This is a genomic window from Mycobacterium sp. ML4 (assembly GCF_054515735.1).
Map to the genome: position 1 here is coordinate 1 of NZ_JBTNSY010000023.1, position 57,671 is coordinate 57,671.

51 protein-coding genes, 1 tRNA gene and 3 pseudogenes (1 of these 55 running past the window's edge) are annotated in these 57,671 nt (G+C 66.1%); 16 read left to right on the top strand and 39 right to left on the bottom strand.

All coding sequences use genetic code 11. The features are described from left to right. Positions 1-5: 5 nt before the first annotated feature. Entirely contained in the window at positions 6-194 is a 189-nt protein-coding gene (locus ACX9NE_RS22810; RefSeq protein ID WP_459363595.1) for a hypothetical protein, read from the bottom strand. A gap of 36 nt (positions 195-230) precedes the next feature. On the opposite strand from ACX9NE_RS22810, the pseudogene ACX9NE_RS22815 reads away from it, so the two are divergent. The 3 genes and pseudogenes from ACX9NE_RS22815 (at position 231) to ACX9NE_RS22825 (ending at position 2,838) form a co-directional block, all read left to right on the top strand. Continuing rightward, positions 231-1,387, top strand: a pseudogene (locus ACX9NE_RS22815) (replication initiator). Positions 1,388-1,958: 571 nt separating this feature from the next. Next, positions 1,959-2,336, top strand: coding sequence for a hypothetical protein (locus tag ACX9NE_RS22820; RefSeq protein WP_459370818.1), 378 nt, complete (start codon positions 1,959-1,961; stop codon positions 2,334-2,336). Then, on the top strand, positions 2,311-2,838 hold the full coding sequence (locus ACX9NE_RS22825; RefSeq protein WP_459370817.1) for a tyrosine-type recombinase/integrase: 528 nt from the start codon (positions 2,311-2,313) through the stop codon (positions 2,836-2,838). The genes ACX9NE_RS22820 and ACX9NE_RS22825 overlap by 26 nt, the downstream gene beginning before the upstream one ends. Before the next feature lie 45 nt (positions 2,839-2,883). Here ACX9NE_RS22825 and ACX9NE_RS22830 read toward each other — a convergent pair. The 15 genes from ACX9NE_RS22830 to ACX9NE_RS22900 form a co-directional block, all read right to left on the bottom strand. After that, a tRNA-Pro gene (locus ACX9NE_RS22830) sits at positions 2,884-2,957 on the bottom strand. A gap of 62 nt (positions 2,958-3,019) precedes the next feature. Continuing rightward, on the bottom strand, positions 3,020-3,487 hold the full coding sequence (locus tag ACX9NE_RS22835) for a lipocalin-like domain-containing protein (RefSeq protein WP_459363528.1): 468 nt from the start codon (positions 3,485-3,487) through the stop codon (positions 3,020-3,022). A gap of 9 nt (positions 3,488-3,496) precedes the next feature. Then, positions 3,497-4,270: an IclR family transcriptional regulator gene (locus ACX9NE_RS22840; RefSeq protein ID WP_459363529.1), complete on the bottom strand. Its 774-nt coding sequence runs from the start codon at positions 4,268-4,270 to the stop codon at positions 3,497-3,499. Beyond that, the gene (locus tag ACX9NE_RS22845; protein ID WP_459363530.1) at positions 4,267-5,097 is read right to left on the bottom strand and encodes a beta-keto acid cleavage family enzyme; all 831 of its coding nucleotides are present in this window, start codon (positions 5,095-5,097) and stop codon (positions 4,267-4,269) included. Before ACX9NE_RS22845 ends, ACX9NE_RS22840 begins: the two co-directional genes overlap by 4 nt. Beyond that, complete coding sequence (locus tag ACX9NE_RS22850) at positions 5,094-5,444, bottom strand: beta-D-galactosidase (RefSeq protein ID WP_459363531.1); 351 nt, start codon at positions 5,442-5,444, stop codon at positions 5,094-5,096. Before ACX9NE_RS22850 ends, ACX9NE_RS22845 begins: the two co-directional genes overlap by 4 nt. Before the next feature lie 2 nt (positions 5,445-5,446). Then, positions 5,447-6,277 carry a cyclase family protein gene (locus tag ACX9NE_RS22855; RefSeq protein WP_459363532.1) on the bottom strand — a complete coding sequence of 277 codons (831 nt, stop codon included), beginning with the start codon at positions 6,275-6,277 and terminating at the stop codon, positions 5,447-5,449. A 2-nt stretch (positions 6,278-6,279) separates the two neighbouring features. Continuing rightward, the gene (locus ACX9NE_RS22860) at positions 6,280-7,185 is read right to left on the bottom strand and encodes a 3-hydroxyacyl-CoA dehydrogenase family protein (protein WP_459363533.1); all 906 of its coding nucleotides are present in this window, start codon (positions 7,183-7,185) and stop codon (positions 6,280-6,282) included. Continuing rightward, positions 7,179-7,979, bottom strand: a complete 801-nt coding sequence (locus ACX9NE_RS22865) for an SDR family NAD(P)-dependent oxidoreductase (protein ID WP_459363534.1) — start codon at positions 7,977-7,979, stop codon at positions 7,179-7,181. Before ACX9NE_RS22865 ends, ACX9NE_RS22860 begins: the two co-directional genes overlap by 7 nt. Before the next feature lie 157 nt (positions 7,980-8,136). Continuing rightward, positions 8,137-9,744, bottom strand: a complete 1,608-nt coding sequence (locus ACX9NE_RS22870) for a PE family protein (protein WP_459363586.1) — start codon at positions 9,742-9,744, stop codon at positions 8,137-8,139. Between the two features lie 64 nt (positions 9,745-9,808). After that, the gene (der, locus tag ACX9NE_RS22875) at positions 9,809-11,209 is read right to left on the bottom strand and encodes a ribosome biogenesis GTPase Der (RefSeq protein WP_459363535.1); all 1,401 of its coding nucleotides are present in this window, start codon (positions 11,207-11,209) and stop codon (positions 9,809-9,811) included. After that, complete coding sequence (gene cmk / locus ACX9NE_RS22880) at positions 11,206-11,880, bottom strand: (d)CMP kinase (protein ID WP_459363587.1); 675 nt, start codon at positions 11,878-11,880, stop codon at positions 11,206-11,208. The genes der and cmk overlap by 4 nt, the downstream gene beginning before the upstream one ends. Positions 11,881-12,007: 127 nt before the next feature. Further along, positions 12,008-12,760, bottom strand: a complete 753-nt coding sequence (locus ACX9NE_RS22885; RefSeq protein WP_459363536.1) for a pseudouridine synthase — start codon at positions 12,758-12,760, stop codon at positions 12,008-12,010. Next, on the bottom strand, positions 12,760-13,455 hold the full coding sequence (scpB, locus tag ACX9NE_RS22890; RefSeq protein ID WP_459363537.1) for an SMC-Scp complex subunit ScpB: 696 nt from the start codon (positions 13,453-13,455) through the stop codon (positions 12,760-12,762). The genes ACX9NE_RS22885 and scpB overlap by 1 nt, the downstream gene beginning before the upstream one ends. Beyond that, entirely contained in the window at positions 13,456-14,277 is an 822-nt protein-coding gene (locus ACX9NE_RS22895) for a segregation/condensation protein A (protein ID WP_459363588.1), read from the bottom strand. It abuts the gene before it with no gap. After that, the gene (locus tag ACX9NE_RS22900) at positions 14,265-15,128 is read right to left on the bottom strand and encodes a ParA family protein (protein ID WP_459363538.1); all 864 of its coding nucleotides are present in this window, start codon (positions 15,126-15,128) and stop codon (positions 14,265-14,267) included. Before ACX9NE_RS22900 ends, ACX9NE_RS22895 begins: the two co-directional genes overlap by 13 nt. Before the next feature lie 179 nt (positions 15,129-15,307). Here ACX9NE_RS22900 and ACX9NE_RS22905 point away from each other — a divergent pair, with 179 nt between their 5' ends. Next, positions 15,308-16,840, top strand: a complete 1,533-nt coding sequence (locus tag ACX9NE_RS22905; RefSeq protein ID WP_459363539.1) for a DHA2 family efflux MFS transporter permease subunit — start codon at positions 15,308-15,310, stop codon at positions 16,838-16,840. Here ACX9NE_RS22905 and ACX9NE_RS22910 read toward each other — a convergent pair. Genes ACX9NE_RS22910 through ACX9NE_RS22940 form a run of 7 tightly spaced genes read right to left on the bottom strand, consistent with a single transcriptional unit; the run spans position 16,837 to position 24,913 of the window. Next, on the bottom strand, positions 16,837-18,054 hold the full coding sequence (locus ACX9NE_RS22910) for a cytochrome P450 (protein ID WP_459363540.1): 1,218 nt from the start codon (positions 18,052-18,054) through the stop codon (positions 16,837-16,839). The two genes, ACX9NE_RS22905 and ACX9NE_RS22910, sit on opposite strands and share 4 nt — an antisense overlap. A gap of 5 nt (positions 18,055-18,059) precedes the next feature. Next, positions 18,060-19,445, bottom strand: coding sequence for an alkaline phosphatase family protein (locus ACX9NE_RS22915; RefSeq protein ID WP_459363541.1), 1,386 nt, complete (start codon positions 19,443-19,445; stop codon positions 18,060-18,062). Further along, positions 19,442-20,569 (bottom strand): metabolite traffic protein EboE, encoded by a 1,128-nt coding sequence (gene eboE, locus ACX9NE_RS22920; RefSeq protein ID WP_459363542.1) that lies wholly within the window; start codon positions 20,567-20,569, stop codon positions 19,442-19,444. The genes ACX9NE_RS22915 and eboE overlap by 4 nt, the downstream gene beginning before the upstream one ends. Then, positions 20,566-21,417 (bottom strand): TatD family hydrolase, encoded by an 852-nt coding sequence (locus ACX9NE_RS22925; RefSeq protein ID WP_459363543.1) that lies wholly within the window; start codon positions 21,415-21,417, stop codon positions 20,566-20,568. Before ACX9NE_RS22925 ends, eboE begins: the two co-directional genes overlap by 4 nt. A gap of 3 nt (positions 21,418-21,420) precedes the next feature. Beyond that, positions 21,421-22,836, bottom strand: a complete 1,416-nt coding sequence (locus ACX9NE_RS22930; protein WP_459363544.1) for an EboA domain-containing protein — start codon at positions 22,834-22,836, stop codon at positions 21,421-21,423. Further along, entirely contained in the window at positions 22,836-23,702 is an 867-nt protein-coding gene (locus ACX9NE_RS22935; protein ID WP_459363545.1) for an SCO3242 family prenyltransferase, read from the bottom strand. The genes ACX9NE_RS22930 and ACX9NE_RS22935 overlap by 1 nt, the downstream gene beginning before the upstream one ends. Beyond that, positions 23,699-24,913, bottom strand: a complete 1,215-nt coding sequence (locus tag ACX9NE_RS22940; protein WP_459363546.1) for an inositol-3-phosphate synthase — start codon at positions 24,911-24,913, stop codon at positions 23,699-23,701. Before ACX9NE_RS22940 ends, ACX9NE_RS22935 begins: the two co-directional genes overlap by 4 nt. 667 nt (positions 24,914-25,580) lie before the next feature. Here ACX9NE_RS22940 and ACX9NE_RS22945 point away from each other — a divergent pair. The 4 genes and pseudogenes from ACX9NE_RS22945 to ACX9NE_RS22960 all read left to right on the top strand — a co-directional run bounded on the left by ACX9NE_RS22945 (position 25,581) and on the right by ACX9NE_RS22960 (position 30,389). After that, positions 25,581-26,804, top strand: a complete 1,224-nt coding sequence (locus ACX9NE_RS22945) for a PPE family protein (protein WP_459363547.1) — start codon at positions 25,581-25,583, stop codon at positions 26,802-26,804. A 101-nt stretch (positions 26,805-26,905) separates the two neighbouring features. Further along, positions 26,906-28,072, top strand: coding sequence for a PPE family protein (locus tag ACX9NE_RS22950; RefSeq protein ID WP_459363548.1), 1,167 nt, complete (start codon positions 26,906-26,908; stop codon positions 28,070-28,072). Positions 28,073-28,122: 50 nt separating this feature from the next. Then, a pseudogene (locus ACX9NE_RS22955) lies at positions 28,123-29,731 on the top strand (amino acid permease). Then, a complete protein-coding gene (locus ACX9NE_RS22960; protein WP_459363549.1) occupies positions 29,637-30,389 on the top strand; it encodes an O-methyltransferase in 753 nt (250 codons plus the stop codon). Before ACX9NE_RS22955 ends, ACX9NE_RS22960 begins: the two are co-directional and overlap by 95 nt. Positions 30,390-30,461: 72 nt before the next feature. Here the strand turns inward: ACX9NE_RS22960 and xerD are convergent, their stop codons facing one another. The 11 genes and pseudogenes from xerD to ACX9NE_RS23015 form a co-directional block, all read right to left on the bottom strand. After that, entirely contained in the window at positions 30,462-31,376 is a 915-nt protein-coding gene (gene xerD / locus ACX9NE_RS22965; RefSeq protein WP_459363589.1) for a site-specific tyrosine recombinase XerD, read from the bottom strand. Between the two features lie 26 nt (positions 31,377-31,402). Beyond that, a complete protein-coding gene (locus ACX9NE_RS22970; protein WP_459363550.1) occupies positions 31,403-32,026 on the bottom strand; it encodes an NUDIX domain-containing protein in 624 nt (207 codons plus the stop codon). After that, positions 32,019-33,794 (bottom strand): CTP synthase, encoded by a 1,776-nt coding sequence (locus ACX9NE_RS22975; RefSeq protein WP_459363551.1) that lies wholly within the window; start codon positions 33,792-33,794, stop codon positions 32,019-32,021. Before ACX9NE_RS22975 ends, ACX9NE_RS22970 begins: the two co-directional genes overlap by 8 nt. Positions 33,795-33,911: 117 nt before the next feature. Next, complete coding sequence (locus tag ACX9NE_RS22980) at positions 33,912-34,856, bottom strand: copper transporter (RefSeq protein ID WP_459363552.1); 945 nt, start codon at positions 34,854-34,856, stop codon at positions 33,912-33,914. Positions 34,857-34,867: 11 nt separating this feature from the next. Beyond that, on the bottom strand, positions 34,868-36,049 hold the full coding sequence (steA, locus tag ACX9NE_RS22985) for a putative cytokinetic ring protein SteA (protein ID WP_459363553.1): 1,182 nt from the start codon (positions 36,047-36,049) through the stop codon (positions 34,868-34,870). Between the two features lie 215 nt (positions 36,050-36,264). After that, positions 36,265-38,007 carry a DNA repair protein RecN gene (gene recN, locus ACX9NE_RS22990; protein WP_459363554.1) on the bottom strand — a complete coding sequence of 581 codons (1,743 nt, stop codon included), beginning with the start codon at positions 38,005-38,007 and terminating at the stop codon, positions 36,265-36,267. Between the two features lie 3 nt (positions 38,008-38,010). Beyond that, positions 38,011-38,934, bottom strand: a complete 924-nt coding sequence (locus ACX9NE_RS22995; RefSeq protein WP_459363555.1) for an NAD kinase — start codon at positions 38,932-38,934, stop codon at positions 38,011-38,013. A 254-nt stretch (positions 38,935-39,188) separates the two neighbouring features. Next, positions 39,189-39,992 (bottom strand): annotated as a pseudogene (locus tag ACX9NE_RS23000) (TlyA family RNA methyltransferase); the annotation flags it as partial. Between the two features lie 8 nt (positions 39,993-40,000). Further along, positions 40,001-40,177 (bottom strand): hypothetical protein, encoded by a 177-nt coding sequence (locus ACX9NE_RS23005; RefSeq protein WP_459363556.1) that lies wholly within the window; start codon positions 40,175-40,177, stop codon positions 40,001-40,003. Positions 40,178-40,200: 23 nt separating this feature from the next. Then, complete coding sequence (locus ACX9NE_RS23010) at positions 40,201-41,202, bottom strand: HAD-IIA family hydrolase (RefSeq protein ID WP_459363557.1); 1,002 nt, start codon at positions 41,200-41,202, stop codon at positions 40,201-40,203. A gap of 1 nt (position 41,203) precedes the next feature. Beyond that, positions 41,204-41,986 carry a tetratricopeptide repeat protein gene (locus ACX9NE_RS23015; protein ID WP_459363558.1) on the bottom strand — a complete coding sequence of 261 codons (783 nt, stop codon included), beginning with the start codon at positions 41,984-41,986 and terminating at the stop codon, positions 41,204-41,206. A gap of 149 nt (positions 41,987-42,135) precedes the next feature. On the opposite strand from ACX9NE_RS23015, the gene ACX9NE_RS23020 reads away from it, so the two are divergent. Continuing rightward, on the top strand, positions 42,136-44,352 hold the full coding sequence (locus ACX9NE_RS23020) for a PE family protein (RefSeq protein WP_459363559.1): 2,217 nt from the start codon (positions 42,136-42,138) through the stop codon (positions 44,350-44,352). 174 nt (positions 44,353-44,526) lie between these two features. On the opposite strand, the gene ACX9NE_RS23025 is transcribed toward ACX9NE_RS23020, so the two are convergent. Next, positions 44,527-44,877, bottom strand: coding sequence for a DUF732 domain-containing protein (locus tag ACX9NE_RS23025; RefSeq protein ID WP_459363560.1), 351 nt, complete (start codon positions 44,875-44,877; stop codon positions 44,527-44,529). 416 nt (positions 44,878-45,293) lie between these two features. On the opposite strand from ACX9NE_RS23025, the gene ACX9NE_RS23030 reads away from it, so the two are divergent. The 3 genes from ACX9NE_RS23030 to ACX9NE_RS23040 all read left to right on the top strand — a co-directional run bounded on the left by ACX9NE_RS23030 (position 45,294) and on the right by ACX9NE_RS23040 (position 49,542). Then, positions 45,294-46,541: a YcaO-like family protein gene (locus ACX9NE_RS23030; RefSeq protein WP_459363561.1), complete on the top strand. Its 1,248-nt coding sequence runs from the start codon at positions 45,294-45,296 to the stop codon at positions 46,539-46,541. Then, a complete protein-coding gene (locus ACX9NE_RS23035) occupies positions 46,541-47,983 on the top strand; it encodes a TfuA-like protein (RefSeq protein WP_459363562.1) in 1,443 nt (480 codons plus the stop codon). The genes ACX9NE_RS23030 and ACX9NE_RS23035 overlap by 1 nt, the downstream gene beginning before the upstream one ends. A 242-nt stretch (positions 47,984-48,225) precedes the next feature. Then, positions 48,226-49,542 carry a YcaO-like family protein gene (locus ACX9NE_RS23040; RefSeq protein ID WP_459363590.1) on the top strand — a complete coding sequence of 439 codons (1,317 nt, stop codon included), beginning with the start codon at positions 48,226-48,228 and terminating at the stop codon, positions 49,540-49,542. 2 nt (positions 49,543-49,544) lie between these two features. On the opposite strand, the gene tyrS is transcribed toward ACX9NE_RS23040, so the two are convergent. After that, positions 49,545-50,828 carry a tyrosine--tRNA ligase gene (tyrS, locus tag ACX9NE_RS23045; RefSeq protein WP_459363563.1) on the bottom strand — a complete coding sequence of 428 codons (1,284 nt, stop codon included), beginning with the start codon at positions 50,826-50,828 and terminating at the stop codon, positions 49,545-49,547. Between the two features lie 105 nt (positions 50,829-50,933). Here tyrS and ACX9NE_RS23050 point away from each other — a divergent pair, with 105 nt between their 5' ends. After that, positions 50,934-51,821 carry a bile acid:sodium symporter family protein gene (locus tag ACX9NE_RS23050; RefSeq protein WP_459363564.1) on the top strand — a complete coding sequence of 296 codons (888 nt, stop codon included), beginning with the start codon at positions 50,934-50,936 and terminating at the stop codon, positions 51,819-51,821. Between the two features lie 89 nt (positions 51,822-51,910). Here the strand turns inward: ACX9NE_RS23050 and ACX9NE_RS23055 are convergent, their stop codons facing one another. After that, entirely contained in the window at positions 51,911-52,522 is a 612-nt protein-coding gene (locus tag ACX9NE_RS23055; protein WP_459363565.1) for a DNA-3-methyladenine glycosylase, read from the bottom strand. A 57-nt stretch (positions 52,523-52,579) separates the two neighbouring features. Between ACX9NE_RS23055 and ACX9NE_RS23060 the strand changes: the two genes are divergently transcribed. From ACX9NE_RS23060 to ACX9NE_RS23070, 3 genes are read left to right on the top strand one after another with little or no spacing between them, the layout of a single operon-like run. After that, positions 52,580-53,332 (top strand): ABC transporter ATP-binding protein, encoded by a 753-nt coding sequence (locus tag ACX9NE_RS23060; RefSeq protein WP_459363566.1) that lies wholly within the window; start codon positions 52,580-52,582, stop codon positions 53,330-53,332. A gap of 14 nt (positions 53,333-53,346) precedes the next feature. Beyond that, entirely contained in the window at positions 53,347-54,096 is a 750-nt protein-coding gene (locus ACX9NE_RS23065) for an ABC transporter permease (protein ID WP_459363591.1), read from the top strand. Further along, the gene (locus ACX9NE_RS23070; RefSeq protein WP_459363592.1) at positions 54,065-54,706 is read left to right on the top strand and encodes a TetR/AcrR family transcriptional regulator; all 642 of its coding nucleotides are present in this window, start codon (positions 54,065-54,067) and stop codon (positions 54,704-54,706) included. Before ACX9NE_RS23065 ends, ACX9NE_RS23070 begins: the two co-directional genes overlap by 32 nt. On the opposite strand, the gene ACX9NE_RS23075 is transcribed toward ACX9NE_RS23070, so the two are convergent. Together ACX9NE_RS23075 and ACX9NE_RS23080 are read right to left on the bottom strand one after the other, a co-directional pair. Further along, complete coding sequence (locus ACX9NE_RS23075) at positions 54,672-54,890, bottom strand: Trm112 family protein (protein WP_459363567.1); 219 nt, start codon at positions 54,888-54,890, stop codon at positions 54,672-54,674. The genes ACX9NE_RS23070 and ACX9NE_RS23075 overlap by 35 nt on opposite strands. After that, positions 54,883-57,671, bottom strand: partial view of an acyl-CoA synthetase gene (locus tag ACX9NE_RS23080; RefSeq protein ID WP_459363568.1) — the 3' portion only. The gene runs 211 nt beyond the window's last position; the window shows 2,789 of its 3,000 coding nt (coding positions 212-3,000); the start codon falls outside the window, past its right edge; it ends in the stop codon at positions 54,883-54,885. Before ACX9NE_RS23080 ends, ACX9NE_RS23075 begins: the two co-directional genes overlap by 8 nt.

Here is a 57,671-nt window from a genome sequence, read left to right on the forward strand (position 1 = left end):
CTCTTTCATGGCCACGGACACACGTAGAAATTCAGGCCCTTGAAGTCGACCTTCATTTCTTCGTGGTAGCGGCGGTACGCCTTCGCCGCTGTATCGAGCAGTTGTCTGGACGCGTCCCCGGACTCAGCGGTCAGCTCACCACACGGTTGCGCAGTATCCACTTGATCGGCGGCGACGGACTCGGTCGGGATCATCGGGTACTCACCCGCTGCAACAACCGCCGCGCGATCGTGTGTCCATCATGCTCAGACCTATACGCCCGTGATACTTGGCAACTCATCCACGCCGGCCTTCGCGGCGGACATCACGAAATTCCCACCACCGTTGCCGAGCATCCCCAGGTCTTCGTGACACTGACCGCTCCCAGCTTTGGCGCGGTCCACACGACTCGTACGCCGGGCACTTGCCATCCGTCGCGCGACCAATGGGACCAATGCATGCACGGGAGTCCGCGTCGGTGCGAAGCTGCACACGACACGACGACCCCAGGCTCGGGCAGCCCTTGTGCCGCGACTGCTACAACTACGTCGGCCACGTCCTGTTCTCCTGGCATGCCCCAGAACTGTGGCGGCGCTTTACGATTCAGCTTCGGCGCTTGTTGAGCCGTCAGCTACGAGACCGAGCAGAGAACCCGAGGGGCACCCGCGTGTCCTTTATGAAAGTTGTTGAACTCCAACGGCGCGCGCTCCCCCACTTCCACGCGGTCATACGCTTGGATGCCGCGTCAGAGCTGGGCCAACCACCCACGCCGCCGGATACGAGCATCAGCGCGGGTGACTTCGCTGCACTGGTTCGCCAAGCAGCCGTCGCTATCGAAATGACGGCGAGCGGGGACAAGGTGCTCCGGTTCGGCGATCAGCTCGATATCAAAATCGTTCGATGCGGCGGGACGAGAGAAGGTCAATACGCAGGAATTTCGAGCCGGCAGATCGCGGCATATTTGGCGAAATACGTGACCAAATCGGTCGCAGACTTCGGCGCCCTCGCCCGCCGATTTAGCCCCGCCGCGATAGATCAACTCGACGTAACCGAACATGTCCGCGAAATCATGAGAACAATCGTCGTCCTGGCTGAGCAGGAACCATACGAAGACATGCTGTCCTGGGTGCACACCCTCGGTTATCGAGGCCACGTCATCAGCAAGTCCCGGCAATTCTCGACGACGATGACTGCGCTGCGCGAACGCCGTGCGGCTTGGCGCAAGGACCAAGCCCGGAACGACGCACCGACAGCGATTACGCAAGACGAGCCGAACGCGTCAATGCAGTGGGAATTCGAGCGCTTGGGCCACAGCAGCCTGGGTGACCGTGTCCTCGTCATATCCGGATTCGCCCGCGCTCAAGAACAGCGCTTCGCGGCGCGAGATGCATTGCGAGAGGGGCCGTAACGGAATGAACCCGCCAGATGGATACTGGTACAGTTCGAAGGAACTCGCCGAACTTCTGCACGTCGATGCATCGACCATCCGCCGATGGCGCACACCGAATCCGCCGCAAGGGCCGGCGTTCGTACGAGTATCGAATCGGGTGAAGTGTACAGCTCCAACGACGTCGAGGCCTGGTTGGCCAGTCGTCGCGTGGATCCCGGTGAGGCAGCGTAAATGGCCGACGGACTCGATCTGCCGCTGGGCATTTCACTGTCCGCAGATATCGAGCCGCGAAAAGGCGCCGTCGAAGCTCACCGAGCCAGGGTGCGGTGGTTCGATCCTGTCACCAAGAAGCGGTTTTCGAAGTCCGAAACGTTCGCGACGCACGCTGATGCGGAGGACTGGATAAGGCGGACTCGACAACTGGCAGGTCGCGGCATAGATCCGAACACTGCGACCACAACCTTGTCCGCCTATGGCGAAGCCAACATGAAGTTGGCCCTGCGGGGGTTGGAGGGCAAGACAACCGATCCGTATCTAGCCGGCTGGCGCAAGCGAGTTGGACCGACCCCTCGGGCACCTGCCTATCACGATGATCACCAACGGTGCCGTCGACCGAGCTGTGCACGCCTGGATTTCGGATGGCTGCAGCCGATCAACCGTCAAGAACAGCCTTGCGGTACTTGTCCGCGTGATGGAGCAGGCAGTACGCGACGGGCTGATCGACCGCAACCCCGCACGCATCAGCGGGTGGCAGCGCGAGTACAAGCTCGCCGAAGATGAGCTCGACAACCCGCGGTCGCTCGCACTTCCTAACTGGGCTGCGCTGATGGCTCTCGCAGACGCTCTCGTCGCGGAGTCGGCGGACCGATACCAAGGTTGGGGCGATGCCTGTCATCTTCGAGGCATGTACCGCCGCGCGCATCGGCGAAGTGTCGGGCTGCTTGGTCCGCGACATCAATACCGATGACTGGATATGGACCGTGCGTCGTCAAACAACGCCATCGCCTGGCGAGCTGGAAGAGGGACAAACCACGGCAACTGGCGGCGGCTTGGTGGACAAGAACACCAAGGGACGGCGGGCGCGCCAGGTTCCGTTGATCGACGCCATCCGCGAGTTGGTTCAGCGACGGATCGACCTAGCACGTGGCGACCCGAACGCCCGCCTTTTCACCGGCCCGAGGGGCGGCCGGATCAGCACCGCCACGCTCCGGGATGCAACCTCGTGGGACGAGGTCGTCGCGAAACTCGGCTACGAGCAGCTCAAGCGCCACAGCTTGCGGCATACCGGACTGACGTGGATGGCCGACGCGGGCGTGCCCGTGCATGTTCTCCGCAAGATCGCCGGCCACGCTGATCTGAGCACCACGCAGCGTTACCTACACCCCGATCGCCAGTCGGTTGCGAGTGCCGGTGACCTGCTGTCGAAGCACTTGTGGTCCCAAAATGGTCCCAAGCGACGGGTCGTCTGATCCACCACTCAGGACATCACAGCAGCTCAAAGCCTGCTTCTCTCGTCGGGCTGACAGGATTTGAACCTGCGACCACTTGACCCCCAGTCAAGTGCGCTACCAAACTGCGCCACAGCCCGGTGCTGCCGGTCGGTGAACCAACAGCAGGTCGACAGCCTACCGCAGCCGCCGCGCGACCCCGTCAAGCCACCTGCGCGTCGCCCGCGGCGGCCCGCTCCCACAGCAGCGAGGAATACACCGTCCGCCCGTCGGGCAGGGTCAGCTCCGAAGACAAGGTCAGCCGGTCCCCGTCGAGGTCGCTGTGCCGCAGGTGCAACTGGCCCAGATAGTTCGGCACCAGGGACAGCGTGGCCTGGTGGCGGATATCGCCCGTCTGCTCATCGACGAAGTAGCGCCCGCTGTAGGCCAGATATCCCAGCGCCGCTGCCGCCGCCTGCTCGGTGGTACCTCCGCTGGCCACCGGACGGTCATAGTTCGGGCGGCCCGAGGATTGGATCTGCGCCGACATGTACCCGTCCGGCGTGTATATGATCAACCCCTGGGCATCTTCGCCATGCGGATACCTGGGCGGACCGTCAGGACTATCCCGCTCGACATACGAGACCAACCGCCAGGCCCCAATAAGCTTGGCTTGTAACGATTCTGACATTTGACCTCCTCAATATGCGGTGCGGGAACGGGTGTCGACCTTCGACACCCAGCCGCGCAGCACCTGCGCGAGTTCCGCTTCACGCCCGTAGAACCGCTGCGCGGGAACCGGCACACTGACCGCCACCAGCACGTCGCTCACCCCATGCAGCACCGCCCCCACAGCGCAGATCCCTTCGGTCTGCTCTTCGCGGTCGTAGGCAACGCCTTCCGTCCGGATCCGCTCCAACTGCGCGCGCAGAGCCGCCTGGTCGGTAATGGTGTTCGGGGTCAGCTGCACCAGCCGCTTGGGCATGGCCTGAGCCAGTTGATCGGCGGGCAACGCCGCCAGCAGGGCTTTACCGTTAGCGGTGCAGTACAGCGGGAACGTCTCCCCCACCGCACTCACGGCCTGCAGTCGGTGCGGCGCAACCACCTGATCGATGAAATCCGCGCGATCCCCGTCCAGGATCGACAGATCAACCGTCTCATTGAGGTTGCGGGACAAGTCGGTCAGGAACGGGTGAATGTCGGTGACGACGCCGAGGCGCACGGTGCTGGCCATCCGCGCGATCTCCGGGCCCAGGCGGTATGGGCCCCTGGCCCCGCGCCGCGACGCCACCAACCCCTCGTCCTCCAGCGCGTTCAAAATCCGGCTCACCGTCGAGCGGGCCATCCCCAACTGCGCCCCGATCTCGGCCTGCGTCAGCCCGCCCGGATGGGATTGCAGCGCCCGCAGGATCTCGGCGGCCCGGGCGATCACCTGGATCCCGCCACTGCGGGCCTCGGGGATATCGGCGGTCACCGGCGGACTCCGGTCCTAGCGGGCAGGTGAAGCACGGCCTCGGCTTCTTCGACGGACGCGATCGGCAGATCCATGGCCTGGGCCAGACGCGTGGTCCGAGAGACCAGGGCCAGATTGCTGGGCGCCAGCTCACCTTTGCGCAGATACAGGGTGTCCTCCAGGCCTACCCGCGCGTTACCGCCCAGGGCCAGGCCCATCGCGGTCAGTTCCAGGTTGGCCCGGCCGATCGCGATGACCTGCCAGATCGCCCCCGGGGGCAGCCGGCGCACCATGGTCAGCAGGTTATCGGCGCTCGCGGCCATTCCGCCGCGCACCCCTAGCACGATGCTGAACTGCAGGGGTTCGCTTAGCAATCCCTCTTCAAGTAACCGCAGGCATGCTTCCAGGTGCCCGGTGTCATAGATTTCCAGTTCGGGTTTGACGTGCAGTTCGGCCATTCTCGCGGCCAGCCGCCGCACGGCGTCCGGCGGATTGCGAAACTCCTCGGCGCCGAAGCTCATTGAGCACGGGTTGAGCGTAGCCATCCGCGGCCGCAGCTCAACCAACTTCTCGCGCTCCTCGAACGACACGCTGAGCCCGACCCCGGTCGAGATCTGAATGAGGATCGGGCAGCGCTCGCCGATCAAATCCATCGTGCGTCGCGCGATAGCGAGATCAGCTGTCGGCCTTTCTTTCTCATCGCGCAGATGGATGTGCGCGACCGACGCACCGGCATGGTAGGCCTGCTCGACGGCGGTCGCGATCTCCTCCGGGGTGGTGGGCAGGGCCGGGTTGTCGGCTTTGGTCGCGATGGGGCCGGTCGGTGCGACCGTGACGATGACGCTCATGACTCGCCCTGATCCGGATGTGCAACGGTGACGAGCATCATCGCCTCGTGATCCGACCGGTTCACGATCGAGCGCGTCTCCCCCTTGGCGAGGTGCATGCTGTCCAGCCGGCCCAGCACGGTTTCACCTTCGTCGGTGTGAATCACCAATTTGCCATCGAGTACGACGTACACGGTCTCCTCTGGCACACGGGCCTTTTCGGCCACCCCGCCCGGCCGATAGACCGATACGCCGACCCAAAACCGCTCACTGGGACCCGCTTCCAGACCTTGCAACCGCGCCGTACACACCCGGTGGTGCGCCGGGACCACGTACGGTGGGGCTTCCGACACGCGAGTGACGTTCATTCTCAGGCCGCCTTACCCGTCTCGATACGGTAGCCGCCGGTGGGATCGACGATCGCGACCAGCCGCACGATGCAACCGTCGCCGCCCACCCAGCGCCACGGGAACGCGGCGAAGGTCACCCGTCTGCCCGTGACCTTGTCCAGGTCGCCACCGACGTTCTCGAAGCCGTAAATACCTTTGGACAGGATCGCCCGATGACAAGGCTCCCACTCCGGGAAGTCGTCGAGAACCTTGCGCCCGGTCTCCGCTTCGTATTCCTTTACCGCCCAGGGCAACAGCCCGCCTTGGGCTTCAGCGGGACCGTGTGGGGCGATCGCGGTGGCCAGCGGATGGTCCAGCGCCTGGGTGTCGGTGCCGACGGCCTTGACCCCTTTGGCCGCGAACCATTCACCGGCCTCCTTGTAGAAACCCGGTGAGTAGGCGTAGTACTCGGCGCTGTCGGCGTATTTGTGATGCCACCTGGTGTTGACGATGACGATGTCGCCGGGCCGAATCGCCGGTGTGACGTTCTCCAGGTCCTCGGCGGTCACGACCCCCCACTTGCCCTTGGGAATCGAGACCACGACACCGGTGCCGAAGAAGGCGCTCAGCGGGATCTCCTCGAGGAACGGCGTGCCCTCCACCACATGCGCGGGGGCATCGATGTGGGTGCCGGAATGCATGACGGTGGTGATCTTCTGGGTCAGCACCCGGCTTTTCGCCATCCCGTGCAGCCGTTCGATCTTGACGTCCTCGAAGTACGGCCACGCCGGTACGCCGTGTCCCCACGGATGCGACAGGTCGTAGAACTCCAGCGCTGACTCGGCTTTACCGAGAGGCCAGGTGAAATCCATGGCTATGACTTCCTTTCTGTGTTGAGTTGCCGACTGATGTGCCCGGCCAATCGGGCTGCCGTCTCCTCCCGGGCGCCTTCGGGCCAGTCCAGAAACCCCCGGCCTGTGCGCGCTCCGAGGTGGCCCGCGTCGACGAGTCCGCGAAGCAGTGGACTGGGATGCGGGTCGCTGTTGATGTTCGGGATCACTGCGTCGTGGATGGCCAACGTCAGGTCCAGGCCGATGTAGTCGGCGTTCTCCAGGGGGCCCAGTGCGGCCAGTCGCAGCCCTATCGTGTTGCGTACCACCAGGTCCACGGTTTGGGCGTCGCAAATTTCCTCGGCGACCAGTGCCATCGCCTCGCGCCACAGCGCATGCTGTAAGCGGTTGCCGATGAATCCCGCGACATCGCGGCCGACCCGGACCGGCAGTTTCCCGGCGTCGGTCAGCAGTGCCATCACCCGGTCCACGGTGTCGGCATGCGTCCGCTCGCTGGGTATCACCTCGACCACCGGGATCAGGTCGGGCGGGTTCCAGAAGTGGGTCCCGATGACCCGGCCGCCGTCATCGACTCGCTCGGTGACCGCGCCGATCGGGAGCACGGAGGTGTTGGTGGCCAGGACGGCATTCGGCGCCAGATCGGCCAGGCGCTCGAAAAGCTCCTGTTTGACTGCCAGGTTCTCGATGATGGCCTCGACTACCAGATCGGTATCCCCTACTCCCGCAGCAAGATCTGCGGCCGCCGAGACCGATCCGCGTCCTGCTCCGGCCACCTCGCCGGCCTCTGCGACCGCAGCATCCAGAACCGCGGCGTTCGTGTCGGTGATGACAACGTCGAGACCCGCCGATGCCAGCACGCCCGCAATCCGGCGGCCCATGAGGCCCGCGCCGACCACGGCCGCACGACGGAATCCCGGCGAGGTCAGCATGCGGTGTACCCCCCATCGAGGTACATCACCTGTCCGGTGTAGAAGCTGGATGCGTCACTGAGCAGATAGATCAGAGCGCCGATGAAGTCGTCGGGTTCGGCGAAGCGGCCCAACGGAATTCGGGCGAACATGGCTTCGCGGGTTTTACGGCCGTTCTCGTCGTCGGCGTACATCCACTCGGTCAGCTCCGACCGGAAAACTGTGGGCGCCAGGGCGTTTACCCGGATCTGATTGGCACCCCACTCGGCGGCGAGCGACTTGGCAAGAAGGTCGGTTCCCGCTTTGGAGGGACAGTAGGCACTGTAACCGGCGGCGTGCCCTAGTGCTCCGCGGACCGAGGAGACCAGCACGATGCTGCCGCCCACGCCCTGCTCGAGCATGACTCGTCCGGCCGCCTGACTGACCAGCCACGCTCCGCGCACGTTGGCCGCCATGACCTTGTCGAAGTCCTCGACGGCCATCTCGGTGATGGGCTGGACGTGGTTCATGCCTGAGGCGACCAGAACCCCGTCCAGGCGGCCGTGGCCGGCGATGGCGGCGGCTACCATGTCGTGCGCGTCGGCCGGGGTTTCAGGTCGGAGCGGAACCACAACCACATCCTCGATGCCGGCGCCGTCCACCAGTTCGGCCAGTACGGCCGCATTGCCACCGGCCAGGGTCAACCGTGCACCCGCGTCGGAGAGAGCACCTGCCGCGAAGCGGCCGAGTGACCCCGTGGCACCGGTGATCAGTATCGACTTGTCACGCACGCTGAACCGCGTACGGCTTTTCGTTGGTACCTGCTCCATGGTCATCGGATTTTCCTCACTAATCCCACGATACGGTTCTCGTCTTCCGCACTACAAGAAATATTAGGAACGGCGATCGGCGCATGTCAACGAGGTATTCCTGTGATGTAGCTTTCTTTGACCGCATCGCGGGAATTAACTGCGCCGGTTGCCGGCCGGTGACTCAGAGGCTGTTCAGGTCAGCGATGATCGTCTGCGCCGCGGACAACAGCACCAAGGCTTCGAAGCCGCCGGCGATGGAGAACAAGGCGACGTCGGCAGCGATCGGGTTACCGATGGCGTTGATCAGCCCCACCGGGTCACCCGACAGCGCTTGCATGATTCCGCCGGCGAACAGCTCGAGGTTGTACGCCGGGAGCGAGGAAAGCGCGGCGGTCGCGAAGTCTGCGGTCGGAAGCAGCACCGAGTATCCGGTCGACACGGCACTCGCGATGGTGTTGATTGAGGTGGTGGGATCCGCCACCAGGCGCCCGATCCAGTCCGGTGACGGCAGGGGAACCGACAACGCCGCGTCCACCAGTCCGGACAGCGACGCATCGGAGGCCATGATGGCGATGTCGTTGCCGAAAGCGGTCAGCCCCTGTTGAGTTCCGACGGCCAGGCGGCCGGCCAGGTCGACGGGATCGACCGGCGGCAGCAGCCCGAAAGATGTCGGCACATTGGGCGGTCCGGTCGACCAGCCCTGGTCCGGGCTCCCGTAGCCCAGGTTCACCAGTATCCGCAGATTCGGATCGACCAGGTCCGCCAGCGGCGTGCCGATCAACGGCAGGGCGCGCAGGCCCTGAGTGAGCGGCAGGTTGGGATTCGGAATCATGTAGTAGTTCGTGGTGGTGGGACCGACGGTGTTCGTCAACGGAATGGCCGAATCAATCTGTGCCGGAGTGAGATCCGCATAGGTGCCGTGCACGTAGTAGATGCCGGCCAGGGCATTGAGGTCGGCCAGGATATTGATCGGATACTGGGGGAAGTCGGCGAAGCCGTCGTATTCGATGGTGTAGATGTTCGTCGGGAAGCTGTTGGCCGGCGTTGCCCCATAGAACGTGAAACCTAAGCTGCCCATCACCAGACCGGGGAAGCGTGCGAGCAGGCCCCCGTTGGGATTCATGGGATTTCCCAGCAACGTGAATGTCAGTGGGAGCGCACTCGGGGTGTCACTGGGATTCAGCGCGCGCATCTCCAGCGAGGAGATGATGGAACTCTGAGAGAAGCCCAGAACGGCGACGTTGTTTCCGGCGGCAAGTTGCTGCTTGATTGCCGCATCCAGGATCTGCACCCCTTCGGCCACCGAGACATCTGGGACCAGGTCTTTGATGCCGGTGAGCGGATAGAACGCCTCCGGGGTGAACAGAGCCTGGGCGTTGGCCACCGTGAATCCCGGGAAATTGGGCGTGATGTATTTCGTGACAACGTCATTCACATAGCTCAGCGGCGGTATCGGATTGCCGCTACCGCCCATGACCAGGGTGACGTCGGTTGCCGCCGCGGCGGCATTGCCGACTTCAGCCTGCGTGTATGCGGTTGCCGCCGCATGCATGGCCTGAATGAACTCGCCCTGGAAGGCCGCCACTTGCGTGATGGCCGCCTGACCTTCCTCCGCGAACGCGTTGAACAGCGTCGCGGTCGCCGCAGACACCTCGTCGAGTGCCGCGGCGACTATGCCGTTGGTCCGCCCGGCCGCGGCGACGGCGGCCGCCTGCACTGCTGAGCCGATCCCGGTCAGATCCGCGGCAGCTGCCGCCAGAATCTGCGGTTGAGTGGTCAAGTAGCTGATTGGCCGATCCTCACACACGTCGGTAGTACGCAGCGTAGATCGAACCCGTTAGCCTGTCTGACGTTTAGGGGCGTTTGCCTCCCCGCTTCTCGCGCATCCGCACGTTGATCCGGATCGGGCTACCCTCGAAGCCGAAGGTCTCGCGCAGCCGTCGCTCCAGGAAGCGCCGGTAGCCGGCTTCCAAGAATCCGGTGGTGAACAACACAAACGTGGGCGGCCGTGCGGTGGCCTGAGTCGCGAACAGGATGCGTGGCTGCTTGCCCCCGCGCACCGGCGGCGGCGTGGCGGCCACCACTTCTTTAATCCAGGTATTCAGCGGCCCGGTGGCGATCCTGGTGTCCCACGATGCCAACGCGGTCTCCATCGCGGGCACCAGCTTTTGTACCGCCCGGCCCGTTTTCGCGGAGATGTTCACCCGCTGCGCCCAGCGCACCTGTACCAGCTCACGGTCGATCTCGCGATCCAGCAGTTCGCGCCGGTCCTCGTCGACAAGATCCCATTTGTTGCAGGCCAGCACCAGCGCGCGTCCGGCCTCGATGACCATCGAGAGCACCCGCAGGTCCTGTTCGGTGAGTGGCTGAGAGGCGTCGATCAGCACGATGACTACCTCGGCGGCGTCGATGGCTCCGCGGGTACGCACCGAAGCGTAGAACTCGTGTCCGCTGGCCTGCCCGACCTTGCGGCGCAGTCCGGCGGTATCGACGAACCGCCACACCTTGCCGCCCAGTTCGATCAGCGAGTCGACCGGATCCACCGTCGTTCCCGCGACATCGTGGACCACCGAGCGCTGGTCACCGGCCAGCTTGTTCAGCAGCGAGCTCTTGCCCACGTTGGGCTTTCCGACCAGAGCGACGCGCCGGGGGCCACCACCGTTGGTCGTCACCTCCGAAACCTCGGGCACCGCGGCCAGCACCGCGTCGAGCAGCTCGGCGACACCGCGACCATGCATGGCACTGATCGCAAAGGGCTCTCCGAGGCCCAGCGACCACAGCTCGGCGGCGTCGGATTCGGCTCTCTCACTGTCAACCTTGTTGGCGGCCAGGAAAACCGGTTTGCCGGAGCGCAGCAGGATGCGGGCGGCGGCCTCGTCCGCTGCGGTGGCGCCCACGGTGGCATCGACCACCAGAATCACCGCGTCGGCGGTGCGCATGGCCACCGACGCCTGCTCGGCCACCAGCTGCTGTAATCCTTTGGCGTCGGGTTCCCATCCCCCGGTGTCCTGCACGACGAACCGGCGCCCGGTCCACAGCGCGTCATAGGACACCCGGTCCCGGGTGACGCCCGGGACGTCCTGCACCACGGCCTCGCGCCGGCCGATGATCCGGTTGACCAAGGTCGACTTGCCGACATTGGGCCGGCCCACGATCGCCACCACCGGCGCCGGTCCGGCTTCGGTCAGCTCGTCCAGCTCGGAATCGGCTAGTTCCCAGTCACTTTCGTCGGACCAGATACCGTCTTGTGTCATCGCACCGCTCCACTTCGCTGGGTGACCAGGTGCCGCAGGTGAGCGATGACTTCAGCTTCGCTCATCTCGCTGGTATCCACGACGATGGCATCCGGCGCGGCGCGCAGCGGCGACACCGCGCGGGTGGAATCGAGGTGATCGCGGCGGCGTACATCGGCCAGGACGGCCTCGTAGTTGTCGGCCAGGCCCGCCCGGATGTTCTGCGCGTTGCGGCGCTCGGCGCGTGTTTCCGGTGAGGCGGTGAGAAAGATCTTCACTGGCGCATCGGGGAACACGACCGTGCCGATGTCACGGCCTTCGACGACGATTGTGTCTGGGCCGGAGGCCATTTCGCGCTGAATCTCGACCAGACGGGTACGCACGGAGGGCACGGCCGAAACCGCGGACACCGCCCGGGTGACGTCGTCCCCGCGGATTTCGGCTGAGACATCTTCCCCGTCCAAACAGAAGCTACTCGTGTCCGGGTCGTAAGCGAGCGAAAGCTGCACAGCCGATGCGGTTTCACCGACAGCCCGGGCGTCGGTCGGGTCGACGCCGGCGCGTAGCACCGCCAGCGTCACCATCCGGTACATTGCCCCGGTGTCGAGAAAACGGGCACCCAGCCCACGTGCCAGTCCCCTTGACACCGACGATTTTCCGGTTCCCGCCGGACCGTCGATCGCGACAACCAACCCATTCGGTGCCTGATGGCTCGCTACCGTCCCGTCACCCGCCGACACGGGATGGTTCGTCTCTTCTGCGTCACTCACTGCGTTTGGTCCGTTCACTCGACTCACGGGCTCGCTCCGCTCGCTTCGCTCACAGCCCCACCGCCTTGTACAGTTGCCCGATCTCGTCGTGCCGCAGGGCGCGCACCGACCCCGGGCGTTGCTTTCCCAGTGTCACCGCACCGATATCGGTGCGCACTAGAGCTTCGACCGGAAACCCCACGGCCGCCAGGAGCCGACGCACGATCCGGTTGCGGCCCTCATGCAGGGTCACCCGCACCAGCGACTTACCGGGGATCGAGTCCACCACCGCGAAATCGTCGACTCGCACCGGGCCGTCCTCCAATTCGACGCCGGCCCGGAGTTGCTTTCCCAATCCGCGCGGCACCGTGCCGGTTACCGTCGCAAGATAGGTTTTAGGCACCTCATGGGATGGATGCATCAACCGGTGGGCCAATTCTCCGTCATTGGTCAGCAGGATCAGGCCCTCGGTGTCGGCGTCCAACCGTCCGACATGGAACAAGTTCTTGTTGCCGCGAACTTTTCGCTCAATCAGGTCGCCGATGCACGGGCGGCCGCGGTCGTCGGACATCGTCGAGTGCATGCCGCGCGGCTTGTTCAGCGCCAGGTAGACCAGCGAGTCGTCGAGGACCACCCGCGCTCCGTCGACGCGGATCACCGACGCGTCGGGGTCCACCCGGGTGCCCAGCTCGGTCACCACCTGACCGTCCACCTCGACGCGGCCCTCGATGATCATCCGCTCGGCCGCCCTTCGCGATGCAATTCCCGCCTGTGACAACACTTTCTGCAGGCGGATGCCCCGCTGGTCTTCCGAATCGACCATCAGTCGTGGTCCACATCGAACGTCAGCGGCCGGTCGGAGACCCGGCCACCGTTGAGCTTGATGAAACGCGGCTCGCTGTCCAGGGTTTCGCTGATGTCGTCGATCGTGTCCACGTCGGGCAGAAGCGGCGCGATGTCGGGCAATTCGGACAACGACGTCAGTCCGAGCCGCTCTAGGAATAGCTCGGTGGTGGCGAAAGTCACTGCGCCGCTGTCTTCGTCGTGACCGACCTCGGTGATGAGGCCGCGCGCCAACAGGGTCCGCATGACGGCGTCCACATTGACTCCGCGCACCGCGCTCACCCGCGCGCGGGTGACCGGCTGACGGTAGGCGACCACGGCGAGCGTTTCCAGGGCTGCCCGGGTGAGCTTGGTCCGCGCGCCGTCGAGCAACAGCTTCTCGACGTACGGGGCGAAACGCGCACGGGTGTAGAGCCGCCAGCCCTCGCCGGTGTGCCGCAGGTCGATGCCGCTGTCGCGTTCGGCGAGTTCGTCGGCCATCAATCGCAGTTTGGCGGCGACCCGGTAGACCGGCTGCTCGGTCGCCGCAGCCAGCGCCTCCGCGGTCACCGGGGTGTCGACCACCAGCAGCAGCGATTCGAGCACCCGGCCGAGTTCATCGGGTTCCATCTCGGCGGGTTCAGCGATATCCGGGATGCCGGCATCCAGCTCGCCATCGGGCGGCAGTGGGGTCATCTACTGGTCTCGCACTTCTAGCAACGATTCGCTCGTTGGCCGTTCCCCGGTCCACGAAACCTGGAGCACGCCAAGGGGCTCGGACTGGTCGAATGCTACCGTCCGCGACCGATACAGTTCGAGCAGCGCAAGGAAGCGACCGACGATCTCGACCGGCACCGTGCAGTCGGCGACCAATTCAGAAAACGATGCCCACCGGCCGCTACCCCGGGATTCCAGCATCGCCAGTATTTGCCGAGCCTGCTCGGGAACCGACACCGTTTGCACATGAAGGTGCCCGATGCCCACGACGGGAACCGGGCGCGGAGTGAAGGCGATGGCCGCGATCTCGGCGAACCGCTGAGCGTCGACGCCGATCATCACCTCGGGCAACAGTCCCTCGAAGCGCTCCTCCAACGAAACCGAGCGCGGGTAGCTGCGCAGGGCGGTGGCCTCCAGCTCGGCGAACATCTCGGCGACATGCTTGAACGCGCGGTACTGCAGCAGCCGGGCGAACAGAAGGTCGCGCACTTCCAGCAGAGCCAGGTCTTCCTCGTCGTCGACCTGGCCGGTGGGCAGCAGCCGGGCGGCTTTGAGGTCCAGCAGGGTGGCCGCGACGACCAGGAAAGCTGTCGTCTCCTCCAGGTCCAGCTGTGCGCCGATGGCCTTGGTGTAGGCGATGAAGTCGTCAGTGACCCGATGTAACGCCACCTCCGTGACGTCGACCCGATGCGCGAAGATGAGTTGCAGCAACAGGTCGAACGGCCCCTCGAAGTTGGTCAGCCGAACCTGGAAGCCGTTCTCGGATGCCGCCTGACCCTCAGACCCGCTCACACGCCGAATCGGTCGATGAACTCGCGGGCCAGCGAGCGATAGGCCAGTGCGCCCGCGGACCTGGGCGCCCAGGTAGTGATTGGTTCGCCCGCGACGCTGGTCTCCGGGAAACGGACAGTGCGGGTGATCACGGTATCGAACACTAGGTCACCGAAGCGTTCGACGACACGCGCCATCACCTCACGCGAGTTCACGGTGCGCGGGTCATAGCGGGTGATCAGGATGCCGCTGATGTCCAATTTGGGGTTGAGCCGGTCGCGTACCTTATCGACGGTATCGGTGAGCAGGGCCAGCCCGCGCAGCGAAAAGAACTCGCATTCAGTGGGTATCACGACGCCCTCCGCGCAGGCCAGGCCGTTGACGGTGAGCAGACCCAGCGAGGGCTGGCAGTCGATCAGCACATAGTCGTAGCGGTCCAGCACCGGATAAAGCGCCCGGGCCAGCGTCTGCTCCCGTCCTACCTCATTGACCAGCTGGATCTCCGCCGCCGACAGGTCGATGTTGCTGGGCACCAGGTCGAGGTTCTTGACCCGGGTGTGCAGCAGAACATCGTCGATCGAAACCCGCGATTCCACCAGCACGTTGTGGATCGTCTTTTCCAGCTCGTAGTGCGGGACACCCAGACCGGCGGACAGCGCGCCCTGGGGATCCATATCCACCAGCAGCACCCGCCTGCCGTACTCGGCCAGCGCCGCGCCCAGGTTGATCGTGGATGTTGTTTTGCCGACGCCGCCCTTCTGGTTGCACATCGCGACGACCTTGGCCGGTCCATGCGAAGACAGCGGCTTCGGATCGGGGATTTCCCGCGGCGGCCGGCCGGTCAGGCCGATCTCCGGACCGTTGCCGGGGTGGTCGGTCATGCCCGGTCGCGGTCGGTGGTGACGGGCGTCAGCGTGGACATTGCAGGAAAGTCTAACGGGTAGTCCCGCCTGCGCCGGGAGACCCGCAGGCAACCACGCAAGCTGTGTCAAAGCAGCCGCCGGCGTGCGACCCGTGTGTCAAGCTCTTGGCAGCGATCCGCGTCTGAGGAGCTGAGGGCATGGACGACACCACCGGCCGGGTCGACGCCCGCATCCTCAAAGTCGCCGGCGTGTGCGTCCTGGGTTCGATGATGACCATCGTCGATACGACGGTGGTCACCGTCGCGCAGCGCACTTTCGGTGCCGCGTTCGACACGACCCAGGCAGTGGTGGCGTGGACGATGACGGCCTACACGCTCGCATTGGCCGCGGTGATTCCGTTAGCGGGTTGGGCGGCCGACCGGTTCGGCACCAAACGTCTCTTCATCGGCTCGGTGCTCGCCTTCACGCTGGGCTCGCTGCTGTGCGCGATGGCGCCGAGCATCCACCTGCTCATCACCTTCCGCGTGGTGCAGGGCCTCGGCGGTGGCATGCTGATGCCGTTGGTGCTCACCATCTTGACGCGGGAGGCCGGTCCCCAACGAATGGGGCGGGTGCTGGCGGTAATGGGCATCCCGATGTTGCTCGGCCCGATCTTCGGACCGGTGCTGGGCGGCTGGCTCATCGACAGCTTCAGCTGGCCATGGATCTTCTGGATCAATTTGCCAATCGGGCTGGCCGCGGCTGTCCTTGCCGCCACGATATTCGCGCCGGATCGTCCCGCGGCGTCGGAAACCTTCGACGTCATCGGGATGCTGCTGCTCTCACCCGGTCTGGCGATCTTCTTGTACGCGGTCTCGGGCATCCCCGCCCGCGGCACGGTCTGCGACCGTCACGTGTGGATACCGGCGGCGCTCGGCCTGATCCTCGTCGCCGCCTTCATCTTTCATGCCCTTTACCGCGCGGCTCATCCGCTGATCGATCTGAAACTGTTCACCAACCGCGTTGTCACGCTGGCCAATGTGGCGATGTTCTTTTTCGCCGCTTCGTTCTTCGGCGCCGGACTGCTCTTCCCGAGTTACTTCCAGGAGCTGCTGCACCAGAGGCCCATGGAAGCCGGGCTGAGCATGGTCCCGCGCGGGATCGGTGCGATGGTGACCATGCCGCTCGCCGGTACGCTGATGGACAAACGGGGGCCGGGGCGGATCCTGCTCGTCGGCGCCACGCTGATCGTGGCAGGCATGGGCATCTTCGCCTACGGGGTCGCCATAGGAGCTGCCTACCTGCCGACGCTGGTCACCGGCTTGACGATCATGGGCCTGGGTATGGGCGCCACGATGACGCCCCTCTCAGCGGCGGCGGTGCAGACGCTGGCCCCACAGCAGATCGCCCGAGGCTCAACGCTGATCAGCGTCAATCAGCAAGTTGCCGCCTCGATCGGAACCGCGCTGATGTCGGTGATCCTCACCGACCAGTTCAACCGCAGCGAGACCATCTCCGCCGCGCACAAGATCGCCGCCCTGCAAGCGGAGTCCACTCGACGTGGAACGCCGGTCGACCCGTCGACGCTACCCAGGCAGGCACTCGACCCCGAATTCCCGGGCAACCTGCTGCATGACCTGTCGCACGCCTACAGCGTGGTGTTCGTGGCGGCGGTCGCACTGGTGGCGTTGACTTTCGTCCCGCTGGCCTATCTGCCGAAACGGCCGGTGCGCCGCGTTGCTCCGAATTAGTTTGTCGCCGTGTCGAATTCGATAGGCAGCGAAATCGGCCCGGTCAGCGGAGTGAACGGCTTCCACGGCGCCGGACCGGCGCGGCGCGCGTTGGGCATCCGCTGTGTCATCACCGTCAGCGCCTGAGCCAGCTCGGCCCTGGCCAGATGCGCACCCAGACAGGTGTGCGTGCCGAAGCCGAACGCCAACCTCGCCGCCGGGTCGTCACGGGTGATATCGAGACGCTCCGGATCGTCGTATACGTCACGGTCTCGGTTGGCTGAGGCGATGTTGACCATTATCTGGGTGCCCGCGGGTATGACGACGCCAGCGAGCTCAACGTCCTCAACCGGCTGCCGGATGACGAAGAAGGCCGCCGGGGAGTGCCGCACTATCTCAGCGACCGCGCGGGGCGCCAGCTCCGGATGTTTTGCGAACAACGCCCACTGCTGCGGGTGATCGCACAGGACCTGCACGGCGGCGGCCAGCTGATTGCGGGTGGTGTCGGTGCCGGCCATCAGCATTGCCGACACAAGCTTGCAGAGTTCGTCGCGGGAGAGCCGGTCGCCCTCGTCCTCGGCGCGAAGTAATTCCGAGATCAGGTCGTCGGTGAGGTTCGACCGCCGCTGCGCGACCATCTCGTCGATATAGGCGTCGAGCCCGTCGTACGCCTTCATGATCAGAGCCTCGTTGCCCGCCACCGACCAGCTGAACATCTTGAAGATGTCGTCGGCCCAGGCCGAGAACAGCCGGCTGTCCTCGGCGGGCGCGCCGAGCAGCGCACAGATCACCGGTATGGGATAGGGTCGCGCGATATCGGTGACGACGTCGCAACTGCCCTTCGCCGTCAGCGGGTCCACCAGCGAGTTGATCACGTGGGTGATTGTGGTCTCCAGCCGTTCCGTCGAGCGCGGCGTGAAGGCTTTGGCGACCAACCGGCGCAACCGGTTGTGTTCGGGCCCATCCAAACTCATCAGATTGTCGCGGAATCTCTCCCACAACCGGCCCGAGGTAATCCCCTGCGCGGCAAGAAAGAGACCCTTGGGCACACAGAATCGGTTGTCCAGCAACACCGTGCGCACCAGCTCGTAACTCAGGATTTCCGGACCGAGCAGACCCTTGGCGATCGGGGCCCGCTCGCGGGCCTCCCGGATGAGCCGGTGCGCCTCCTCGGGACCTTGGGCGTCTTTGTAGGACAGCGGGGGCAGGTCGGCTTCGAACACGCTTAACGGCACGGCGCTCACCCTTGTGCGGCGTGGGCGGACAGGACGAGCTCACGGACGGCGGTCACCGGTAGCGGTGGCACAGCATCGGGCAGTAGATCGGGCGATGAGGTGATCACCACCGGGGCGTCTTCGTCGGAGTCCGGCAACCGCCCGTGGGTGCCGCCGATTGACGCACCGTTGAGCGCTATGACATCCATGGTGTAACGCAGACCCAGCGCCTTTTTCGCCAGCGCCGCAGCGGCTTTGGCCTTGACGGTCCGGTCGGCCGGGTTCATCAGCAGTTCGGCGGGGTCGTAGCCCGGCTTGCGGTGGATGTCGACGCACGGCGCGAATTCGGGGGCACGGTCGTCGGTCAGCCAGTAGTAGTAAGTAAACCAGGCACCGGGCTCGGCGACCGCCACCAACTCTCCTGCTCTGGGATGGTCGATGGACAAGCGCTGCTGCTGCGTTCGATCCAGCACCTGATCGACACCGTCCACCGCGGCGATCAGTTGAGTCACCCGGACGATATCCGCTTCGTCGCGCACGTAGACGTGCGCGGCCTGATGGTCCGCAACGGCGAACGCCCGCGAGGTCCACGGGTCCAGATACTCGCGACCCTGCTGGGTGTACACGCGCAAATAGCCTTCACGTCGAAGCACACGGTTGATGTCCACCGGTTTGTCCGCCGGCGCGATCCCGTACTCGGAAACGACGATGACGGTCATGCCGTGCTCAACCGCGTGGCTGAACAACGGCTTCAGCGCGGCGTCGACGTCAGCGGCGGCGCGGATCGCCTGCGGCGAATGTGGTCCGTAGCGCTGAAAGTCGTAGTCCAGGTGCGGGATATAGGCGGTGAGCAACGTGGGCGAATAGCGCTCGGCTATCTCCAACGAGGCGTCCACCAGCCACCGCGATGAGGTGATGTCGGCCGTCGGACCCCAGTACTGGAACAACGGAAACGTACCCAGTTTCTCGGTGAGGATGTCGTGAAGGTCCGGCGGCACGGCGTAGCAGTCCGGCGACTTGCGTCCGTCCTGGTGATAGACCGGGCGCGGAGTGACGATGACGTCGTTGCTGGCGTTCATGGCATACCACCAGCCGACGTTGGCCGAGCTATATCCCCGGTAACGGGCCGCCGCCGTCTCCCACACCTTCTCTCCGAGCACCAGTTTGTTACTCTGCCGCCACAACAACACTTCCCCGAGATCACGGAAATACCATCCGTTACCTACGATTCCGTGCTGACTGGGCAGTAACCCGGTGACCATCGACGACTGCACCGAACAGGTGACCGCGGGGAATACCGGTGCGAGCTGTCGCATCGCACCGCGGGCAGCGAGCGCGGTCAGGTTCGGCATGTGCCGAAGCAGTGGCCGGGTCAGTCCGACGACGTCGACAAGCAGAACTCGCCGCGTCATGCCGGAGCCCGCACGGCCAGTACGTCTGCGAGCCAACGTATCTCGGCCGCCAGATCATCGGCGAGGCAGTCCATCCTCAGAGCGGAAGGCAGGACTTCCCATGTGTAAGTTTCGATTTCGACGTCAACCGGCTGGGCCATCTTCCCATTGCGCAGCATGCTCATCACCTCGGTCAGCACGTGCGAGGTATTACTCAGCGGAGCGGGCGGACTGATGTGCAATGGGACGTGGTAATGCACACGGGCGCTACCGGAATCGGGGGTGGACGGGTCGCCGAAGCGCAGATCCTCCCGGAACCACCGATGTCCGTCGCCGTCAGTACCGTTGACCTGATGCAGATAGGGGGAATTGGCGAATTCGGCGAACACGTCGGCTACCCCCGCGGCGGCCATATCGTGGATCTCAATAGCATTGGAGGCCTGGATCTTCACCACCTCGATGCCGATCGCGGCCAGCCCTTCGACCACCTCGACGGGATTCTCGTGCATCACCGCGAGGTGGCAGGTATCCAGGCACAGCCCGACGTAGCAACGGTCCAGACCGTCGGCCGCCCGGCCGAACCAGCCGATCGCATCAGCACAGGATCCGATGACGCAACCGGGTTCGGGTTCGATGGCCAACCTGATTCGGCGCCCGGTCTGCTCTTCGATACGTCGCAGTTCCCCGGTCATCGCAGCCAGCGTGTGCCTCGCCCGGGCGTCGGCGTCGGCGTCCCAGGGATCGGCCCAGCCCAGCGGCAACGTGGAAATACTTCCGCGGTCGGAATCGACCAGCAATTCACTGAGCACCTCGGCACAGCTGCGGGTGTAGTCCAGCCGCTGCGTTGTGGTCCAATCCGGTTGATAGACAGCATGCTTGATCGAATCGCCGTGAAAATCCCCGTAGGGGAAGGCGTTCATGGTCGTCACACACAACCCGTGGTCAGCCAGGATTGACCTCAGCCGCCGGCGTGCCCGGGGGTCGTCGGACAACCGTGCCATCGTACGGGCGGGTAGCCACAGCCCGACGCCGAGCTGATCGAGACCGGCGCGTTCGCGGGCCGGTGCGAAGACTGACAACAGACGCCGCTCCAGCGACTCCAGACTGTCGGCGGCAACGACGTTGCTGCAGTACGACAACGTCACGGTTTTTCCCCGCGGTTGATGGTGTTGCCCGCGAACACCGGTTCCTGGTCGTCACTGAGCAGACGGAGCTGACCGCTCTGGGCGAAGAACTCGACCGGGTTGCGCCACAACACCCGATCCACGTCGTCGTCGGTGAAACCGGCATCCAGCATTGCCTGCGCCGTTTTGGCCGTCTTGAGCGGGTCCGAACGGCCCCAATCAGCGGCGGAATTGACGATGATGCGTTCCATTCCGAAGCGCTGCATCAACGCGACCATGCGTTGCTCGTCCATTTTGGTATCGGGATAGATCGAGAATCCCATCCAGCAGCCGCTGTCGCGTGCAGGCTCGATGGTGACCTCGTTGAGGTGATCGAGCAACACCATTGCCGGGTCGATCCCGACCCTTCGCACCACCTCGATGCTGGCGAGCGTGCCGCCGAGCTTGTCCCGGTGCGGCGTGTGCACGAGCGCGGGCAGACTGCGCGCGGCGGCCATCTCCAATTGTTTCTCGAACACCGCGGTTTCCTCCGGTGTCATCGAGTCGTACCCGATCTCACCTACGGCAACGACACCGCTCTTGGACAGATAGCGTGGAATCTGCTCGAGCACGCCGCGGCAGCGGTTGTCGTTGGCTTCTTTGGGATTGAGCGCGATTGTGCAGTTGTGGGCGATACCGAACTGCGAAGCACGGTAGCGCTCCCAACCGATGAGGCTGTCGAAATAGTCGATGAAAGAAGCGGCGCTGGTGCGGGGCTGCCCCAGCCAGAAGGCCGGTTCCACGATGGCGCGCACGCCCGACGCATACATCGCCTCGTAGTCGTCGGTGGTCCGCGACGACATGTGTATGTGCGGATCGAAGATCCTCACCCGTCAAACCTCCGTCCTGGTCGCGGCCAGCTGCTGCAGCATCTCGACGTCGGATGACACCGACCGCCCGGCAGCACGCCGCTCGGCAATGTAATCCGTTGCCATTCTTCCCAATTCGGCATCAGTACGGTTCCGCAGGCCATGCGCCTCCCGCAGCGGCACCCCCATGAAGACCAGCTTCATCACGCCGTGACGCCAGGTGTGCTGGTCCAAGAACCGTGCCCCGAACCCGCCGAGAGCCGCACCGACGAGTCGAGGGTCGTTGCACCGCAACGCATCGGCGGCCAGATCGACACCTGCTGCCACCGCGTCAGGCCCCAGCCGGTCATCCAGCGCTGCCGTCGCCAGCCAGCGGAGCACGGCCAGTCGTTCGTCGCTGTCTCCCCAACGGTAGAGCTTGTCGATGAGTGGGGCGGCCGCGGCGTCACCGTTTGCCAGTGGCAACGCATTGAGCAACTGCTCGCGGGCCAGCAGGACCGCCTCGCTGCCGGCGCGTGCGACACCGCGCTCAGCGGCCGGAAAAAGTTCGAGAATTTTGTTCGGGTCGCTTCTGATGTCCGCAGCCGCCGCAGCGATCCACGATCTGGCGGCCGCCGCGAGCCGGGCAGCGTTGATGGCAAACATGCTGCGGCGCATCACGTTCGGTGCGTCGTTGGAGTGCCTCGGCAACTCCACCGATGCCACGCCGCCGAATCCGATGCCGTCCAGGGCGTCCATCACGGCGCCCAGGTCCAGATTTCCGTGCCCGAATTCGAGGTGTTCGTGTTTGAGCGGTGTCATGTCGTCGACGTGAACGTTGACCAGCTTGTCACCCAGCTCGAAGATCGCCGGTCCGGCTCCGTCCGGTTCTGTCATCACGCAGTGGCCGACGTCCACCGTGATCCCGAGTGGCGCAGGATCGCCGAGCGCTCGAGACAATTCGCGTGCCTGCTGCACCGTCTCCACGAACATGCCAGGCTCCGGCTCGAAACCCAACGTGACGCCGTTGCGGTCGGCGTAGTCGACGAGTTGCGCGAGTCGGCCGGTCAGCAGATCGCGAACAGTGTCGGGGTCGGTATGACTGACCGCGTAACCCGACCAGAGCGACACGCAGGTTGCGCCGATATCTGCCGCGATATCGATTGCCCGGCGCATGAATTCCATTCGCGGTTCCGCTGCGAGGTCGACAAGGGACGGCTTGTGCTTGGCGCGTGGATCGAGGAGGTAGCGAGCTCCAGTCTCGACGGCCACGCGCAGCCCGTAGGTGTCCAGCAGCCCACGGATGGCACCGAGTTGGGCACCCAGATCGGAGTCGAACGGCCGGACGTGCGGATACCCGATCGTCAATGCGACCGCCGTGTACCCCTCGTCGGCGATCAACGCGAGCGCGTCGCCGAGAGGGTGGTCAGCCAGGCTGTTCGTGTTGTATCCGACGTGCATCACGTCACCTCGACGGGTCTGGGCGCAGTAACCTTGCGCCGCATGTAAATTGCCAGCCCACAAAGCGCGAGCACCGCACCGGGCCGTGGCGCCCGTGCGGCCAGCATCGCCTGTACCCCGATCATCGCCGCGATACCGCTCCGCACCGCACCCCGGATCACCTCCGCAGCCGGTTGCTGCCACGCCCTCCACAGCCCCGGCCCGAACGACCACGCATACACGGCGACGCCCGGAGCCGCCCAATACCCGCGTGTCGGACCCCTGGTGCTGGTGACTGTTGCAGTGATTGTCACGACGGCTGCCATGCCTGCGACACTTGCCGGCAGGGTGCGATCGGAACCCGAGACTTCACTGCGGGACAGCACCGTGATGGCGGTGGTATGCATCCCCAGCACCGAGGCCGGCAACAGCGCGGCCCGACAGTCCGGTGCGGCGCCGAGCATGACGTCCAGGAACCGGCAGCCCGACATGACCAGCGGCCCAGCGGCAGTGTCCTTGGCGACGAGGTCATAGGCGGCGACACACAACGCGATTCGGCTCGCCGCGGCCAGGCCGTGACGGCCGCCGACGGCGCTGGCGGTGCCGAGACCCGCCCCCACGAGCGCGCCGGCCAGCGACAACGCAACTGCGGGTGCCACCTCGCCGGAAGGGATCGGACGCTCGGGGCGTTCGATCGCGTCGCGCCGGCGGTCAGCCCAGTCATTGAGCACCATGCCGCCCCAATACAGCAGCGCAGACGCCAGCGGCAGCGCCAGACGCCGGCCTTCCAGGGGGCGTCCTGCCCAGATGGCGCCCACCGCGGCATCACCAAGAACCGTGAGCGCAGCGGGCGCCCTCATCAGATCGAGGAACGCCTTTACCGTCACGGGTCGGCCGACAACGACCGGGCCCACTGAATCAGCGAATCGTGTTGCGCTGCCAGTGAATGCGTTGGACAACCCCACGGTTCTTTGAAGAAGAAACCCAATTCTCCGACGACGCCGTGCGCACCGCGCAGCCGTGCCCTCGCCAAAAGCCTTGCGACGTCCAGAACCAACGGCGCGGCCAATGCGGAATCCGGCGCAGACCACGTCGTTTGAAGGGTGATCTGACCGCCGAGGAATCCCGTGGCGTGAATGTGGTCCCAGGCGACCTTGGTTTCTCCCAGGTCCGGAACGAAGTCAATGTGCAGCGGGGCGCTGACCCCGCCACCGAGCAGCTGCTGGATGCCGCGTTGTTTGCTGGCCAGCTTCGATTGTGCCGCAACGGGATCGGCGAGCGTGGCGCCGTCGCCACCACCCAGCAGGTTGGTGCCGGCCCACGAATGGACGGTCAGCGCGCGGCTGGCGAACATCGGCGCCAGCACACTGCGAAGCAACGTCTGACCAGTCTTGGCGTCCTGTCCTGCATAGAGAATGCCGGCTTCATCCGCGAGTCGCCGCAAAGCGGGGATGCCGAGGGTGGGCGACGGGGTGAAGCACGAATAGGCGGCATCGTTGTTGATCGCGGCAAGCGCGGTCAGAGCGCTGGCCGGCAGCACCGTCCGGTGCTTCTCGCCCAATGCGGCAACCAGCAGCTCAGGGTCGTGGTACTCCGGTAGATCCGCGACCGGAGGTTGGGTGGAGGCAACGTCGACGACGACCAGCACGTCGAGGGAATTGCGTGATACGAACGAGGCCATCGCGTCGCTGAGCCGGTCCACCAGCTCGGCCTGGGTGACGGCGCCCGCGGTCGATGGATCCGATGTGGCCATGCAGGAAGGACCCACGATCTCTGCGTCGGTGGCCGCCAGCCGATCGGAGACCGCCTCGACCACCGTCGGCGGCAGGAGTCCCGCCTCCACCAAGGTCTCCGCCCGCTTGGCCAGCGGGGTGGTGGACACGTCGCGGCCCGCCACCACGAAATCGGAATAATCGGGCAGCTTCACGTCGGCGAAACCTGCGGTCGCGGTGACGCAGCCGGTCTCCTTGATGAGACCGGCCGACAACGCATAGAGGCCAACGATCGACGTGGTCGCCACCGAACCGCGGGCTCCGGTGAGCCACAGGCCGCAGCGCGGATTCGCGGCGGAACCTGCGGTGGTGCGGTCGTGCATCATTGCCCCGATTGCAAATGAATGAGTTCGGCGTGTCGCACTTGCTGCTAAGCATCGAATGCTAGCCCCAAGGCGGACTTTGGGTCTAGTGGGAGGTTGCTGTGAGCTAGTGGTGAGCAAGCTTGTCAGCGTCACTCAACCCGTCGTCGTGACGCACCGGCGCACCTCCGTCTTCGTCCGGCGAATTCCGTTGTCGCCCAATGCCCGCTCGGGTGGTACCGCGCACCGGCCGGATACTCGCCGCGGTCCGGGACCCGTAGCCGCGTCAGGGAATTTCTTATTTGCGGAAAATAGAATTCAATTCGGAATCGACGGATATTTCGGCCCTGCCCGTGCTGCGGCTTTCTACCTGCAAAGAATAAATCTACGCATGATTTTTTGTCGTTTCATCCCTTCTAGCTGCTCTTTTCCCGGAAGGGACGGAAGGCCCCAACCGGCGCGCCATCGCGGGTAGAAGAAACTAATGCACCAAGCAACTGTTGCTATTCAAAAGTTTGCACGGCGCGACAAAGCTGTCACGACTCACCAGCCAATCCACGAAGCAGGCGATGTCAATGACATGCTCACTCCCCGTCCACCACGACCATGTCGTTCGCGGCATGATCGTCTTCCGATCGTCCTGTCCTAAGCGCATGCCGGGCGCGGAGATGGGCCGGTAACCATGCCGGGCGTGCGGACTTCGTCTGATTTCCGGAGTGCGCCTGTCACCACCACCGGCAAACTGTGCCCATTGCCGGACTTCGCCGCCTTGCCACCCGAAGTCAATTCGGGGCGCATGTACAGCGGACCCGGATCGATGTCTCTGATGGCCGCCGCGGCGGCCTGGGACCGTCTGGCGGAGGACCTGCAATCGGCGGCGACTGCCATCGGTTCAGCCGTCGCGGACCTGACAGACCTTTGGTGGCGGGGCCCGGCAGCGGATTCCATGGCGGCCTCGGCACGCCCGTACGTCAGCTGGTTGAGTGCGACCGCGACGCTCGCCGAACAGACCGCCATGCAGAGCAGGGCCGTCGCCGAAGCCTATGAATTGGCTTTTGCGTTGACGGTGCCGCCGAGCGTGGTCGCAGCCAACCGGACTCTGTTGATGACGCTCATTGCGACGAACTGGCTCGGGCAGAACACGCCGGCGATCGCCACCGCGGAGTTCGACTACGCCGAAATGTGGCTGCAAGACGCCGTTGCCATGACCGGATACGCCGGTTCCGCGACGGCCGCCTCGACCTTGAAACCCTTCACCTCATCACCGGACACCATCAATTCTCTTGGCCTTGCGGATCAGGCGCTCGCGACAGCCAATGCCACCGCGATCACCGCCGGCAACTCCGCGACAGCCGTCTCCGCGACGGCCGAATACCTGGTCGTTGCCGCCGCGGTGATGTCGCTGCTGCAACGACCGGCCGCTCTCGCGGGATTTCCCTGGAACACCCTTCTGAAGTATTGGACCGCGTTTCTCGACGCCATGGCCACCACCGAAGCGTTCGTCTACGACGCCGGCGGATTCACCCTGATGGACCTGCAGGTATTCGGCATCATGCTGCGGGCCGGCAGCGCGACGTCCGTGGTTGCGGCCGACGATTTAGCCGGTCCGGCCGCTGCCGCCGCGTGGTCGAGCTTGTCGCAGATAGGCGGCGGACCGGCCGCCGCTGCAGTCGGCCTGGCCGACTGGATCGGGCCGTTGTCGGTGCCACCAAGCTGGGCAGCTACCGCGTCACCGGGCGCCCAGACCGGGGGGTTATCGACTCCCGCCGTCCGCACCGCCGCCACCCGAGCAGCTGAGATGTCGGGCGCGCTGCAAGGTCTGTCACCGCGCAGGACGGCAGAGGCCGGCGGCAATTTCGGACGCCGCTACGGCTCGCGAATCCGTGTGGTCTGCCGGCCACTCAGCGGGGGGTAGCGCTGCCCCTCCCACGTCATTGAAAAAGCCGCCTGGTGCCTGCCGAACCGACCCCGCTGGGTGCTCAAGGAGGCGACCACGACGATTAAGGAGCTCTCGCAATGGATTTCGGAGCATTGCCACCGGAGGTCAACTCCGGGCGTTTGTATGCGGGCCCGGGGTCCGCACCAATGATGGCTGCCGCCTCGGCGTGGAGCGCGCTGGCTACCGAGTTGAACCTGGCCGCCGAAGCATACGAGACGGTGATTACGACGCTGCATTCCGAAGCATGGATGGGGCCGGCTTCGACGGCGATGTGCGCGGCCGTCGCACCCTATGTCGCGTGGATGCGAGCTACCGCCGGGCAAGCCGAGCAAGCCGCCGCTCAGGCGCGGGCAGCCGCCGCCGCCTTCGAGACCGCTCTGGCGGGGGTAGTGCCCCCGCCGCTCATCGCGGCTAATCGGGCGGAAATGGCGTCGCTCACTGCCGAGAACGTATACGGGCAATACACTGCGGCAATCGCGATACTTGAAGCTCAGTACGGTGAGATGTGGGCCCGAGATGCTGCAACCATGTACGGCTATGCGGGTTCATCGGCCGGCGCTGCGCGGGTGACCCCCTTCGCCGAGCCACCGCACATCACGTCATCGGCGGCGTCGCAGTTTGGCGCGGTGTCACAGGCCACCGCCACCGCGGCCGGCACGGCGCAGAGCACGCTCGCCGGCGTGCTTTCCCAGCTGCCGAGTTCGCTGATGAGCCTCGCTTTGCCCGCCTCGTCGGCGTTGACGTCGGCCGGGGCATCGTCAATCCCGAGTTGGTTGGACTGGCTGATTCAGTGGTATCTGCCGATCTCACAGCTCTTGTACAACACCACTGGTCTGCCGTATTTCGGCATCGGTATCGGCAACAGCCTGATCACGTCGTTCAGCGCATTGGGATTGGTCGGACAGGCGGCGGCCAAGAGTGCGGCCGGAGCGGCGTCGGCCGCCGCTGCCGTACCGGCCGCGGTCGGCGGCGCTGGACCGATTGCAGCCGGCGTCGGAAATGCGGCCTCCCTCGGCAAGTTATCGGTGCCTCCCAGCTGGGCACCCGAGCCGGGCATCGTCTCGGCCCCCAAATTGAACCCGCTGCCCCTGGCGAGCGACATCGTCAATCCGCCGGAGGTGGGAGCGCCGGGCAATTTGTTGGGAGGCGTTCCGTTGGCCGGCGCCGGCGCTGGCGCGGCGGGCTCAGGCCCCCGGTACGGATTCCGCCTCACCGTGATGGCCCGACCCCCGTTCGCCGGCTGATGCACGACCAGCGTCCCCCGCGACCTCCCACCCGCTGAGGACACACCCATGTGCCGAAGGAAGCCGCTGTTGCCGAACCGCCCGCCGACTCAGTCGCAGCTGCACCGTGGTCTGTCCAGCCGTCATATCCAGTTGATCGCGATCGGGGGCGCTATCGGCACCGGGCTGTTCATGGGCTCGGGCCGCACGATCGCCCTCGCCGGTCCGGCGGTATTGGTGGTGTACGCAATCATCGGGCTCTTCGTCTTTTTCGTGCTCCGCGCGATGGGTGAGTTGCTGTTGTCGAACCTGAACTACAAGTCATTCGTCGACTTCGCGGCCGACCTGTTGGGGCCCGCAGCGGGCTTCTACGTCGGCTGGTCGTATTGGTTCGCGTGGGTGGTCACCGGCATCGCAGACCTCGTCGCGATCACCGGGTACGCCAGGTTCTGGTGGCCCGACTCACCCGTGTGGTTGCCGGCGCTGGTCACCGTCGCCCTGGTGCTCACCGTCAATTTGTTCCACGTCGCCAACTTCGGCGAAATCGAATTCTGGCTCGCCTTGATCAAGGTCATCGCGATACTTGGTCTCATCGCTGCGGGCATCTTCCTGGTGGCGACCGACTTCGTCTCGCCCCTGGGCGACCGGGCGGCGATCGATAACCTCTGGAACGACGGCGGGTTGTTCCCGCAGGGATTCATGGGCGTGGCCAGTGGGTTCCAGATCGCGTTCTTCGCCTACATCGGCGTCGAACTCGTCGGCGCCGCCGCCGCGGAAACGACCGATCCGCGCCGAACCCTTCCCCGCGCGATCAACGCCGTACCGCTGCGCGTCGCGATCTTCTATCTCGGCGCTCTTGCCGCAATCCTCGCGGTGGTGCCGTGGCGGCGCTTTGCCAGCGGCCAGTCCCCGTTTGTGATGATGTTCTCGCTGGCAGGTCTCGCTGCTGCCGCGTCGGTGGTCAACTTCGTGGTGACCACCGCAGCCGCCTCCTCGGCAAACTCCGGCGTGTTCTCCACCGGGCGGATGCTGTTCGGCCTGGCCGACGAAGGCAGCGCCCCCTCGGTCTTCGGCCGGCTGAACCGCGGCGGCGTCCCGGGTTCGGCCATTCTGTTCACCGCACCACTGCTGCTGACGTCCATCCCGCTGCTGTATGCGGGCGGTTCCGTGATAGGCGCGTTCACCCTGATCACCACGGTTGCGTCGCTGCTGTTCATCTTCGTGTGGACCATGATCATCGTCAGCTACCTCGTTTACCGCCGCCGGCATCCGCAACGCCACAGCGACTCCACCTATAAGATGCCCGGCGGCGTGCGGACGTGCTGGGCCGTTCTGGTGTTTTTTGCCTTCCTGATCTGGACACTGACCACAAGAACAGAAACCGCGGTCGCTCTGGGATTGGTCCCGCTATGGTTTGTCGCTCTCGCGGGGGGTTGGTGGCTTGTCCGGCGGCGATCGGCCGCGGCTGGTCCCGAACGGCTCGACGACGTGACACTTCCCCACGGGCCCCGCTGACTCGAACGAGTGCGTCAGCGCGGGGCCTGCGCCATCTACATCCACGAACTCGCTACGTAAGCTGGAAACGATGAATTTCAAAGCACGCTTCGCCCCATTGCGGTGGTCCGTCTGGCGGATGGCGCCGGGCATTATCAATATCACCCGAACCGGTCAGATCGGTGACGGCCGGGAAGCGGCGGCCGTCGACTATGTGCTGAAAAACGCGCGCGCCGGCGATGTCGACGACGTGCTGGCGACCTTCGACAAGTTCGCCTACGAGAAGTCCATGCTGATCAACGTGGGCGACGAGAAGGGCGCCATCCTCGACACCGCGGTGCGCCGCGCCGACCCCGGCGTCGCACTCGAGTTGGGCACCTACTGCGGCTACGGCGCGCTGCGGATCGCGCGTGCTGCTCCCCGCGCCAAGGTCTATTCGGTAGAGCTTGCCGAGGCCAATGCCGTCAACGCGCGCAAGATCTGGGATCACGCCGGAGTCGCCGACCGGGTGACGTGCGTGGTGGGCACCCTCGGCGACGGCGGACGCACCCTGGACGCGCTGCGGAATGAGCATGGCTTTGCCTCCGGCGCAGTGGATTTCGTGTTCATCGATCACGACAAGAAGGCCTATCTGGACGACTTGAAGAGCATCCTGGTACGCGGCTGGCTGCATCCGGGTTCGATCGTAGTGGCCGACAACGTCAGAGTTCCGGGCGCGCCGAAGTACCGGGCGTACATGCGCGAGCAGCAGGACAGGTTGTGGCGAACGGTCGAGCATAAGGCTCACCTGGAATACCAGACGCTGGTTCCCGATCTGGTGCTCGAGTCCGAGTACCTGGGTTGAGGGGCCCCGCGAGCAGGCGCAAAAAGCACCCGTTTTCGTGTCGAAATGTGGTGCTTTTGTGTGCTCGCGGGATTAGGTGGCCCGCGGATGGGCCCCGGCCCACACCTCCCGCAGCGCGTGCACCGTCACCAGCGTGTAGATCTGTGTGGTGGTCACCGAGGCGTGGCCCAGCAACTCCTGCACCACCCGCACATCGGCGCCGCCCTCCAGCAGGTGGGTGGCGAACGAGTGCCGCAGCATGTGCGGTGACACACCGGAAGTGATGCCGGCACGTTCGGCCGCGTCCTGCAGTACCTGCCATGCGCTCTGCCGCGACAACCGGCCGCCACGCGCATTGAGGAAGATGGCCGGCGTGCCGCGTCCCCGTCGGGCCAGATCGGGGCGGCCGCGCACCAGGTATGCATCCAGCGCCTGCACCGCGGGTCGGCCCACGGGCACCAGCCGCTGCTTTCCTCCCTTGCCGCGCAACAACACCGACCGTGCGTGCGTGTCGATATCGTCGACGTCCAGTCCAACGGCTTCGGAGATCCGCGAACCCGTGGAGTACAACAGCTCGAGCAACGCGCGGTTTCGCAAAGTCAACGGCCCGTCGGACGCATCTTCGCCGCCGGCTGCTTCCAGCAGTGACAGCACCTGGTCGACCGTCAGACTTTTCGGCAACCGGCGGCCCGGCGTTGGCGGTCTGACCGCCCGTGCGACATCAAGCTCGGCCAGCCCCTCGGCGGCGGCGAACCGGTGCAGGCCCCGCACCGCGATCAGGGCCCGCGCCGCGGACACCGCGGACAGCGGCACCGCACCGGATTCGGGATCCCCCCGGCGAAGCGCCACCAGAAACTCGCTGACGTCGTCCTCTCCCACCTCGCCCAGATCGTGAATTCCCCGCTCTTCCAGATGCTTCGAGTAACGGCGCAGGTCGCGGCGGTAGGAACTCAGGGTGTTCGCCGCAACACCGCGCTCGATCGTCAGATGGTCGAGGTAGCCCTGCATCTGGGCATCGAGCGTCAGCGCCGTCGTCACGGCGTCGCCTTGCGGCGGGCAAAAGCGCTCGGCTTGTCCACCCACGGACTGTCCACCGCTCGCGGCTCAGCAAGCCCCCTCCTGACCGCATACGCGGCCAGAATCCCCGCTACCGCAATGGAATTGACGAACTCGCCGCTCATCACCCGCTGCACCGCATCGTGCAGGGGATACCAGGCCATCGTCATGTCGGCTTCTTCGTCGTGCGCCTCGGGCCGGCCGATGTCGGTGAGACCGGTCGCAAGGTAGACACGTACCGACTCGTCGCTGTACCCGGGCGCGGTCTGCAGGTCGACCAGCAACCGCCAGATGCTCGCGTGCAGACCGGTCTCCTCCTCGAGTTCCCGCGCGGCGGTCACCTCCGGCGGCTCTCCCGCGGCGTCGAGCAATCCGGCGGGCAACTCCCACAGCCGTCGGCCGGCGGTGTGGCGGTACTGGTAGACCATCGCGATGTTCTCGTCGTCATCCATCGCGACCATCGCGACCGCACCGTAGTGTTCGACGACCTCGCGCCGGGCCAGGTTGCCGCCGGGCATCCGCACCTCATCCCGACGTAAAGCGAAAATGGCTCCCTGGTAGAGGGTTTCCGACGATACCGTCTCGAAATCGTGCTCAGCCACGGGTGGCGGGTTCGGCTAGCGGCTGGCCCACCACCGAACCGGCGTTTTCTCGGGACTCGCTACCGTTGGACGCATGGTGTTCCGGGATTTCGGGGATCTCGACGGGTAGCAGTTCACCCGCCTTGTAGTCGATTGCCGCCTTGACGAACGCCACGAATAAGGGATGCGGGCGAGTCGGCCGGCTCTTGAGTTCTGGGTGGGCCTGCGTGCCGACGATGAACGGGTACTGATCCGGCGGATACTCGACGAACTCCACCAGGTGCCCGTCGGGTGAGGTTCCGCTGAAGCGCAGTCCGCTCGCGGCGATGCGCTCCCGGTAAGCATTGTTCACCTCATAACGGTGGCGATGCCGTTCGGACACGTGGGTAGCCTGATATGCCTGCGCCACAATCGAATCCGGTTCCAGGACAGCAGGGTAGGCGCCCAGGCGCATGGTGCCGCCGAGATCTGCCTCACCGGCGACGGCCTGTTCCTGGTCGGCCATCGTGGAGATCACCGGATCCGGTGTGTCCGGATCGAATTCGGCTGAGTTCGCTTCGGTGAGACCCACCGAGCGGGCGGCCTCGATCACGATGCACTGCAGACCGAGACACAGACCCAGCACCGGCAACCCGCGAGCCCGGGCATACCGGATGGCGCCGATCTTGCCTTCGATGCCGCGGATACCGAACCCGCCGGGGATCAACACCGCATGCACGTCGCCCAGGGTGGCCGCCGCACCACTCGGGGTCTCGCAGTCGTCGGAGGCCACCCAGACGATTTCGACCTTGGCGCGGTGCCTGAAGCCGCCTGCGCGTAACGCCTCGCTGACCGACAGATACGCATCGGAAAGCTCCACATACTTGCCCACCAACGCAATTCGGACGGTTTCGTGCGGTTCGTGCACGCGGCGCAAAAGGTCATCCCATTCGGTCCAGTCGACGTCCCGGAACGGCAGGTTGAGCCGGCGAACCACGAACGCGTCGAGTTCCTCGCGATGCAACACCTTGGGAATGTCGTAGATCGACGGCGCGTCCGGGGTGGAGATGACGCCGTCGATATCGACGTCACACATCAGCGCGATCTTTTTTTTCAGCGCTTCGGGGACCTCACGGTCGCAGCGCAGGATCAGCGCGTCCGGGCTGATACCGATGCTGCGCAGCGCAGCCACCGAGTGCTGGGTGGGCTTGGTCTTGAGCTCGCCGGACGGAGCCAGGTAGGGCACCAGCGACACGTGCAGAAAAAACACGTCCTCGCGCCCCACGTAGTGGCGGACCTGGCGGGCCGCCTCCAGAAAAGGCTGCGATTCGATGTCGCCGACGGTGCCGCCGATCTCGGTGATGACGACGTCGGGCCGGTGGCCGGTGGCGTCCGGTTCGGCCATTGCCAGGATGCGCCGCCTGATCTCGTCGGTGATATGTGGAATCACCTGAACGGTGTCGCCCAGATACTCACCGCGGCGCTCCTTGGCGATCACCGTCGAATACACCTGGCCGGTAGTCACATTCGCCGACCCGGACAGGTCGCGGTCGAGGAAGCGCTCGTAGTGGCCGACGTCGAGGTCCGTTTCGGCGCCGTCCTCGGTGACGAAGACCTCACCGTGCTGGAACGGGTTCATGGTGCCAGGGTCGACATTGAGGTACGGGTCGAGCTTCTGCATCGTGACGTGCAAACCGCGTGCGGTCAGCAATTGACCGAGGCTGCTTGCCGTCAGGCCCTTGCCCAGCGAAGAAGCGACCCCACCGCTGACGAAGAGGTGCTTGGTGGCGATTTGCGAATGCTTACGCAACGGGGCGACCTCCGTGAAGACGGGCAGGGCATGATGCAGAAAAATCAACGAGCTGGGCCTGCCGACCCACGGAAACCCACCCTAACATCCGCGGCGGCGCGCCGCGGCGAACACGCCCTACTGGGGAACGGTGACCGACGTCGCGCCGTGCCCGGTGCCGTAGTGGCCGGCGTGGCCGCCGCCGGCGAGGTCATGCAGGGCCAGGATCGCCGTGATGCGTCCCGGTTCGACGTCGACGTCGTCAACGGTGCTGATGGCGGCGGCCATGCCGGCGTCGGCGCGGGCCACCGCCACCGCGGCGCTACCGCCGGCCGAGCCGTCGCGGCCGGCCAGGACCGTGCCCGAGCCGTGCGGTGCCAGCGCGGCGGCGAATCGCGCCACGGTGACGCCCTGATTGCCGGCTTCGGCGGGCACCGCGCCGCCGGTGACCACAATGGCGGCGTTCGCCGCCGCCATGTGGTTGTTGGGCTGGTAGGTGATGAAGCCCGTCTCGCGCAGTGCGCCGAGCACGGTGTCGCGCGACGTGTCGTCAACGGCGGGCGCCTGGGGATTGGTGTTGACCAGCAGGGCGATGCCGAGCAGGTCACCGGCCTGCGATCCCTGGTCGACCAGCTTGGTGCTCAACTGGGTACCGGCCGGCAGGATCGAGGAGTTGACCACCGAGCGCAGTTTCTCCCCGGAGTTGGCCTCGACGAATTCGTGCGTCAGCGCCACGGTGCCGGTGACGGAGCCACCGGCCTGTCCGACGATTCTTGAGACCGCGGACACGTCGTCGTCTTTGGCGTCCGGGGTGCGGAACAGCACAATCGTCTTGCCCGTCAACGCCTCGTGCACAATACGACCCAACACTTGCGCGTCGAAAGTGTTTGCCGCGCTGAGCTTCTCATTCAACTGATTGCGCTGTTCGTTGAGGACACTGACTTGACCCGCCAGGTCCCGCTTCTCGTTACGCAGGCTGGACAGCACGGTGTCGGAGAAGAAGCCGGAGCCCAGAACCACTCCGACCGCCAGCGCCAGAAAGACGGCGGCCAATGAGATGGCATGTTGACGTAACGAGATCATCGGGGCACTTCCTAGGAGATCAGGTGCTGGATCCAGAGGGTGAAACGGTTCCAGTACTCGACGATCCAGTGCATGACCACACCGTCGGTGCGTGACACCCATAGCACGACGATGATGGCGATCAGCATGGTCAGCGCCAGCAGCGCGATCGCACCGCCGGAGATGTGATTGCGGTACAGGGTGGCCACCGCCTTGGCGTCGACCAGCTTCTCACCCACCCGCAACCGGGTGAGGAAGGTCGAGGGATTGCTCTGCGACCGAGTCCGGTCGAAAAACGTTTCGATGTTGGCGGTATGGCCGGCGGTGACCAGCAGCGCTGCGCCGTGGTGGTCGGCCAGCAACAGGGCCAGATCGGTCGCGGATCCGGCCGCGGGGAAGGTCATCGCGCCGACACCGAGGTCCTGAATTCGTTCCAGGCCGGCGGCATGGCCGTCGGCGTCCGCGGGCAGCACCACCTGGGCGCCGCACTTGAGAACTTCGGTGCTGATCTGGTCGGGGTCGCCGACGATGAGCTGAGGACGGTAGCCCGCCTTACGCAGGACGTCGGCTCCCTGACCGACACCGACGAGTACCGGTTGGTACTCCTTGATGAAGGGCTTGAGGGATCTCAGATCCTCTTCGGCGCTGGGCTCTTCGGAGACGATCACCACGTGCCGGCGGCGCATGTCGACGTCGATGTCGGGAATGCCGATGCCATCGATCAGGAGCGGGCTTTCGCTGCGGATGAACTCGATTGTGTTGCCGGCGAACGCTTCCAGGTGAGCCGCCAGCCCGCTCTTGGCCTCCCGCATCAGGTCGGCGATGTCATGGTCGGTGCGCTCGGTGCCCCGGATCAGGCGGCGGTCCCCAGAGTAGATGCCACCTTCGTAGAGACGGATCTTGGCACCGTCCTTGACCTTCTTGAAGATTTCGGGCCCGGTTTCGTCGATCAGGGTGACCCCGTTGTTGACCAAGACCTCGGGTCCCAGGTTGGGGTAGCGGCCGGAGACGGACGGGGATGCATTGACGACGGCGGCAATGTCAGCTTCCACCAGCGCGTCAGCGGTGATGCGGTCAAGGTCCAAGATGTCGAGGACCACGATGTCGCCGGGGCAGACCCTGCGCAGCAGCCGATCGATATTGCGATCGACGCGGGCGGTGCCGACGAGGCCGGGCCGGACGGTGTTGCGAGATAGAAGCGCTGACATCTTCATGGGAGCCGATTCTCTCGGCGATGGAAGGCTGTGGCGGGGAGGCGCGCCGTAACATCTGCCTCAGAAGTTATAAAGCGTCACATCTGTCACAGTTGTGTCGCGAGGTGGTTGCGGGGGTTTGGGGCCGTGTGCTTGGTGCCTGCGCGAGCGCCCGCGTGTGTACAACGACACGCCGCTGCGGCCGGCATTTCGCGGTCGCTCGCGGTCGACGAAGGCTAGGCGCGGTCGCGCTGTGCGGTCTCGAGCAGTTCGCGGGCGTGCGCGCGGCCGCTGTCCGACTCGCCCAGGCCGGCCAGCATCCGGGCCAGCTCGGCCACCCTGTCGTCACTGGTCAGCCGGCGCACGCCGCTGGTGCCCTTAGGCCCGTGGCTGTGCACCACCAGGTGCACGTCGGCGTAGGCCGCGACCTGCGGCAGATGCGTGACAACGATGACCTGGTGGGTGCGGGCCAGCCGGGCCAGCCGCCGACCGATCTGCACCGCCGCCCAGCCACCCACACCGGCGTCGACCTCGTCGAACACCATCGTGGTGCCGGTGGCCGACGCCGAAAGCACCACCTCCAGCGCCAGCATCACCCGCGACAGCTCGCCGCCGGAAGCGCTCCGGGCCAACGGCAGCACCGACATGCCGCGGTGTGCGGCGAAGCCGAACTCCACCACATCGATGCCGTCGGCACCGATCCGCCCCGGTTCGCCGTCGGGCAGGATCAGCGCGGACGGGTCGTGCGGATCGGCGATATCGGTAGTGACCCCGATGGTGAAATCAGCGTTGTTCATGGCCAAACCGGTGAGCTCCGAGGTGACCTCCTTGGCCAGCTTCTTGGCGGCCTTGCGCCTGATCTTGCTGAGATCGATTGCGGCTTGGCCTAATTGGCCACCGAGTTCTTCGACCCGGCGTCCCAGTGCGACGAGTCCTTCCTCGGACACGTCGAGTTGCGCCAGCCGGTCGCGCGAGTGCTGCGCCCATTGCAACACTCCGTCGATGTCGGCGGCATACTTGCGGGTCAGCGTGCGCAACTGAGCTTGGCGGGCCAGTTTGGCGTCCAGGGCGCTGGCGTCGGTTGGCAGCGCGTCCAGGTAGTCACCCAATTCGCCGACGGCGTCGACGATGACCGTCAACGCGCTATCGATCTGGTCGGCCAGTGCTCGCAGCCGGGCGTCGCCCGTCGATTCCAACGCGCCCCAAGCCCGCCCCAGGGCGTCAGCCGCGCCGAAAGCCTCGTCGGAGGAACTGGACAGCACCTCGCGTGCCGACGCTGCGGCTTCGCGCAAGGTGTCCAGTTCGGACAGCCGTACGATGTCGGCGACCAGCGTTTCGTCTTCACCCGGCTGCGGGTCAACGGTGTCAATCTCGTTGAGCGCGAACTTGAGTCGATCGGCTTCCTGAGCGATCTCGCGAGTCCGGTCCCGGCGGTCGGTGAGGTCGCGCCGCGCCGATAGCCACGCCTCCCGTAGTTTGCGATAGCGCTCCAATGCGGGGCCGGATCCGGCGAACCGGTCCAGCGCGCCGCGTTGTTCGTCGGGTCGCATCAGCCGCAACTGGTCATTCTGACCGTGCAGGGCTAGTAATTGAGCGGTGAAGCCGCTCAACGACTTTGCCGGCACACTGCGGCCACCGAGGTAGGCACGCGAGGGACCGTCGCGGCTGACGGTGCGCAGGGCGATGACGCTGCCGTCTTCATCGCGTTCCGCGCCGCAGGTGTCCAGAATCTCGTCCAACTCCGCGGTAACGGCGTCGTCGACATCGGATGTGCTGAAACGACCTTCGACCACGGCACGCTCGGAGCCCGACCGGACCCGGGTCGCATCGGCACGTGCACCGCCGAGCAGATGCAAGCCGGTGACCACCATGGTTTTGCCGGTGCCCGTTTCACCCGTCAGCACAGTGAACCCGCGATCGAACTCGGCGGTCGCAGCGCTGATGGCGCCCAGCGCCTGGATGCGAATCTCGTTGAGCACCGGCTACTTCCCGCGCCAACCTGTCACCGGCAGCCGGAACTTGGTCACCAACCGATCGGTGAACGGTGCGCTGTCCAGGCGCGCCCACTTCACGGGGGTGTTGCAGCGCGTCACTTCCAGCCGACTGCCCGCCGGCACCACCATCTGCCGGCGGCCGTCGCAGAACACCAGCGCGTCGTGACCGTCCGCCTCGATCTCGATCGCGATAGCGGCGTCGGGGCTGGTAACCATCGGCCGGCCGAACAGCGCGTGAGCATTGTTGGGCACCACAAGGATTGCCTCCAGATCGGGCCACAGGACCGGCCCGCCCGCGGAGAACGCATATGCGGTGGATCCGGTGGGCGTGGACACCAGCACCCCGTCGCAGCCGAAGGTCGATACCGGCCGGCCGTCGATCTCGACGACGACGCCGAGGACACCGAGCCGGGGCCCCTTCTCCAGGCTCGCTTCGTTGAGTGCCCAGCCCTCATCGATGATGTGGCCCCCCTGGCGCACGACGACGTCCAATGTCAGCCGTTCTTCCACCCGATAGTCCCGCGCGACAACGTGTTCGAGTACCGAGTCGATGGCCTCCGCCTCGGCTTCGGCCAGAAATCCGATTCGGCCCAGGTTGACGCCCAGCACCGGAATGTTGACATTGCGGGCGAGTTCGGCCGCACGCAAGAACGTTCCATCCCCGCCCAGCACCAACACCAGCTCGCAACCTTCGGCGGCCATGGGCCCGGCGTCGACGACCTCGATATCGACGCCCAGCGCCCGCATATCGTTGGGGCTGAGCCGCAACGAGCCCTTGTCGACCGCCTCGGCCGACAGCGCCCGCAGCCCAATGCCTTTGTCTTCCAGCACTTTCTCGACGCGGCGGGCGGTCTCATTCGCTTCGTCGCGCCCGGAATGCACGACCAGCAGGATGGTGCGTTCGGTGGTCATTGCGGGCTTCTTTCCGACTGCCCGACTCTCCCCCGCAAGCGGGCGGTGCCCGCTCCTCGGGGCGTCCCGGCCCGCATCGTCGTCGGGCCTGCGCCCGACTGCCCTCCTCCACCTCGGGGCGTCCCGCCCCGCATCGTCGTCGGGCCTGCGCCCGACTGCCCTCCTCCACCTCGGGGCGTCCCGCCCCACATCGTCGTCGGGCCTGCGCCCGACTGCCCTCCTCCACCTCGGGGCGTCCCGCCCCGCATCGTCGTCGGGCCCTCACTCACTGCGCGCTGCGCTGCCGCTGCCAGCTCTTCCCCGGCCAGCGCGCGATCGGTTCGGGCACGCAGCCACAGGAAGTACTCGACGTTGCCCGCCGGCCCCGGCAACGGGCTGGCCGTGACGTCCACGGTGAGCCAACCCAGCTCTGCGGCACACCGCGACACCGCGAGCACGGCATCGCTGCGCAGCTGAGGGTCCTGCACCACACCGCCGGGGCCGACTTGTCCCCTACCCACCTCGAACTGCGGCTTCACCATGGGAACGATATCGGCGTCGGGCGAAGCGCAGTCAACCAGCGCAGCCAGCACCGTCGCCAACGAGATGAATGACAGGTCGGCCACCACCAGATCGACGGGGCCGCCGATCGCCCCGGCTGACAAGTCGCGCACGTTGGTGCGTTCCACCACGACCACCCGCGGGTCGCTGCGCAGCGACCAGGCGAGCTGGCCGTATCCGACATCGGCAGCGACGACTTGGGCGGCACCACGGTCCAGGAGGACCTCGGTGAACCCGCCCGTCGAGGCGCCGGCGTCCAGGCAGCGCCGATCCTTGACCGTGATCGCGAACGCATCCAGTGCGCCGATCAGCTTGTGCGCCCCACGCGAGACCCAGGTGCGTTCGCCGTCGTCGGCGACCGTAAGCGCCGCGGTGACCGCGACGGAGGTGGCGGGCTTGACCGCCGGCAGCCCGTCGATGCGCACCCTGGCGGCGCCGATCAACTCCGCAGCCTGCTGCCGGGAGCGTGCCAAGCCCCGACGGACCAGCTCGGCGTCAACGCGAGCACGCCGTGGCATGCGGACACTCAGCCCTTCTCCGCCGACTCCAGCGCCCGCAGCAGCACGTCGTGTGCCTCGGAGAGGCGACGAGCGATGTCCTCGAGCTCTTCGAGGGACGGCCCGTTGGCGGTGTCGGCGGCATCAGGCAGCTGGGCCATCAGGGATTCAATTTCCGCGCGAATCTGTTCAGGATCGATAGTCATTGCGCTCCTACGGTAGTCACCGGCTAGTCGGCACGCATCAGGGACCAACGGCTCAGGGCGTCGCGGGCACGGTCGTCGCCGGCCTCGATGTCCAGCCCGGCCGGTGCTTCCCAGAGGGCACTGGCCACCGCGCGGACGATCGCGAGGTCGTCATCGTGGCGCTCACCGGTGGCCGTAATTGAAATCGCAGAATCCCCGACCTCGACCCGCCAGCCTGGTTGCGGTCCGACCCGCAGCACCTCGCCGTCCTGATGCAGCGATCTCAGGTCGTGGCCGATGTAGGTGGGCCGTTGAGCGGGCTCGGCGTATACGGCGTCGCGCGCAGAGTTCACCCCGGTGAGCACCATCAGGCTCGGCAGTCCGGCAGCATTGGCGCCTTCTATGTCGGTGTCGAGCCGGTCACCGACCACCAGCGGCGCGTTGAACTCGCCGCGGCCGACGGCGTCTCTCATCAGTTGCGGACCCGGTTTACCGGCGACCTGCGGCTGCTCCCCCGTGGCTGCGCGCAATGCGGCGACCAGAGATCCGTTGCCGGGCAACAGACCTCGCTCGGTGGGCAACGTGACGTCGACATTGGCGGCAACCCACAATGCTCCCGCCCGGATGGCCAGCGCGGCCTCGGCCAGCTCGGGCCAACCGATGGTCTTGGACAGGCCCTGGACGACGGCCGCCGGCTCATCATCGAAACCCCACACGGGTTGCAGCCCGACACCGGTGATCTCGTCTGCCAGTGCGTCGGTGCCGACGATCAGGACCTTCGAGTCCGCGGGCAACTGCTTGGCCAGCAGGTGCGCCGCGCTCTGCGCGCTGGTGACGACGTCGTCCCTGCCGGCGGTGAAGCCGAGTTCGCGCAGATGTGCGGCCACCTCGTCGGCGCTGCGGGAGGCATTGTTGGTGACGAAGAGTTTGCGGCTGTCGATGTCGTCGAGCGCGGCAACCGCGCCCTCGGTGGGCTGATGACCGCGAAATACCGTGCCGTCCAGGTCCAATAGCAGGCAGTCATATTGCCGCGCAATGCTATTCACGTCAGCCAAGTTCGCTGACCCGGTCTTCGGCATCGGTGACGCCCTCGAGGTCGGCGGCGGCGGAGCGCAGAAACCACCGTAGCGCTTCGTCGCTGCGCCCCAGCGCCAGCAGTGTCTCGGCGTAGGCGTAGAACAACCGCGCGGCCGTAGCACCCGTCCGGGCCGGGTCCAGCTGCGGGGTGGACAACACCGTCAGCGCCTGCTCCAGCTGTCCGAGATCGGCGCGGGCCCCGGCGGCGACGATGCGCAGCTCGTCGGCGTCGTCGCCGCTGAGCGCGGCAGCCTCCGGGCTACGTGCCAGGTCGATGGCTCGCTGCGGGCGGCCGAGACCGCGCTCGCAGTCGGCGATCAGCGCCAGTAGCGGCGATTTGCTGCCCATTCGGCGCGCCGCCCGAAATTCGGCCAGTGCCTGAGCCCAGTCGCCGCAGTGGTACGCCGCGATGCCGACCGCCTCTCGAACCGCGGCGATCCGGCTGGCCCGGGCACGGGCCGCGCGAGCGTGGCTCAGTGCGGTCTCGGGATCCTCGTCGAGCAGGCCGCCCGCGGCGACGAGGTGGCGGGCCACGGCATCGGCGCTGGCGCGGTCGAGCGTACTCAGTTCGCGCCGCACGTCGGGCGCCAGTTGCCGGGCGTCGACGTCGGCGGGAATCGGCGGACCGGCCGGTGCCGCGTCAAGCCCCGGCTGGGACGGTCGCGCCCGGCCGGGACCGGAGCGCCGCGGCACCCCGCTGGACGCAGGCCGTGGTCGTCGCTCGCTGCTACGACCACGTCTGTCATCGACCACCCGCTAGAGGTTACGGGTAGCGCCGGTGGCCTCACAATGTGCGGTCCCCGTTGCGCGTGCCGTGACCGGTCACCCGAATTGCAGCCCGGCTACCAGCGTATTTCACGACCGTTCATACATTGCGCCACGCTGGCGCAACAGCATGAGGCATGCCTTTGGTGCACGTGCTTCCCGAGTTGGCGGCGGCGGCCGCCTCGGATCTGGCCGGAATCGGCGCGTCGGTCAACGCGGCCAACGTCGCTGCCGCTTACCCGACGACCCTGCTCGCGACGGCGGGTGCCGACGAGGTGTCGGTGGCAATCGCGGCGTTGTTCGGTGACCACGCCCAGCAATATCAGGCGATCAGCGCGCAAGTGTCGGCATTCCACGACCGATTCGTCCGCACCTTGTACAGCGGTATGAACGCCTACGCGGCAGCTGAGGCCGCTGCCGCCGATCCCCTGCAGTCCCTGCTGGACGCGGTGAACGCGCCCTCGGTCGCGCTGACCGGACGCCCGTGGATCGGCAACGGCGCCGATGCCACCGCGGCCGGCGGGAACGGTGGAACCGGCGGCTGGCTATGGGGCAACGGCGGCAACGGCGCAGCCGGCGCAACGGGCCAGGGCGGAGGAAACGGCGGCGCGGCAGGCATGATCGGCAACGGCGGCGCCGGAGGAGCCGGCGGCGTGAGTTCCCCCGGTCTCACCGGTGGCGCCGGTGGTCGGGGCGGGGCGGGCGGCTGGCTCTACGGCAATGGCGGCACCGGCGGCTCGGGCGGCCTGGGTGTCCGCGACACCTTCGTGGGCCTTGCGAGCACCGGCGGGGCCGGCGGCACGGGTGGCAACGCCGGATTCGTCGGTACCGGCGGCGACGGCGGCACCGGAGGCCTCGCCCAAGGCATCCTCGGCCTCGGCGGCGCCGGCGGCACCGGCGGCACCGGCGGCAGCTTCTACGGAGACGGCGGTACCGGCGGCGACGGCGGCGCTGGCGGCCTATTCAGCCACGGCGGCCTGGCCGGTAACGGCGGCTCGGCCGGCATGATCGGCAACGGCGGCACCGGCGGTCTCGGCGGTGCGGGCACGGCCGGCGGTAACGGAGGCGACGGCGGCCGGCTCTATGGCAACGGTGGCAACGGCGGGCAAGGCGGCATCGGGCTCTACGCGGACCCCCATGACGGCTGGTTCGACTTCGAAAGCATCAATCCCGGCCACGGCGGCAGCGGCGGCAACTCTTACCTCTTCGGCAACGGCGGCAACGGCGGCCAGGGCGGCACCGGCTGGACCGGAATCAACGCCCACAACGTGACGCCCGCCGTGCCCAACGCCGACGTGCAACCCGCCGGAAGTGGGCTAACGGGATCCACCGGTGGCTTCGGCCAGAACGGCGGCACCGGCGGCAGCGGCGCCAACGATGCGCAAAACGGGGGTAACGGTGGAAACGGCGGGGCTGCCGGACCGGGTGGCGCCAACGGTGGTGACGGCGGGGCCGGCGGGGACGTCAACGCCCCCTGGGATGCTCTCTACTTCGAAACCCATGGCGGCAACGGGGGCAACGGGGCCGCCGGCAGCGCACCCGGTGGCTCCGGCGGCAACGGCGGCGCAGGCGGCAACGCCGTCGGCGATGGGACCAACAACTTCGCCGGTGACGGCGGCCACGGCGGTAACGGCGCTTCCGGCGAATCGCCACCGCTCAACGGAGGTACCGGCGGTGCCGGCGGCAACGGCGGCAACGGCGGACAGTTGATCGGCAATGGCGGAGCGGGCGGTCAGGGCGGTATCGGAGGTCTCGGCGGAGCCGGCGACCAGGGCGGCAACGGTGGTAACGGCGGCGTCGGCGGACATTCAGACAGCGCCCATTACGGGAGCAACGCGGGTTTCGGCGGTGACGGCGGTACCGGCGGTGACGGCGGCGTCGGCGGCCACGGCGGACAGGGCGGCGTCGGCGGCAACGGGGGCGCGGGCGGGAAACTCATCGGCTTCGGCGGAGCCGGTGGCGACGGCGGCGTCGGGGGGATCGGTGGCACCGGCGGTGGCGGGGGTGCAGGTGGGCACGGAGGCAACGGCGGCAACGCTACCGGCGGTGATGTCTGCGACGGTGGCAATGGGGGCCACGGTGGCGACGGCGGACAAGGCGGTCAGGGCGGTGACGGCGGCGCCGGTGGCCAACAGGGCGGCGCCGGCGGAGCGGGAGGGTTCTTCGGGGCGGCAGGCCGTAGTGGCGGCACGGGCGCCGGAGGCGCCGGTGGTGCCGGCGGCGCGGGTGGTACCACGGTGGGCAACGGCGGCGCGCCTGGTGAGGGGTCTGGCGGAGGCGTCCATAATCAGCCGGGGTTAGCCGGCGATCCCGGTCACGCCGGTAAGCAGGGCGACAACGGCGATCACGGTTAGACCATTGGGTGGGCGAGTTGCAACAGCGCTTCGTCACCGCGTTGGCCAGCAGCGGCAGGCTTATGCGACTGCCGAGGCCGTTGCCGCTGAACCACAACGGGGAAGTCACCGTAGCCACTGGTGGCAGTCAATGCGCCTCCGGCAGTGCCGGACATGACGGCAATCCGGTAGTCGCTAAGCCTGCAGCCGGTGCGGAAGCATCGGCGAGATCAACGCCGGACAGTAGGTTGCGATCGCAACGATGGCGAATGCGGCCGCGCGCTCGCGTGACAGTCCGTTGATCTCAGCCATTTCGGAGACGATGGCATCGAACGATCCACCCGGGGATAGCACTTTCGGACAGACCGAGCGACCCTGCGCTATCGCGGTGGCGGGCTGCGTGTAGGGAACGCCCGCGTTATTGAGCGCATTCAGAAACGCGTTGCCCAGCATGTCGGCGTGAATCGGCGCCGCAACGGTGGCCGACACCCCGAACACGCCTGCTGCCACAACCAGAAATCTGAGGGCGATCGCGGGTGCGGTCATCGTGACAACAGTGCTGAACAACTGTCACATTGACAACACGATGGAGTAAAGGTTTGCCGACTAACCCGTTTCGGTCCACGTCCGCTGCCCTGTAGCGGATTACGGGAGTGTCGTCCCCCTGTCGGCGGATGGCGATGTCCCGTCGGCGGTGGAACGAGAAATCCGCCTGTGATCGGCTGGCAGTGGGATACCGCGGCAATCCCCGCACACCGAGAATTGTTTTTGCCGAAGCACCACACCGACAACAAGACATCCCGATGGCCGACGCCACCGAGTTGATCTGGCCCCAGTACTTCCAGCGGGGTCTCATCGCCGCCCCTTCCCCCTCCCCCCGCGATGAGATCCCGCTGGATATTCCGCGTCGAACTCGATGAATGTGCCAACCATTGATGCCCTTACTCAGTAGCGTGAATTTCATGTCGGAACTGTCGGGCTTTGGCACTGCGCAACGTCCAGGCCCAGATTGGTCGCATTGGCCCACACGGGTATTAGGCCACGCCAATCCGCTCAAGATCGGCCACCATGCGGGTACCCACCGCGTCATCTCGCCTGACCAGACCTGGTCGGCGATCCAACCGTTTCTGGCCAAGGCCGGCATCACGCGGATAGCCGATCTCACGTGGCTCGACGATCTGGGGATTCCGACCGTGCAAGCGGTTCGCCCCGCCGCGCTGACACTCTCGGTGAGTCAGGGCAAGGCCACCACTTACCGCGCCGCTCAGGTCTCCGCGGCAATGGAATCCCTGGAGAACTGGCACGTCGAAAGCATCACCGCCGACCTGTCGTCCACGTCCACAACCGAACTCGCGGATGCCCTGACCTACGATCCGGCCGATCTCAACCGGCCGGCCGGTAGTTTCTATCACCCCGGCGCCAAGCTGGACTGGATGATCGCGACGACGTTGCTCACCGGCAGGTGCACCTGGGTGCCTTGGCTGGCCACTGTGGTGAACATTTCCGTGGACGATTGCTGGGGACCGCCTATCTTCGGCATGGACACAACGGGATTGGCGTCAGGCAACAGCTACCACGAGGCCACCCTGCACGGCCTCTACGAGATCATGGAACGCCACGCCATGGCCGCCGCACACCCCGCCTCCACGTTGTTCGGGGTACCGCTCGCTGATGTATTTCGTTCGGAGTGCGCGGAATTGGCCGAGATGATTCTCCGCGCCGGCAGCGAATTGCAGGTCGCACGCATGGACGTTTGGGACGGCTTCTACTGCTTCTCCGCCGAGATCACCTCGCCCATGATGGAGATCCCGTTCAGCGGCAGCGGACTGCACCACGACCCCAATGTCGCCCTGTCACGCGCGATCACCGAAGCCGCACAGTCACGCCTGACCGCCATCAGCGGGGCGCGGGAGGATCTGCCCTCCGCGATCTACCAGAGATTCGCCCGGGTGCACACTTTCGCTCCCGCCCGAAAGAGCATGCAGCCCATGCCCGAAGGCGACCCCACGCCCTGGCACGTTACGAGCACCGACTCGCTGCGCGAGTTGCTGGTCACCGCGGCAACCGCGGTCGCGAGGTTGTCCGGCACCGAGCCACTTGCGGTCGTGTGCGACTTCGCCGACGCATGCGTGCCCGTCGTCAAGGTCATCGCGCCCGGTATGTCCGCGACGGTGCAATCACCTTTGCGCACACCGCTTCAGGAGCATTGATGACATCCGAGCCCCGGATCGTCGTCACCGCGGGACCGACGATTGGCACCGAAGACATCCACGCGGTAATTCCTCATGCCGAAGTGGTGCCCCCCATCTCTTTCGGCGATGCACTGCGCTACGGATTGCGGGCCGGCGACACACTGCTGATTGTCGACGGCCTTTTCTTCCAGAGCGCCTCGGTGCGGCACAAAGAACTGCTGACGCTGATGGACGACGGCATCCGTGTCGTGGGTTCATCGAGCATGGGTGCACTGCGCGCCGCCGAACTGCACCCGTTCGGCATGGAAGGCTACGGCTGGGTCTTCGAGAGATATCGCGACGGGATCATCGAAGCCGATGACGAAGTGGGCATGGTGCACGGCGATCCCGAAGACGGCTACCCGGTGTTCGTGGACGCGCTGGTGAACATCCGCCAGACGCTGGCGCAGGCGGTGACATCGGGCCTGCTTCCGGCGGCCACCGCCGAACAGCTGATTGAGACCGCCCGCGGCACACCGTTTACCCAGCGCACCTGGAATCGCCTGCTGGACGCCGTCGGGGTGCCGGAAAGTGCAAGGCTTGCAAAAGAGTTGAAGGCAATGCGTGTCGATATCAAGCACGCCGACGCGAAGCTGGCGCTGCGGGAGGTGATCCGCGGCCCGAGGCAGGTCGCGGTACGGCCCGGACCGCCGCCGACGGTATGGTCGGAGCGCTGGCGACAACGCTGGGCGCCACCGACGCCGGTGGCCGTGACCCCGGACGGCGCCGATGTCGTCGACATCCTCGACGTGGACGTCCTGTCGCTGCTGAGCGTCTGCGCCACCGATCGTTGGGCCTACCGTCCGGCGTTGGAGCAAGTGGCGGCATGGTACTGGAACCTGACGCATCCCGGTGCCGAAGGCAGCGTCCGGGATCGTGCCACCCGGGCCGCTGCCGAAGTGGGCGTCGCGGACCACGAACGCGGGCTGGAAACCGTCGCACACCGCTACGCGGTAGCGTCCGGCATCATCGACGAAGCAGGCTTCCCGGAGCACGTGCAGGAATGCTGGCTCACCGAGCGGGAACGCGAAACATCCGGCAGTGACCTGATTTCGGTATCCGCTCGACTGACCACCCGCACCCTGTTCTTCACCCGGTCACTGCCGGCCATCCAACACTTTCTCGAGTTGCTGCGCGCGGATTCGCGGCTCCCCACCTGGCGCGTCATGGTCGCGCAAGCGTTGGCCCGGCGCGACGAACTGGCGCGGCAAAAACCGCATCTGAACCTGCACCGGCCGGACCCCACCCAGCTCAAGCGCCTTTTCGGCCAAACGTGGGGGACGGAGGTGGATCGCATCGAGCTGGCTCAGCGGGGGTTGATGACCCAAGACGCCTTCTACTCGGCCGCCACTCCGTTCGCGGTGGCGGCCGCCGACGGCCAGTTGCCGTCCTTCGAGGTCGGCGTACTGGGCCCCGCCTGAGCATCATTCGTCAGCCTGTCGGCTTGTCCCCCGTTTGAGGGACAGCGGATTCAACCTATCGGTCCTCCCGATGGCGGACAGCGAAACCTCCCTGCCCGCGCAGAATGAGACGCGCACCACGCTGGGGCGGGGAGGAGGTGATGATCACATGTCGCACGAAATCTTGTTCACGGAGCGGGAAACCGCTTACGGCTTCTTCGTAGTACCCGTCGTGTACTGCGCCGAAGGCATCGTCGAATGAACTGGCCGGACGGCGAACCGCAACATTTCGTATCCAATTGCAAAGTGTGACAGGGGGACTCGAACGCATGCCCGAGCGCCACGCCGGCAGTACCGACACGGTGTCGGGTCCCGACTGGTCTGCGTGGCCGGCACGCGATTTGGGTCATGCCGGCTCGAAGACGATCAGTCATCGAGCCGGCACCCATCGCCTTATCTCACCCGAGCAAACCTGGCTCGCTGTGCAGCCGCTGCTGAAGTTCGCCGGAATTACCCGCGTCGCCGACCTGACCTGGCTGGACGATATCGGAATCCCCACGGCACAAGCCATCCGCCCCGCGTCGCTGACGTTGTCGGTGAGCCAGGGCAAGGCTCCCACCTACCGCGCGGCGCAGGTGTCGGCGGTGATGGAATCGCTGGAAAACTGGCACGCCGAGCAGGTGGTTGCCGACCTGAGGTTCACTGCGACAACGGATCTGGACTCCGTACTGACCTACGACCCCAACCAGCTCCGGCACCGGACCGCAAGCTTTTATCACTCAGGCGCCAGGCTGGACTGGAAGATTGCGACGACACTGCTCACCGGACGCCGGACCTGGGTGCCACTGGAGACCGTCATGGTGAATGCCGCCGTCAACGATATGTGGGACCCGCCAATGTTCGAGATGGACACCAACGGGCTAGCCTCCGGCAACAGCTATCACGAAGCCGCCCTGCACGGCCTGTACGAACTCATGGAACGGCACAGTCTCGCCACCGCAGAGCCGGGGCTCACCTTGTTCGAGGTGCCGCTGGATGATGTCGCAGACTCGCAGTGTGCCGAGCTGGTTGACATGATTTACCGCGCCGGCAGCGACCTGAGGCTGACCCGCATGGATAACTGGCCCGGTTTTTACTGCTTCAGTGCCTCGTTGCGGTCAGGGACGACGGAGCTGCCGTTCGCCGGACACGGCCTCCACACCGACCCCAATGTTGCGCTGTCGCGAGCGATTACCGAGGCCGCTCAATCTCGCCTCACCGCTATCAGCGGCGCTCGCGAGGACCTACCGCCGCTAATCTATCAACGGTTCGCCCGAGTCCACTCGTATGCTCCCCTGGAACGGCCCACCCGGGAGCTGCCCACTGCGAAGCAGATAGCTTGGGACGTACCGGATATCGAGTCAATCGAGGACTTGCTGATTTCAGCGGCATCGGCGGTGACCGACATAGCCGGCACCGAACCCGTCGCTGCGGTATGCGATTTCGCCGACGCGTGCGTTCCCGTCGTCAAGATCGTCGCTCCCGGATTGGCCCTAGAGCACAAATCACCGATGCGCGTCCGTCTGGACCACGCGGATTAGCATCAGCGGACACGTTCGACCCCCGCCACATGCCGCTTTCCCCGGCGCAGCACCAGCCACCGGTCATGCAGGAAATCTGTTGGCTGCGGCGACCATTCGTCGCTGGTGACGCGAACGTTATTGACCGACACGCCGCCTTCACCGATGGTGCGCCGCGCCGCCTTGCGGCTTTCCGACAAGCCACTGGCCACCAACAGGTCTACGATGCCGTCCGGCGCACCCGGTTTGAGCTCTGCCACCGATGTCTCACGCAGTGCCGCCGACAGAGTCGACTCGTCCAAGCGGTCCAGCTCGCCCTGACCGAACAGCGCCCGGCTGGCGTGTTGAACGGCTTCGGTGGCCGTCTCTCCGTGCACCAGGGTGGTCAGTTCGGCAGCGAGCCGACGCTGTGCGGCGCGCTGGTGGGGCCGCTCGGCGGTTGCTTGTTCCAGTTCGGCGAGTTCGTCGGCCGACATGAAGGTGAACCAGCGCAGGTAGCGGATCACGTCGGCGTCGGCGGTGTTGACGAAATACTGGTACCAGGCGTATGGGCTGGTCATTTGCGGGTCCAGCCAGAGGCTTCCGCCGCCGGTGGACTTGCCGAACTTCTTGCCGTCGGCCGATGTCACCAGCGGCACGGTCAGCGCATGCACTGCGGCACCGAGCTTTTGGCGCACCAGACGCACACCGGCGATGATGTTGCCCCATTGGTCGGATCCGCCGATCTGCAGCGAGCAACCGTGCCGCCGGCGCAGTTCGACGTAATCGTTGGCCTGCAGCAACATGTAGCTGAACTCGGTGTAGGAGATCCCCTCCCCTTCCAGACGCCGCCGCACGGTGTCGCGATCCAGCATCACGTTGACCGAGAAGTGCTTTCCGATGTCACGCAGGAACTCGATGGCAGACAGCGCACCGGTCCACTCCAAGTTGTTCTCGACGATCGCACCCGTCGGCGAGGCGTCGAAGTCGACAAAACGTTCCAACTGGCCCCGGATCAGCTCGGCCCACTCGGCAACGGTGTCCGCCTCCTGCAGACTGCGCTCCCCGACCTCACGCGGATCACCGATCATGCCGGTCGCACCGCCCGCCAGCACGATGGGACGGTGACCGGCACGCTGGAAGCGACGCAACGCCAGCAGCGGCACCAGGTGTCCGGCGTGCAGGCTTGCCGCAGTGGGGTCGAACCCGGCGTACACGGTGATCGGACCCCGTCGCGCCTCGGCTGCCAGCGCGTCGAGATCGGTGGACTGTGCGATCAGTCCACGCCAGCTCAACTCGTCGAGAATCCCGGACGACTCGTTACCCATGCTCAGATCCTTCCAGGGCGGTGGCCGTAACGCGCGCACCGGATGCGTTCAGGCTGATTCCAGCCGGTTGGGGTCAGCCGGCGATCAGGTAGTTTGCGGAGGGTCATGGACAACCGCTTCTTCCCATTGGTCGTGGTGGCGATCATGCTCGCCCTGGGCCTCACCCTCACCGTGGCCGATTTCCAGCGCGCCACCAAACTGCGCGGTCCCCTGCTGGTCGCGCTGCTGTGCCAATCCGTCCTGCTGCCACTGTTGTGCCTGCTGATCGCCGAGGCTCTCGATCTCGAACCGAACCTGGCGATCGGGCTGATGTTGATGGCCGCCACGCCCGGGGGGCTGATGGCGAATGTGCTGAGCCATCTGGCCGACGGTGACCTGGCCCTCAACCTGACGTTGACCGCCGTCAACGCAGTGCTGTCGATCGTTGCGATACCCGCGATCCTGGCGTTCTCGATGACCTGGTTCCTCGGTGGCGGGCGCATCATCCCGCTGCAGTTCGACAAGTTCTTCGGGGTGTTCGCCGTCGTGCTAATCCCCACCACGATCGGCGTCGCCGTCCGCCACCGCCTGCCCGATCTGGCACGGCGGCTGAACAAACCGGTCCGGATCGCGGCCGCGGTGCTGCTGGTGATCGCCCTGACCGCCGGCATCGCGGGGGGTCGCACGACGCTGATGAAGAATTTCGGCGTGCTGAGCGCGGCCGTCGTGTCCTTCTGCGCCATCAGCCTGACGGTGGGCTACCTCGCCCCGCGCTTGATGCGGCTGGCGCCCCGGCAGGCCGTCGCCGTGAGTCTGGAGATCGGTCTGCACAACGCCGTCGTGGCGATCGGCATCGCCTTGAGTCCGCAACTGCTCAACAACACCGAGATGGCCACCCCGGCCGCGGTTTACGGGGTTCTCGCACCGCTGGTGGCACTGACATTTCTGGTCGTGGTCCGCCGGCTGGATCCCGCCTATCGCGGGGCATCCCGACGCTTCGGTCGTCCAGCCTGAAAACTTGCATGCCGCCACTCGCACGTTGCCTGCAATTCTTCAGCCTGGCCGAAGGATCCGGCCTGGCGCGGGACCTCCCGGCACCGGGGCTAGTCGCTGGTTCCCGGGGCGGGCGCGCGCGGGCTTCGCCGGTACGCAGACACCTCCGGGCGTCCGGCCAGCCACAACCGCCATGGCCGGTCCGCGGCCTGGCTGACCCCCACCCGCGGCCCCGCCGTCGCGGTCAACGGCGCACGCAGTTGCAAACTCACCGGACCTTCCGGGTCGAACAAGTCAATCCCGTTGTCGTCCATAGTGATTCCTAAAGCCGCACACAGATTGCCGGGACCCCGGGCCAGCGCCGCCCCCCGGACCGCCTCACCGCGGCGGCCCCGGGCCAGGTCCAGTCCGTCCTCGATCGCGCACGCCCGGAGCAAGACCGCGGCAGCAGTGCCGTCAGGCCCGCACGACACGTTGGCGCAGACATGGATCCCGTGACTGCGGTAGGTGTACAACCGCCCGGGCGGACCGAACATGACCGCGTTGCGCTCCCGGAGCCCGCGGTAGGAGTGCGCGGCGGCATCCGGCCAGGGCCCGTCGGGAACGCCGCCGTAGGCCTCAACCTCGACGACCACCGCCGTGACCCCTCTCCCGATCAGGGCGGCTCCGAGTAGCCGATGGGCGGCCGCCACCGGATCCGCCAGCAGCTCGGTAGCACTCACCGAACCGATTCTGCCTGGCTCTTGACAGGCACCCCGCACTGGGCGGATATTCATCATATGATGACTTCATCGCATGATGAATTTTCTGCACCGGCGGTCAGCGTCGAGCATCTGCGGGTGGTACGAGGCAAACACGCCGCACTGCACGACTTTTCGGTCCAGATCGCCCGCGGCACCATCACCGGCCTACTGGGCCCATCCGGGTGCGGAAAGACGACGCTGATCCGCAGCATCGTCGGCACCCAGATCATCGCCTCCGGCACCGTCACGGTATTGGGCCAGCCCGCGGGAAGCGCGGCCCTGCGCCGACGCGTTGGATACGTGCCCCAGGATCCGACCATCTATCGCGATCTGCGGGTCATCGACAATGTCCGCTACATCGCATCGCTGTATGGCTACGACAGTCACGCCGCCGACGAAGCAATCGAGCGGGTGGGGCTCTCGGAACACCGAACCGCGTTCTGCGAGAACCTCTCCGGCGGTCAGCGCACGAGGGTGTCGCTGGCCTGTGCGCTGGTCTGCCGGCCCGATCTGCTGGTGCTCGACGAGCCGACGGTGGGACTGGATCCAGTGCTGCGCGTTGATCTTTGGGGGCAGTTCGCAGAGCTGGCCGACGCCGGCACCACGCTGCTGGTATCCAGCCATGTGATGGATGAAGCCGATCATTGTGCCGACCTGCTGCTGATGCGGGAAGGCCGCCTCGTCGCCCACACCACCCCGGCCCGACTACGAGAGGACACGTCATGCACGTCACTGGAGGAAGCGTTTCTGTCCATCATCAGGCGCAGCACCGGGCGCCTGGCCGGATAGGGCTGCGCGCCCAGCTGAAGCCCTACACGGCAACCACCTCCAGGATTCTGCGCCAGGTGGCCGCCGATCACCGTAGCGTCGCGATGATCCTCGTGGTGCCTGTCCTGGTGATCACGCTGATGTACTTCATGTTTCAGAACGCCCCGCATCGTCCGGGGACACCGACGCCGTTCAACAACGCCTGCCTGATCATGCTGGGGTTGTTCCCGCTGTTCGTGATGTTCATCATCACGTCGATCACCATGCAGCGGGAACGGTTATCGGGCACCTTGGAGCGCATCCTGACCACACCGCTGCGGCGCCTCGATCTGCTCATGGCATACGGAACAGCGTTCTCGATCGCTGCCGCAGTGCAGGCGACTGTGGCGTGTATGGTCTCGTTCTGGCTGCTTGGTTTCAGCACCGCGGGCCACCCGGTGTGGGTGTTCGTGATCGCGATCGACAATGCCATTCTCGGGGTGGGCCTGGGTTTGTTGTTCAGTGCCTTCGCCCGCACCGAGTTTCAGGCGGTGCAGTTCATTCCGTTGGTGATGGTGCCGCAGCTGTTGCTCGCCGGTGTGATCGTTCCGCGGGCCGCGATGCCGGGATGGCTGGAGTGGATCAGCAACCTGATGCCGGCCAGCTACGCGCTGGAGGCCTTGCAGCAGGTCGGGACACATACGGAACTATCCGATACGGCGGTGCGCGACATGCTCGTGGTGTTGGCGTTCGCGGTCGCATCGTTGTGCCTGGCTGCGGCGACCCTGCGCCGGCGGACCCCCTAGCGTGGCCGGGCGACGTCCTGGCCGTCCCGCGGGCAACTCCGACACCCGGGAACGTATCTTGATGAGTGCGCGAGAACTGTTCGCGCTCAATGGCATTGATCGGACCTCGATCAGGGCGGTGGCCAGGGCAGCCGGAGTCGATGCCGCCCTTGTGCACCACTACTTCGGCACCAAAGAGCAGCTGTTCGCCGCGGCGATCCACATTCCGATCGACCCCATGCAGGTGATCGGACCGCTGCTGGAGGTGCCGGTCGAGGAACTCGGGTTCAAACTGCCATCGCTGTTACTGCCGCTGTGGGATTCCGAACTGGGCGCCGGCTTGATCGCCACGCTGCGCTCGCTCATCTCGGGCGACGACGTGGGGCTGGCGCGCTCGTTCCTGCAGGAAATCGTCGGCGGCGCCGTGGGGTCGCGCGTCGACGATCCACCGGGAACGGGCAAGCTGCGCACCCAGTTCGTCGCCTCGCAACTGATGGGCGTGGTGATGGCGCGCTACATCGTCAAAGTCGAGCCGTTCGCGTCGCTGCCCACCGAGCAGATCGTGGCAACCATCGCGCCCAACCTGCAGCGCTACCTCACTGGGGATCTACCGGAAGGCCTTGCGCCGTAAGCCGATCGTGTTCCTCGTCGTCGACGTCGCGGGCCTCGTCCACGAGCAGGACCGGGATGCCGTCCTCGATGCGGTAGGCGCGGCGCAGCCTGGGGTTGTAGAGCTCGCGGCCGTCGTTGACCAGCAGCAGCGGCCCGCGGTCGGCTGGGCACACCAGGATATTCAGCAGGGTGTCATCAAGCATCGGCAGTGACTTGCTTTCCGCTGAGCTCGGCGCGCGCCGCCGGGGTCAGCTTGCGGAATTCGTTGGTGGCGGCGTCGAAGTACCATGACTGCCGCCCGGACTTGGGGATTCCGGCCGCCCGCAGGGCGCTGACGGTGGGCCGGAAAGTCGCGCTCAACGTCATCTTAGGCACCACGTGCACGATGTCGGGCCCGAGCCCCACCGGCATGCTGCTCACGGCCTCGGTGAGGTCGGCCGCGGTGATCGTCGCGCCGGGTCGCAACGTCACCGCGGACACCGCCAACTGGCGATCGCCCACCGAGACGCCGTAGGTCACCGCAAGGTCGACCGCGCTGATCAGGCCGAGGGCGTCGACGACCAGCTCCGCGTAGACCATGCCCCGCACCGTTGGGATCACCGCGCCGCGCCGGCCGGCCAGCCAGAAGTCGCCGTCGTCGTCGCGGCGGAACAGGTACTCGGTGGAGATCCAGGTGTCGGCGGGCGCGAAGACCCCGCGCTTGACCGATGCGGTCGGGTCGATGGGCCCGCGCGATTGGGCAAGCAGGACACCGATCTGATTAGTCGCGGCCACCTGCACGAACCCGTCGTCGTTCTCCAAGATCAGGTCGTTCTCGGGGTCATAGGCACCGAGTTCGACCCGGCCCACACCGGGCAGCGGCCGGCCCTTGCTTCCGACCTTGACACCGGAGACGTTGGCCAGCACCGCCTGACCGTCGGTGGTGGCGAAAAATTCGACCACGTGCGCCGGCGCGAAGGCGTCCAGCACGCGCTCCCACAAACCGGTCGGCATACCCGAACCGATGAACAGCCGGACTGGGTGGTTGCCGTGCAACCCGAAGTCCGGGTCGTCGACCACATCGCGCAACATGGCCCAGGTATAGGACACCACGGTAACGCCGTACTGACGGATCTCGGAGACGAACCGGTCGGGACGCAGGCCGCGGGACAGCGCAATGCGGGTGCCGCCCACCACCGCACCGCCAAGGCTGACCAGCAATGCGGACTCGTGGTGCAGCGGCGTGAGGCAGTACACCGTGTCCTTGCGGTCGAGGGCGGCCGTGGAGGCGGTTCCGAACGCCGACAACGCCCACCGGTAGTTGGTGATCTGCTTGGCGACCAGCTCGCCACCGGCCGCGTTGAAGGCGATGAACGCCAGGTCGCGCGCGAACCCCGGGTTGGCGCGATACCACGCGGGTAGCTGCACCGCGTCGGGATCGATCTGCTCCATGTCGATCACTTGGCTCTGTTCCAAGGCGTCATCGGGCAGATGCAGATCGCGCGATTCCCCGCCGCCCAGCACCAGAATCTGACCCGGAAGCTGGCGGGCGGCCTCCAGATTGGCGGGGTCGGTCAGAATTTCGCTGACCGCGCCGAGCCGGACCTGCGCGGCCAGGTCGACGTCGTTGCGCATCAATACGGCTACGCCGCCCAGCCGGGACAGCGCGACGATGGCGACCAGTGCGCTGGGCCGGGTCTCCATGAGGATGCCGACCCGGTCGCCCTGGCGCACGCCCACCTCGATCAGGCCGCGGACGACGTTGTTGATCCGGCGGTTGACCGCCTCGTAGGTGTGCACGCGGCCGTCGAACAACAGGAATTCGCCTTGCGGCGCGTCGTGCGCCTGTTCATCGATGATGCGACCCAACGAAATTCGCGTGTGGTCATTGAGTTGTCCAAGTCGGGCCAGCCTCGGCAGGGTACGTACGGTCTCCACGGCCAGGGTGCGCATGGAGCGGTTGGCCGCGACGACGGCGTCGGCCGCGCCCCGAGCCAGTGCCAACGCCGCCTCGGAGACCTCGCCGATGCCGTGCGCGATGCGGGAGCTGAAGGCGACCCCGCTGTCGCTGTGCTCCTCAGGCTGCTCGATCATCAGGCTGATATTGGCCGGTTTGTCGCCGTTGCTGGAGATCCAGCGCACCCAGTCGGCGACGGTGGGCCAACTCTGCTGAGCCGCTCGCGATCCCACCACCAAACCGAAATGGCCGGTGCGGATCAGACATTCGTACACCTCGGTGTTGGGGGCGGCCCGCCGGATGCCGCGCACCGATGCGGGTTGGCCGATGTCGTCGACTTCGCCGACGAACGCCAGGATCGGGCAGGTGATGTCGGTCAGCGTGACCAGCTGACCGTTGATGGCGAAGCCGCCCGTCATCATCCGGTTGTGGGCAATGAACTGTTTGAGCAGCTCCGAGATGGCCGGGCCGGACCAGGCGATCCACCCCTCGCGCTCGAGGAACCTGCGCTGCTGTTCTCGGGGCAGCAGCGCCTCACGGTCGTGCAACTGACGCAGGAAGTCGATGCGGGCCTGTGCCGTCTTGATCGGATCCATCATCTGAAAGCCGGTGCGCGCCATCCAACTTGGGATGTTCAGCCGGTTAAACACATGATCGGCCATGAAGTCGGCCACGCCGGCGCCCATGTTCGCGGGAATGCCCATCGGGAGCGCCGCCAGAGTGTCCACCGGGGACCCGAACGCCACGATGCTGGCCAGGTTTCTCGACCGCCGGTACGCCGCGACCTGGTAGCACCACATGCCGCCCTGGGAATAGCCGACCAGATGCACGTCCTGGCCGGCGGTGTCCTTGACGGTGTCGATTGCCTGGTCGAGCGCGACGATGTGGTCGGCCAGGGTGCGACGCATACCGCCCTCGACCTTGTCGGGTGAGCCGAAGTCGATGACCCAGGGGTCCAGTCCCCTGGCGTGCAGGATGCCCACCGCGCCGTCTTCACGGGTCACGTCCCACATGTCGGCCGACATCATCATCGGGTGCACCATCAGCA

What these genes read in the sequence shown, in the direction of transcription:
- ACX9NE_RS22810 (WP_459363595.1), bottom strand. Translation starts at nt 194, where the DNA reads ATGATCCCGACCGAGTCCGTCGCCGCCGATCAAGTGGATACTGCGCAA.
- ACX9NE_RS23025 (WP_459363560.1), bottom strand. Translation starts at nt 44,877, where the DNA reads ATGACCGCACCCGCGATCGCCCTCAGATTTCTGGTTGTGGCAGCAGGC.
- steA (WP_459363553.1), bottom strand. Translation starts at nt 36,049, where the DNA reads ATGAAGATGTCAGCGCTTCTATCTCGCAACACCGTCCGGCCCGGCCTC.
- ACX9NE_RS23005 (WP_459363556.1), bottom strand. Translation starts at nt 40,177, where the DNA reads ATGACTATCGATCCTGAACAGATTCGCGCGGAAATTGAATCCCTGATG.
- ACX9NE_RS23030 (WP_459363561.1), top strand. Translation starts at nt 45,294, where the DNA reads ATGTCGGAACTGTCGGGCTTTGGCACTGCGCAACGTCCAGGCCCAGAT.
- ACX9NE_RS23075 (WP_459363567.1), bottom strand. Translation starts at nt 54,890, where the DNA reads ATGCTTGATGACACCCTGCTGAATATCCTGGTGTGCCCAGCCGACCGC.
- ACX9NE_RS22900 (WP_459363538.1), bottom strand. Translation starts at nt 15,128, where the DNA reads ATGACCGACCACCCCGGCAACGGTCCGGAGATCGGCCTGACCGGCCGG.
- scpB (WP_459363537.1), bottom strand. Translation starts at nt 13,455, where the DNA reads ATGACCCCACTGCCGCCCGATGGCGAGCTGGATGCCGGCATCCCGGAT.
- ACX9NE_RS23035 (WP_459363562.1), top strand. Translation starts at nt 46,541, where the DNA reads ATGACATCCGAGCCCCGGATCGTCGTCACCGCGGGACCGACGATTGGC.
- ACX9NE_RS22845 (WP_459363530.1), bottom strand. Translation starts at nt 5,097, where the DNA reads ATGAGCGTCATCGTCACGGTCGCACCGACCGGCCCCATCGCGACCAAA.
- ACX9NE_RS22950 (WP_459363548.1), top strand. Translation starts at nt 26,906, where the DNA reads ATGGATTTCGGAGCATTGCCACCGGAGGTCAACTCCGGGCGTTTGTAT.
- ACX9NE_RS22865 (WP_459363534.1), bottom strand. Translation starts at nt 7,979, where the DNA reads ATGACCATGGAGCAGGTACCAACGAAAAGCCGTACGCGGTTCAGCGTG.
- ACX9NE_RS23060 (WP_459363566.1), top strand. Translation starts at nt 52,580, where the DNA reads ATGATGACTTCATCGCATGATGAATTTTCTGCACCGGCGGTCAGCGTC.
- ACX9NE_RS22835 (WP_459363528.1), bottom strand. Translation starts at nt 3,487, where the DNA reads ATGTCAGAATCGTTACAAGCCAAGCTTATTGGGGCCTGGCGGTTGGTC.
- xerD (WP_459363589.1), bottom strand. Translation starts at nt 31,376, where the DNA reads ATGCAGGGCTACCTCGACCATCTGACGATCGAGCGCGGTGTTGCGGCG.
- ACX9NE_RS22995 (WP_459363555.1), bottom strand. Translation starts at nt 38,934, where the DNA reads ATGACCACCGAACGCACCATCCTGCTGGTCGTGCATTCCGGGCGCGAC.
- ACX9NE_RS23050 (WP_459363564.1), top strand. Translation starts at nt 50,934, where the DNA reads ATGGACAACCGCTTCTTCCCATTGGTCGTGGTGGCGATCATGCTCGCC.
- der (WP_459363535.1), bottom strand. Translation starts at nt 11,209, where the DNA reads ATGACACAAGACGGTATCTGGTCCGACGAAAGTGACTGGGAACTAGCC.
- ACX9NE_RS22850 (WP_459363531.1), bottom strand. Translation starts at nt 5,444, where the DNA reads ATGAACGTCACTCGCGTGTCGGAAGCCCCACCGTACGTGGTCCCGGCG.
- ACX9NE_RS22940 (WP_459363546.1), bottom strand. Translation starts at nt 24,913, where the DNA reads ATGATGCACGACCGCACCACCGCAGGTTCCGCCGCGAATCCGCGCTGC.
- ACX9NE_RS22915 (WP_459363541.1), bottom strand. Translation starts at nt 19,445, where the DNA reads ATGACGCGGCGAGTTCTGCTTGTCGACGTCGTCGGACTGACCCGGCCA.
- ACX9NE_RS22885 (WP_459363536.1), bottom strand. Translation starts at nt 12,760, where the DNA reads ATGGTCGATTCGGAAGACCAGCGGGGCATCCGCCTGCAGAAAGTGTTG.
- ACX9NE_RS22960 (WP_459363549.1), top strand. Translation starts at nt 29,637, where the DNA reads ATGAATTTCAAAGCACGCTTCGCCCCATTGCGGTGGTCCGTCTGGCGG.
- tyrS (WP_459363563.1), bottom strand. Translation starts at nt 50,828, where the DNA reads ATGGGTAACGAGTCGTCCGGGATTCTCGACGAGTTGAGCTGGCGTGGA.
- ACX9NE_RS22855 (WP_459363532.1), bottom strand. Translation starts at nt 6,277, where the DNA reads ATGGATTTCACCTGGCCTCTCGGTAAAGCCGAGTCAGCGCTGGAGTTC.
- ACX9NE_RS22860 (WP_459363533.1), bottom strand. Translation starts at nt 7,185, where the DNA reads ATGCTGACCTCGCCGGGATTCCGTCGTGCGGCCGTGGTCGGCGCGGGC.
- ACX9NE_RS23020 (WP_459363559.1), top strand. Translation starts at nt 42,136, where the DNA reads ATGCCTTTGGTGCACGTGCTTCCCGAGTTGGCGGCGGCGGCCGCCTCG.
- ACX9NE_RS22905 (WP_459363539.1), top strand. Translation starts at nt 15,308, where the DNA reads ATGGACGACACCACCGGCCGGGTCGACGCCCGCATCCTCAAAGTCGCC.
- ACX9NE_RS22820 (WP_459370818.1), top strand. Translation starts at nt 1,959, where the DNA reads ATGATCACCAACGGTGCCGTCGACCGAGCTGTGCACGCCTGGATTTCG.
- ACX9NE_RS22980 (WP_459363552.1), bottom strand. Translation starts at nt 34,856, where the DNA reads ATGATCTCGTTACGTCAACATGCCATCTCATTGGCCGCCGTCTTTCTG.
- ACX9NE_RS22930 (WP_459363544.1), bottom strand. Translation starts at nt 22,836, where the DNA reads ATGCACGTCGGATACAACACGAACAGCCTGGCTGACCACCCTCTCGGC.